The 57,671-nt window shown below is 39.1% G+C and carries 52 protein-coding genes and 2 pseudogenes (2 of these 54 only partly in view); 32 read left to right on the top strand and 22 right to left on the bottom strand.

What is annotated here, in order from left to right; translation table 11 throughout:
* The 4 genes from B9T27_RS12100 to B9T27_RS12085 all read left to right on the top strand — a co-directional run.
* A protein-coding gene (locus tag B9T27_RS12100) for a hypothetical protein (protein WP_086207064.1) crosses the window boundary here: on the top strand, window positions 1-75 show its 3' portion. 213 nt of this gene lie to the left of the window's left edge; 75 of the gene's 288 nt are visible here — the last part of the coding sequence; its start codon lies beyond the left edge, outside the window; it ends in the stop codon at window positions 73-75.
* 208 nt (window positions 76-283) lie between these two features.
* A complete protein-coding gene (locus B9T27_RS12095; RefSeq protein ID WP_086207063.1) occupies window positions 284-1,540 on the top strand; it encodes an MFS transporter in 1,257 nt (418 codons plus the stop codon).
* Window positions 1,541-1,657: 117 nt separating this feature from the next.
* The gene (locus B9T27_RS12090) at window positions 1,658-4,069 is read left to right on the top strand and encodes a YgiQ family radical SAM protein (protein ID WP_086207062.1); all 2,412 of its coding nucleotides are present in this window, start codon (window positions 1,658-1,660) and stop codon (window positions 4,067-4,069) included.
* A 558-nt stretch (window positions 4,070-4,627) separates the two neighbouring features.
* Entirely contained in the window at window positions 4,628-5,167 is a 540-nt protein-coding gene (locus B9T27_RS12085) for a DUF2726 domain-containing protein (RefSeq protein WP_086207061.1), read from the top strand.
* A 92-nt stretch (window positions 5,168-5,259) separates the two neighbouring features.
* Here the strand turns inward: B9T27_RS12085 and B9T27_RS12080 are convergent, their stop codons facing one another.
* From B9T27_RS12080 to mdtD, 4 genes are all read right to left on the bottom strand, one after another.
* The gene (locus tag B9T27_RS12080) at window positions 5,260-5,616 is read right to left on the bottom strand and encodes a RidA family protein (RefSeq protein ID WP_086207060.1); all 357 of its coding nucleotides are present in this window, start codon (window positions 5,614-5,616) and stop codon (window positions 5,260-5,262) included.
* A gap of 420 nt (window positions 5,617-6,036) precedes the next feature.
* Window positions 6,037-7,092, bottom strand: coding sequence for a DNA polymerase IV (gene dinB, locus B9T27_RS12075; RefSeq protein ID WP_086207059.1), 1,056 nt, complete (start codon window positions 7,090-7,092; stop codon window positions 6,037-6,039).
* A 99-nt stretch (window positions 7,093-7,191) separates the two neighbouring features.
* Window positions 7,192-7,956 carry a GH25 family lysozyme gene (locus tag B9T27_RS12070; RefSeq protein WP_086207058.1) on the bottom strand — a complete coding sequence of 255 codons (765 nt, stop codon included), beginning with the start codon at window positions 7,954-7,956 and terminating at the stop codon, window positions 7,192-7,194.
* A gap of 68 nt (window positions 7,957-8,024) precedes the next feature.
* On the bottom strand, window positions 8,025-9,416 hold the full coding sequence (mdtD, locus tag B9T27_RS12065; protein ID WP_086207080.1) for a multidrug transporter subunit MdtD: 1,392 nt from the start codon (window positions 9,414-9,416) through the stop codon (window positions 8,025-8,027).
* 269 nt (window positions 9,417-9,685) lie between these two features.
* Here mdtD and B9T27_RS12060 point away from each other — a divergent pair, with 269 nt between their 5' ends.
* Complete coding sequence (locus B9T27_RS12060; RefSeq protein WP_086207057.1) at window positions 9,686-10,651, top strand: hypothetical protein; 966 nt, start codon at window positions 9,686-9,688, stop codon at window positions 10,649-10,651.
* A 45-nt stretch (window positions 10,652-10,696) separates the two neighbouring features.
* Here B9T27_RS12060 and B9T27_RS12055 read toward each other — a convergent pair whose 3' ends face one another.
* Window positions 10,697-11,320: a TIGR00730 family Rossman fold protein gene (locus B9T27_RS12055; RefSeq protein WP_086207056.1), complete on the bottom strand. Its 624-nt coding sequence runs from the start codon at window positions 11,318-11,320 to the stop codon at window positions 10,697-10,699.
* Window positions 11,321-11,666: 346 nt separating this feature from the next.
* Between B9T27_RS12055 and B9T27_RS12050 the strand changes: the two genes are divergently transcribed.
* The 6 genes from B9T27_RS12050 to B9T27_RS12025 all read left to right on the top strand — a co-directional run bounded on the left by B9T27_RS12050 (window position 11,667) and on the right by B9T27_RS12025 (window position 20,216).
* Window positions 11,667-13,253, top strand: coding sequence for a TerC family protein (locus B9T27_RS12050; RefSeq protein ID WP_086207055.1), 1,587 nt, complete (start codon window positions 11,667-11,669; stop codon window positions 13,251-13,253).
* A gap of 113 nt (window positions 13,254-13,366) precedes the next feature.
* Complete coding sequence (locus B9T27_RS12045; RefSeq protein ID WP_086207079.1) at window positions 13,367-13,834, top strand: YchJ family protein; 468 nt, start codon at window positions 13,367-13,369, stop codon at window positions 13,832-13,834.
* A 61-nt stretch (window positions 13,835-13,895) separates the two neighbouring features.
* Window positions 13,896-14,540 (top strand): trimeric intracellular cation channel family protein, encoded by a 645-nt coding sequence (locus tag B9T27_RS12040; protein WP_086207054.1) that lies wholly within the window; start codon window positions 13,896-13,898, stop codon window positions 14,538-14,540.
* A 142-nt stretch (window positions 14,541-14,682) separates the two neighbouring features.
* The gene (locus B9T27_RS12035) at window positions 14,683-16,002 is read left to right on the top strand and encodes an MFS transporter (protein ID WP_086207053.1); all 1,320 of its coding nucleotides are present in this window, start codon (window positions 14,683-14,685) and stop codon (window positions 16,000-16,002) included.
* A 174-nt stretch (window positions 16,003-16,176) separates the two neighbouring features.
* Entirely contained in the window at window positions 16,177-18,396 is a 2,220-nt protein-coding gene (parC, locus tag B9T27_RS12030; RefSeq protein ID WP_086207052.1) for a DNA topoisomerase IV subunit A, read from the top strand.
* A gap of 146 nt (window positions 18,397-18,542) precedes the next feature.
* Window positions 18,543-20,216: an AMP-binding protein gene (locus B9T27_RS12025; RefSeq protein ID WP_086207051.1), complete on the top strand. Its 1,674-nt coding sequence runs from the start codon at window positions 18,543-18,545 to the stop codon at window positions 20,214-20,216.
* A gap of 88 nt (window positions 20,217-20,304) precedes the next feature.
* Here B9T27_RS12025 and B9T27_RS12020 read toward each other — a convergent pair whose 3' ends face one another.
* Window positions 20,305-20,694, bottom strand: coding sequence for a hypothetical protein (locus B9T27_RS12020; protein WP_086207050.1), 390 nt, complete (start codon window positions 20,692-20,694; stop codon window positions 20,305-20,307).
* A gap of 110 nt (window positions 20,695-20,804) precedes the next feature.
* Between B9T27_RS12020 and B9T27_RS12015 the strand changes: the two genes are divergently transcribed.
* A complete protein-coding gene (locus B9T27_RS12015) occupies window positions 20,805-21,203 on the top strand; it encodes an MAPEG family protein (protein ID WP_086207049.1) in 399 nt (132 codons plus the stop codon).
* Window positions 21,204-21,329: 126 nt separating this feature from the next.
* Window positions 21,330-21,857, top strand: a complete 528-nt coding sequence (gene ppa / locus B9T27_RS12010; protein WP_086207048.1) for an inorganic diphosphatase — start codon at window positions 21,330-21,332, stop codon at window positions 21,855-21,857.
* Between the two features lie 103 nt (window positions 21,858-21,960).
* On the opposite strand, the gene B9T27_RS12005 is transcribed toward ppa, so the two are convergent.
* Entirely contained in the window at window positions 21,961-23,289 is a 1,329-nt protein-coding gene (locus B9T27_RS12005) for an OprD family outer membrane porin (RefSeq protein WP_086207047.1), read from the bottom strand.
* A gap of 317 nt (window positions 23,290-23,606) precedes the next feature.
* Between B9T27_RS12005 and B9T27_RS12000 the strand changes: the two genes are divergently transcribed.
* Window positions 23,607-24,368, top strand: coding sequence for a TorF family putative porin (locus B9T27_RS12000; protein WP_086207046.1), 762 nt, complete (start codon window positions 23,607-23,609; stop codon window positions 24,366-24,368).
* Between the two features lie 493 nt (window positions 24,369-24,861).
* Window positions 24,862-25,635 (top strand): TorF family putative porin, encoded by a 774-nt coding sequence (locus tag B9T27_RS11995; RefSeq protein WP_086207045.1) that lies wholly within the window; start codon window positions 24,862-24,864, stop codon window positions 25,633-25,635.
* A 71-nt stretch (window positions 25,636-25,706) separates the two neighbouring features.
* Here B9T27_RS11995 and B9T27_RS11990 read toward each other — a convergent pair whose 3' ends face one another.
* The 3 genes from B9T27_RS11990 to B9T27_RS11980 all read right to left on the bottom strand — a co-directional run bounded on the left by B9T27_RS11990 (window position 25,707) and on the right by B9T27_RS11980 (window position 28,019).
* Window positions 25,707-26,216 carry a GNAT family N-acetyltransferase gene (locus tag B9T27_RS11990; protein WP_086207044.1) on the bottom strand — a complete coding sequence of 170 codons (510 nt, stop codon included), beginning with the start codon at window positions 26,214-26,216 and terminating at the stop codon, window positions 25,707-25,709.
* 18 nt (window positions 26,217-26,234) lie between these two features.
* Entirely contained in the window at window positions 26,235-27,722 is a 1,488-nt protein-coding gene (locus B9T27_RS11985; RefSeq protein ID WP_086207043.1) for a YifB family Mg chelatase-like AAA ATPase, read from the bottom strand.
* A 69-nt stretch (window positions 27,723-27,791) separates the two neighbouring features.
* The gene (locus B9T27_RS11980; protein ID WP_086207042.1) at window positions 27,792-28,019 is read right to left on the bottom strand and encodes an accessory factor UbiK family protein; all 228 of its coding nucleotides are present in this window, start codon (window positions 28,017-28,019) and stop codon (window positions 27,792-27,794) included.
* Between the two features lie 281 nt (window positions 28,020-28,300).
* On the opposite strand from B9T27_RS11980, the gene glnK reads away from it, so the two are divergent.
* The 7 genes from glnK (at window position 28,301) to B9T27_RS11945 (ending at window position 34,467) form a co-directional block, all read left to right on the top strand.
* The gene (glnK, locus tag B9T27_RS11975; protein WP_004868205.1) at window positions 28,301-28,639 is read left to right on the top strand and encodes a P-II family nitrogen regulator; all 339 of its coding nucleotides are present in this window, start codon (window positions 28,301-28,303) and stop codon (window positions 28,637-28,639) included.
* A gap of 66 nt (window positions 28,640-28,705) precedes the next feature.
* Complete coding sequence (locus B9T27_RS11970; protein ID WP_086207041.1) at window positions 28,706-30,109, top strand: ammonium transporter; 1,404 nt, start codon at window positions 28,706-28,708, stop codon at window positions 30,107-30,109.
* Between the two features lie 138 nt (window positions 30,110-30,247).
* Complete coding sequence (gene nrdR / locus B9T27_RS11965; RefSeq protein ID WP_086207040.1) at window positions 30,248-30,712, top strand: transcriptional regulator NrdR; 465 nt, start codon at window positions 30,248-30,250, stop codon at window positions 30,710-30,712.
* A 39-nt stretch (window positions 30,713-30,751) separates the two neighbouring features.
* Window positions 30,752-31,849: a bifunctional diaminohydroxyphosphoribosylaminopyrimidine deaminase/5-amino-6-(5-phosphoribosylamino)uracil reductase RibD gene (gene ribD / locus B9T27_RS11960; RefSeq protein WP_086207039.1), complete on the top strand. Its 1,098-nt coding sequence runs from the start codon at window positions 30,752-30,754 to the stop codon at window positions 31,847-31,849.
* The gene (locus B9T27_RS11955) at window positions 31,846-33,144 is read left to right on the top strand and encodes a DNA adenine methylase (RefSeq protein WP_086207038.1); all 1,299 of its coding nucleotides are present in this window, start codon (window positions 31,846-31,848) and stop codon (window positions 33,142-33,144) included. Before ribD ends, B9T27_RS11955 begins: the two co-directional genes overlap by 4 nt.
* A gap of 20 nt (window positions 33,145-33,164) precedes the next feature.
* Window positions 33,165-33,824, top strand: coding sequence for a riboflavin synthase (locus tag B9T27_RS11950; protein WP_086207037.1), 660 nt, complete (start codon window positions 33,165-33,167; stop codon window positions 33,822-33,824).
* A gap of 97 nt (window positions 33,825-33,921) precedes the next feature.
* Window positions 33,922-34,467: a VTT domain-containing protein gene (locus tag B9T27_RS11945; protein WP_086207036.1), complete on the top strand. Its 546-nt coding sequence runs from the start codon at window positions 33,922-33,924 to the stop codon at window positions 34,465-34,467.
* A 291-nt stretch (window positions 34,468-34,758) separates the two neighbouring features.
* Here B9T27_RS11945 and B9T27_RS11940 read toward each other — a convergent pair whose 3' ends face one another.
* Genes B9T27_RS11940 through B9T27_RS11930 form a run of 3 tightly spaced genes read right to left on the bottom strand, consistent with a single transcriptional unit; the run spans window position 34,759 to window position 37,284 of the window.
* The gene (locus B9T27_RS11940) at window positions 34,759-35,382 is read right to left on the bottom strand and encodes a hypothetical protein (protein ID WP_086207035.1); all 624 of its coding nucleotides are present in this window, start codon (window positions 35,380-35,382) and stop codon (window positions 34,759-34,761) included.
* Between the two features lie 53 nt (window positions 35,383-35,435).
* The gene (locus B9T27_RS11935; protein ID WP_086207034.1) at window positions 35,436-35,843 is read right to left on the bottom strand and encodes a DNA polymerase III subunit chi; all 408 of its coding nucleotides are present in this window, start codon (window positions 35,841-35,843) and stop codon (window positions 35,436-35,438) included.
* Window positions 35,836-37,284, bottom strand: a complete 1,449-nt coding sequence (locus B9T27_RS11930) for a leucyl aminopeptidase (RefSeq protein WP_086207033.1) — start codon at window positions 37,282-37,284, stop codon at window positions 35,836-35,838. Before B9T27_RS11930 ends, B9T27_RS11935 begins: the two co-directional genes overlap by 8 nt.
* Before the next feature lie 142 nt (window positions 37,285-37,426).
* Here B9T27_RS11930 and lptF point away from each other — a divergent pair, with 142 nt between their 5' ends.
* From lptF to B9T27_RS11910, 4 genes are all read left to right on the top strand, one after another.
* A complete protein-coding gene (gene lptF, locus B9T27_RS11925; protein WP_086207032.1) occupies window positions 37,427-38,527 on the top strand; it encodes an LPS export ABC transporter permease LptF in 1,101 nt (366 codons plus the stop codon).
* On the top strand, window positions 38,527-39,597 hold the full coding sequence (lptG, locus tag B9T27_RS11920) for an LPS export ABC transporter permease LptG (RefSeq protein WP_086207031.1): 1,071 nt from the start codon (window positions 38,527-38,529) through the stop codon (window positions 39,595-39,597). Before lptF ends, lptG begins: the two co-directional genes overlap by 1 nt.
* A 118-nt stretch (window positions 39,598-39,715) precedes the next feature.
* Window positions 39,716-41,263, top strand: a complete 1,548-nt coding sequence (gene gpmI, locus B9T27_RS11915) for a 2,3-bisphosphoglycerate-independent phosphoglycerate mutase (protein WP_086207030.1) — start codon at window positions 39,716-39,718, stop codon at window positions 41,261-41,263.
* A gap of 26 nt (window positions 41,264-41,289) precedes the next feature.
* On the top strand, window positions 41,290-42,471 hold the full coding sequence (locus B9T27_RS11910) for a S41 family peptidase (RefSeq protein ID WP_086207029.1): 1,182 nt from the start codon (window positions 41,290-41,292) through the stop codon (window positions 42,469-42,471).
* A gap of 51 nt (window positions 42,472-42,522) precedes the next feature.
* Here the strand turns inward: B9T27_RS11910 and B9T27_RS15225 are convergent.
* From B9T27_RS15225 to B9T27_RS11895, 4 genes and pseudogenes are all read right to left on the bottom strand, one after another.
* Window positions 42,523-42,696, bottom strand: a pseudogene (locus B9T27_RS15225) (helix-turn-helix domain-containing protein); the annotation flags it as partial.
* Between the two features lie 78 nt (window positions 42,697-42,774).
* Window positions 42,775-43,935 (bottom strand): annotated as a pseudogene (locus tag B9T27_RS11905) (sigma-54-dependent transcriptional regulator); the annotation flags it as partial.
* Window positions 43,936-43,956: 21 nt separating this feature from the next.
* Entirely contained in the window at window positions 43,957-45,525 is a 1,569-nt protein-coding gene (locus B9T27_RS11900; protein ID WP_086207027.1) for a sensor histidine kinase, read from the bottom strand.
* A 30-nt stretch (window positions 45,526-45,555) separates the two neighbouring features.
* Window positions 45,556-46,191 carry a response regulator gene (locus B9T27_RS11895; RefSeq protein ID WP_086207026.1) on the bottom strand — a complete coding sequence of 212 codons (636 nt, stop codon included), beginning with the start codon at window positions 46,189-46,191 and terminating at the stop codon, window positions 45,556-45,558.
* 232 nt (window positions 46,192-46,423) lie between these two features.
* Between B9T27_RS11895 and B9T27_RS11890 the strand changes: the two genes are divergently transcribed.
* Window positions 46,424-47,479, top strand: a complete 1,056-nt coding sequence (locus B9T27_RS11890) for a D-alanyl-D-alanine endopeptidase (RefSeq protein ID WP_086207025.1) — start codon at window positions 46,424-46,426, stop codon at window positions 47,477-47,479.
* Window positions 47,480-47,535: 56 nt separating this feature from the next.
* On the opposite strand, the gene thrC is transcribed toward B9T27_RS11890, so the two are convergent.
* From thrC to xerD, 4 genes are all read right to left on the bottom strand, one after another.
* Window positions 47,536-48,675 carry a threonine synthase gene (thrC, locus tag B9T27_RS11885; protein ID WP_086207024.1) on the bottom strand — a complete coding sequence of 380 codons (1,140 nt, stop codon included), beginning with the start codon at window positions 48,673-48,675 and terminating at the stop codon, window positions 47,536-47,538.
* A gap of 50 nt (window positions 48,676-48,725) precedes the next feature.
* Window positions 48,726-50,030 carry a homoserine dehydrogenase gene (locus B9T27_RS11880; RefSeq protein WP_086207023.1) on the bottom strand — a complete coding sequence of 435 codons (1,305 nt, stop codon included), beginning with the start codon at window positions 50,028-50,030 and terminating at the stop codon, window positions 48,726-48,728.
* A 125-nt stretch (window positions 50,031-50,155) separates the two neighbouring features.
* Window positions 50,156-50,971, bottom strand: coding sequence for a DsbC family protein (locus tag B9T27_RS11875; RefSeq protein ID WP_086207022.1), 816 nt, complete (start codon window positions 50,969-50,971; stop codon window positions 50,156-50,158).
* A gap of 130 nt (window positions 50,972-51,101) precedes the next feature.
* Complete coding sequence (gene xerD, locus B9T27_RS11870; RefSeq protein WP_086207021.1) at window positions 51,102-52,019, bottom strand: site-specific tyrosine recombinase XerD; 918 nt, start codon at window positions 52,017-52,019, stop codon at window positions 51,102-51,104.
* A 176-nt stretch (window positions 52,020-52,195) separates the two neighbouring features.
* On the opposite strand from xerD, the gene B9T27_RS11865 reads away from it, so the two are divergent.
* The 5 genes from B9T27_RS11865 to ftsW all read left to right on the top strand — a co-directional run bounded on the left by B9T27_RS11865 (window position 52,196) and on the right by ftsW (window position 57,328).
* Complete coding sequence (locus tag B9T27_RS11865) at window positions 52,196-52,477, top strand: FeoA family protein (RefSeq protein WP_086207078.1); 282 nt, start codon at window positions 52,196-52,198, stop codon at window positions 52,475-52,477.
* Complete coding sequence (gene feoB, locus B9T27_RS11860) at window positions 52,474-54,336, top strand: ferrous iron transporter B (protein ID WP_086207020.1); 1,863 nt, start codon at window positions 52,474-52,476, stop codon at window positions 54,334-54,336. Before B9T27_RS11865 ends, feoB begins: the two co-directional genes overlap by 4 nt.
* A 15-nt stretch (window positions 54,337-54,351) precedes the next feature.
* Window positions 54,352-54,603, top strand: coding sequence for a DUF6587 family protein (locus tag B9T27_RS11855; RefSeq protein WP_086207019.1), 252 nt, complete (start codon window positions 54,352-54,354; stop codon window positions 54,601-54,603).
* Window positions 54,604-54,762: 159 nt separating this feature from the next.
* A complete protein-coding gene (gene murD, locus B9T27_RS11850; RefSeq protein WP_086207018.1) occupies window positions 54,763-56,109 on the top strand; it encodes a UDP-N-acetylmuramoyl-L-alanine--D-glutamate ligase in 1,347 nt (448 codons plus the stop codon).
* A 22-nt stretch (window positions 56,110-56,131) separates the two neighbouring features.
* Window positions 56,132-57,328: a putative lipid II flippase FtsW gene (ftsW, locus tag B9T27_RS11845; protein WP_086207017.1), complete on the top strand. Its 1,197-nt coding sequence runs from the start codon at window positions 56,132-56,134 to the stop codon at window positions 57,326-57,328.
* Between the two features lie 194 nt (window positions 57,329-57,522).
* Here the strand turns inward: ftsW and gluQRS are convergent, their stop codons facing one another.
* Window positions 57,523-57,671: the end of a tRNA glutamyl-Q(34) synthetase GluQRS gene (gene gluQRS, locus B9T27_RS11840; protein WP_086207016.1), read on the bottom strand. The gene runs 730 nt beyond the window's last position; the window shows 149 of its 879 coding nt (coding positions 731-879); the start codon falls outside the window, past its right edge; its stop codon occupies window positions 57,523-57,525.

Genomic DNA, 57,671 nt, shown 5'->3' with positions numbered 1-57,671 from the left:
CTTCCAGCTTCGATTGAAGGCATTTTATGTGTGGTGTTGGAAGGTTTTGCTGAAACATGGGCAAATTTTATATAAGGATGATATTTTAAATTCTTGAGTATGCGGTATTGGTGCTAGCTAGATAGACATGAGCTATATCTTTAGGCTTTTTGATTATTCACTTCAGCTCAATAATTGCATAGCGCTGAGGAGCGTAAATGCCTACCTTTGAGGTTTGGATAAAGGATTTTATTCTTTAGAATCAATGAAAAAATTGTATACTGAATGGATATAAGGAGAGCTTATGTCTGAATTACCTGAGTCCATGCACTATATAGAGTATGGTACCAAATCATTTAGCGCAATTTTACTCTCATTATTTTTGGCTGGTTTTGCAATATTTTCATCCTTATATTGTGTCCAACCCATGATGCCTTTTTTAGCCAAATTTTTTCAGATAACTGCAACACAGAGTAGTTTTTCTTTATCTTTTTCAACGATTGCTTTAGCACTTGGGCTACTTTTTACAGGATTGATTTCTGATCGTTATGGTCGTAAAAAAATCATGGCAATTTCTTTATTTTCGACCTCAATCTTATTATTAATCAGCTCATTTTTATCTCATTGGGAGTTTTTTTTAGCCACTCGAATGATGATTGGATTGGCTGTGAGCGGTGTAGCTTCCGTTGCAATGACCTATATTGGTGAAGAAATCGCGCAAAAGGATGTTGGTTTTGCCATGGGTCTGTATATTTCAGGCACAGCAATTGGAGGAATGGGTGGACGCCTCATTGCTGGGGTATTATTGGATTACATTCCTTGGCAAGCGGCAATAGGTATTATTGGCTTACTAAACTTGATTATTGCGATCATTTTTTATCTTGCTCTACCTGCATCTCAACATTTCAAAGCTTATCCCATTCAATGGTCACGTTTTAAAGACTCATTTAAAAAGAATTTATCTGATCCAAAGCTACGCTTATTGTTTGCTGAAGGTTTTATTCTCATGGGCTGTTTTGTCACCGTATTCAATTACATGAGTTATCATCTGTTAGAAAAGCCCTTTGAGCTTTCGCAAACATGGATAGGGCTAATTTCAATCGCTTATTTATCCGGTATTTATAGTTCACCGCGTGCTGCGAGTTGGAGTCTCAAGTATGGACGTGGCACAGTATTAATTTGTATGTTTAGCAGCATGATTTTAGGTTTGTGGTTGATGTTGATTCCTTCTATATTGATGATTTTATTAGGTTTACTGATTTTTACCTTTTCATTTTTTGCAGCACACTCAACTTCAAGTAGTTGGGTTTCTGTTCAGTCGTTACAGTATCGAGCAGTCGGTTCATCTTTGTACTTATTCTGCTATTACTTAGGATCAAGCTTGTTAGGTAGTACTGGTGGTTTAGTATGGGAAAATTATGGCTGGTTAGGTCTAACTATAGTCATCACAGGTGTTTTACTCATTGGATTATTTTTGGCTTGGGTATTAAAAGAGATGCTTGAAAATAAACAGGATGGTACTGAATTGCATGAGGTGATTAGTGAGAAAAATAATAAATGATAAACTGCTGTTTATGTATATTTTTTAATCAAGCAACATGAATGTAATTCATGCTAAAATGATCGACTTTCATCTTTTGATGTTTCTTCTTTAATCTCCAGCCGAGAATTTCTAACCATGTCTACAGCTTATACCGCTCAGACAGCGCCTACTGCGTTGTTTGATTATGACAAATATTGGGCATCGTGCTTTGAACCTGCACCATTTTTGCCTATGTCACGCGAGGAGATGGATCAACTCGGTTGGGATTCCTGCGATTTTATTTTGGTTTGTGGCGACGCTTATATTGACCATCCGTCTTTTTGTTCTGGCATTATTGGTCGTACATTAGAAGCACAGGGTTTCCGCGTCGGAATTATTGCACAGCCAGATTGGACCAATGTAGAAGCATTCCGTGCCTTGGGTAAACCCAATATCGCATGGGGAGTAACCGCTGGGAATATGGATTCGATGATCAACCGTTATACGGCTGACCGTAAAATTCGTTCCGATGATGCTTACTCACCAGATAATCAACCAAATAAACGTCCAGACCGTGCTGCAACAGTGTATTGCCAACGTGTACGTGAAGCTTATCCTGATGTGCCTGTTCTGTTGGGCGGAATTGAAGCTTCATTACGTCGTATTGCGCACTATGATTACTGGTCAGATAAAGTCCGTCGTTCAGTATTAATGGATTCTAAAGCTGATTTATTAATGTACGGTAATGGTGAGCGCTCAATTACTGAAGTAATGCATCGTTTAGCTCGTGGCGAAAAAATTCACCAAATTACTGATGTTCGCGGTACAGCATTTATCGTAAACAAATTGAACCGAGCTTCTAAGGCTAAGTTTGTCGAAATTGCTTCAAATGATGTGGATACAGTGGGTCGTGTTGACCCGATCATTAATCCTTATGTGATGACTGAAGATTTAGATGGTTGCGAAATTGAACAAGATAAAGGCAATTCGTTAACCAAGTATCAAAACTTCCAAAAAGAAGCGGTAGCTAATCCCATTGTACGTCAAGGTGATCATTTAGATCCTGATACTCAAATTGTCCAGCTACAACCGACCTCTAAAGCCATTAAACACAAATTACCTCCGCGTGAATTGGCGGTCATTCGCTTGCCTGCCTTTGAAGAAGTTTCTGACGATCCAGTACTGTATGCACATACGAATCGTATTTTGCATTTAGAAACCAATCCGGGAAATGCGCGCGCTTTGGTGCAAAAACATGGTGAACGTGATGTTTGGTTAAATGCACCGCCAATTCCGTTAACGACGGAAGAAATGGACTATGTCTTTGATTTACCTTATGCACGGTTACCGCATCCGGCTTATGCTGAAGCACGGTTCCCCGCTTTTGACATGATTAAATTCTCTGTGAATATCATGCGTGGCTGTTTTGGTGGTTGTACGTTCTGTTCGATTACTGAACATGAAGGTCGTATTATTCAGAATCGTTCGGAAGATTCTATTTTACGTGAAGTCGAAAAGATTCGTGATACAGCACCTGGTTTTACTGGCATTATTTCCGACTTAGGTGGCCCAACTGCAAACATGTACCGTTTACAGTGTAAAGATCCTGAGATTGAGAAAAACTGTCGTAAACCATCGTGTGTTTATCCAGGTGTATGTCAAAACTTACATACCGATCATGCACCATTAACTCAGTTGTATCGTAAAGCACGTGAATTAAAAGGCATTAAAAAAATTCTGATTGGTTCAGGTTTGCGTTATGACTTGGCAGTTTTAAATCCTGAATACGTGAAAGAGTTGGTACAGCATCATGTTGGGGGTTATTTAAAAATTGCGCCTGAGCATACCGAAAAAGGCCCATTGTCGAAGATGATGAAACCCGGTATTGGTACTTATGATCGTTTTAAACAAATGTTTGATCGTTTCAGTAAGGAAGCGGGTAAGGAGCAATATTTAATTCCTTATTTCATCGCTGCGCATCCGGGAACTACCGATTACGACATGATGAATTTGGCGATTTGGTTGAAGAAGAATGGTTTCCGTGCCGATCAGGTACAAACCTTCTATCCATCCCCAATGGCAACTGCAACTACTATGTATTACACGGGTAAAAATCCGTTGGCAAAAGTCGCGCGTTATACTGAAACGGTTGATATTGTAAAAGGTGATAAGCGTCGTCGTATTCATAAAGCCTTCTTACGTTACCATGACTCAAACAATTGGCCATTATTGCGCGAAGCGTTGAAAGAAATGGGTCGTACAGACTTAATTGGTAACTCAAAGCAGCATTTGATTCCGACTTATCAACCGGTAGGTACTGAAGGTGAGTATCAGTCTGCACGTAAGAAAAACTCGACAGTTGGCGGCGATTCACAAAAACGTAGTACTGACAATGCCGAGCGTAATGCAAAATCTACTAGCCAAGGTCGTCCTTCAAATACGAAGAAACGTCCTGAACGTGGACAGATTTTGACCCAGCATACCGGTTTGCCACCACGTGAAACGGGTGATGCTAAACGTCCGTTTGGTGGACCAAAGGGTAAAGCGAAATCTAAATCACGGGCTTAGTTTTAAACGTTAAAAAAGGATGCTTAGGCATCCTTTTTTTATTGCTTACTTTATATATGGCTAATAGATAACTATTAAGAATAGTATGATCCTTGATTATAAAGTTATTATCAAGATTGGTTTGGCTTTGAAAGCTACGTGTTTTCACTATTGTTTAGAATTTAGTTTAAACGGTGGACAAATTAATTGAAATTATTGAGGAAACGATGCTTAAAAATGGATTATTGGGCGTTATATTGTTAGACAATCAAACTGTATTTCCATCGGATTAATTTGTATTTTTATCAAAATATAGTTATAACCATAAATATTAGTTATTCATTTGTGTTGAATCGTAGATGAGGATAATTTAAATAATTCAATTTATAATTAAGAACAATGTAGTAAATTATATGAATGAAAATAATGACTTGAACTTATTTTTAAAGTTTTATAAGAGTTTTGTTGTGATTCAATAGCGTTTATGAACAGGGAGTTTTAATTTTATTGGTTAATTATATAATTGAATAAACAAAAAACGGTGATTTAGCCGAATTATAAAAAAAGAAGGAATAGAAAATGGACATGATAGTTTTTGCAAGTTTAGTCATACTTGCTATCGCGATTGTCTTTGCTTATAACGGATTAAAAAATAAGCAAAAAAATGATAGCGTTTTAAGACAAAGAGCTGTTTTTAATTCGAGTGAGCAGATTACTTTTACTCGACTTAAAGAGGTGTTGCCTGAAGCAAATATATTGGCACATGTATCATTTGATGCCTTGCTAACCACAAAATATTCACATACCCGTCGTAAATATCAAAAGATGTTTGCTAACTTCGTGATTTTGGATAAGGATTGCCGTGTTATTGCGGTGGTTGCTTTAGATGATCCAAATTTAGTGAAACGTTCTAGCGCGACAATATATCAATATGCACTATTGGAAATGGCTACGTATCGTGTCATTCGCTATACCAAGGTGCCAGAATATCAACAATTACGAGCAGATTTTTTAATGGAACCAGCTCAGATGCAAAGCATTGATGCTGAATATCCAGCTATTTTTGGAAAATTAAATCTATATCGTGATCAAGCATCTAAAACACGTATTTTTGGTTAAATAGAAATGCATGTTGGTCATACATTTCTAATGCAATGAAATTTTTTACTCGCTGCTGTGTGTTTGGTGCTGTAGTTAAATCGATTTCAGCTTTATTCAGGTTTAACTGCAACCACCGTCATTTCCACTAACACATCGGGTCTATACATTTTGGCTTCTACGCAAGTTCGAGGTAAGGCTTGAATATCTGAACACCATGCATCCCAAATCTCATTCATACCTGCATAATCTTGTTCAATATCTTTGAGGAAAATCGTCACAGACATAATATGATTTTTATCTGTGCCTGCATCTGCAAGAAAACGTTCAATAATATCTAAGGTTTGTCGAGTTTGTCCTTGGATATCAAGGCTTAAGTCAGATGCCAATTGACCAGCCAAATGAACTAAATTTCCAGAAATTGCAATTTCAGAAAAACGTTTTTCTACATGTAAACGCTGAACAGCCATGGTATTTCCAAAATTTGATGATGATTTAAATTGTACGCGATCAACTATATTCTGCAAAGTTACACTTTATTTTTGATTTAAAAAGCTGAAATAAAAATGACAGTTTTATTGACATGGATAGCATGATGTTTGGAATTAAAATATTTTGAAGTTAAAAATTTGCAGAAGGTTTTTATTATGGGCTTTAGATGATCGAAATGGATGAGAACCCAAGTGAATGGCAGAGAGCCCTGTAATTTTCGGATTTGATCGTCACACTAATCACAGGACAATAGGCTAAAAGTAAAGGTGATTTTTGGCCTCTCGGCATATACATGGGTAATGTATAGCGAAGGTTAGATTACTCTAAAAATAAGTAAAATGGGGGAATAATTGTTTTATTTTTACTCGTTCGATTAAAAAGTATTCTATTTTGATCGGTTACCAAAGTGATAACTGTGATTGTTCCTGTTTCTCTGATAGCTGATAAACACCGACCCCGACTAAACGAAATTGATAGTGTTCAGGAATCAACATTTCTTGTATCAGTTGTTGTATCACTAGAGTCATTTCTTGTTGAGAATTTAAAGCCTGTTTAAAGCTTTTACTGTGTTGTAAAACCTGAAAATTTTTGAGTTTGAGTTTGACGGTGACACCGCGAGCTTGAAACTGTTTTTTTTCTAGATTACGCCATACCCGTTCAATCAAATTGTCCCAATAGGGTTGGCATTGCATCAGGGTGAAATCTGAATCAAAGGTAATTTCTTTAGAAATCTGTTGTCTTTGACGTTCTGGTTGCACAGGACGATCATCAATGCCTTGTGCATATAAGAACAATTGCTTGCCATATTTACCAAAATGCTGGATAAGAATCGCTTCTTCAATTTTTTGTAAATCGCCCAAGGTTGCTAAGTGCAATAGTTTTAACTTTTCCTGAGTGACTTTACCGACCCCAGGAATTTTTTTCAGTGGCAGATTTTGAATAAAATGTTGTACCTGGTATGGCTTAATAATGCAGATTCCATTGGGCTTATGCCAGTCTGATGCAATTTTTGCAAGAAACTTATTGGGCGCAACTCCTGCTGATGCAGTTAATCCTGTGCAGGTAAAAATATCGGCTCGGATTTGTTCAGCTACTTCGGTAGCACTTGGAATATTTTTTAAGTTTTCAGTGACATCTAAATAGGCTTCATCCAAAGATAACGGCTCAATGATGGAAGTATATTTTTGAAAAATAGTATGAATTTTCTCAGATACGGCACGATATTTTTCAAAGTTGGGTTCAATCACAATCACTTGGGGGCACAGCTTGATTGCCTGTGACATCGACATCGCAGAGCGTAGGCCGAAAGTTCGTGCAGGATAAGATGCTGCCGCAATCACAGCACGAGGATGATGTGAGGCAATCACTACGGGTAAATGTTGTAATTGTGGTTGGTCTTTTAATTCGACAGATGCATAAAAGGCATCCATGTCGATATGTATGATTTTTCTCATGTGTCACATGATAAGAGGGGATACTTTATTCTAACCGATGCGGTTTAAATTGTTATCCATCCTAAAATTTAAAGCGTCAACTACTGTCAGGTGAAGTATTTAATTTTTCTTTGGAAAAGAAAGGAGCTGATTCTTTTCTAAAAATATATTCCAGTCTTGTTCTGAACCATGGAATACATTTAAGTCAACTATCGTGTGAATACCTTTAATTTGACCCTGATTGCTTTTTTGCCAAAAGGTCCAAGGTCTTTTGTCTTTTAGCTCAGGGGAGCCTTGATATTCACGAATCCAAATAGGGGTTTGTTTGAATTGATTCAGTAAAATAATATTATAAAAGTTTTTTGAGGTATAAAAAATCGGTTGTTTACCATAATGCTGCTGTAAACGGTCATGCATAATTTGAATTTGTTTTAATAACTGTTCTTTACTGAAATGATTGATACAGTTGCTGTCATATTCCAAATCAATGACTGGAGGCAAAGCATAAGATTTATTTGGGACAGTTTGAATGAAATTCTGTGCCTGAATATCACCATCACGACACAGGCGATAAAAATGATAGGCGCCGATACGTAGACCTTGTTCATGCGCGCTGAGCCAATAGTCTTGAAATTTATCATCCTGATAATCACCACCTTCAGTGGCTTTGAGATAGACGAATTGATAGTGTTTGGGTGAGATTTTTTTCCAATCAATGTCACCTTGATGATGTGAAACATCAAAACCTTGCACGGGATAATCTTGTGCAGCAGTATTTTGATGAAAAAATACAAGGGATACGAGTATCGCACAGCACAAGAATGCCATCCCAATATAGGAAGGGTATCGCCACAGAGAGTCTAGTTTAGAAGCTCTTTTTTTCATGATCTAAGTGATCTATTTTTAGCATTCAGGATTATAAGGTGCAATAGCATGTCCTTTATCTTTAAAAGTTAAATTGGCATATTTTTTGGAATTTGAGAAAAAATATAAGCTGTAATGATGTTGATTGCACCCAAACAAATTAGCGTCATATGAAAGGCATCGCTGATTTGATTAGTGCCATAGTAAGCTGTAAAAATATTAAGTAAAGTTCCAGCAAGTGCGACGCCAATACTCATGGATAACATCATAATCATCGATAAAAAGCTATTACCGCTACTGGCATCTTGTTGAGGTAAATCTTTTAAAGTCAGGGTATTCATACTGACAAATTGCAATGAATTTAAGGCTCCAAAAATAAAAAAATGGAATGCGCGGAGCCACATCGGTGTCTCTGCTGTAGTCAGTGAAAAACTAGCAATACATACGCCGACAAGGATGGTATTGACCAGTAAAAAACGTCGATATCCAACCCGTTGAATAATGGGGCGAATAATGGGCTTAGAGAATAATGAGCCCAGTACTACTGGAGTCATCATGATACCGGCCATAAATGGCTCTACTTTAAATGCGACCTGTAACATTAGTGGTAAAATAAATGGAATTGCATTCCCACCAAAGCGAGCAAAAAAATTACCTAAAATGCCAATGGCATAGACTTTGTTTTTAAAAAGTTTACTGCGAAATAGGGCATTTTGATGCGTATGTGCATGATAGGCATACAGCCCAGCAGCAGCAAAACCTGCTATTAATAATCCATAACTTAAACTGCGAGATACTTCTCGATTTGCAATACTTTCAATGCCTAAAGCCATACCCACCATGGCAATCACCAATAAAATAAAACCACTTAAATCGAATCTTTTTACAGTAGCTTCGGTCACATTTGGCATGGCTTTAAAAGTGACGAACACACCCAACAGACCAATTGGAAGATTAATCAGAAAAATCCAATGCCAAGTTACGTACTCAACCAGATAGCCACCTAAAGTTGGCCCCATTAGCGGCCCAAGTAAACCTGCTAGGCTCATCATACTCATGGCCGATAAAAACTGTGCTCGTGGAATCAGTTTTAGCATGGCTAAGCGACCGACAGGCAAAAGTAATGCACCGCCCAAGCCTTGGATTACACGAAAGAAAATGAGTTGATAAAAGCTTTGAGATAAACCACAACCCAATGATGCGAGGGTAAAAATTACAATCGCTGCAAAAAATGTATTTCGAACCCCAAAACGATCTGCGAGCCAGCCACTTAAGGGAATACAAGCTGCGACAGACAGTACATAACTAATAATGACACCATGCATCCGTAATGGATTTTCATTCAAACTTTGCGCCATTGCAGGCAAAGCTGTATTGATAATAGTCGTGTCTAAGCCTTGCATAAAAAAGCCAATAGACACGAGAAAAACCAATAAACGAAACTCAGGCTGGAGACGTTGGTGCGTTGGTATGTCAGTCATAACCATATAAAGCTGTTGTTTAATTTAGTCTAAAGCAAAGACATTCTAAATAGTGTATGAAACTGTACCAATCTATTGCAATACAACAAAGTTTTGATGATCGCCTTATTAAAAGGGATGAGATACTGAATCTGAGCAATTTTATAAATTTTTGAGTGTGTCAAAAATAGACAGAACCAAAGGTATGCAAATGTATCAAAGTGGCATAATCTGCGTTTAGTAAAATTTGCACTGAGGTGTCTGGTGTTCGCAATAAAGGTTAGAGATTGATGGGAATTGAGCTTTTAATGGTGGTAGGCTTTTGTTTAGCAGCCTATTCAATCGTGGGGAATGATGTACCGCAAACCTTGGGCACATTCATCTCTTCCAACGCACATCGACCATGGTGGATGCTTTGGTTATACACCAGTAGCATCTTAGCCGTTGTACTCATGTATGGTTGGTGGACTTCGGGGGTAGGTGATGCCTCTTATGGTCGTTTGGAAACTATTCCATTCCCTCAAGGGGGGATTACTTGGCTATATATTGTTCCGCCACTACTGCTTATTTTGCTCACCAAATATGGCATACCAGTCAGTACGACCTTTTTGGTGCTGACGATTTTCTCACCAAGTAGTTTGGGAGCGATGCTCACCAAATCCATGCTGGGCTATGCCGTGGCATTTGTCGTGGCCATTATTGTTTATCGTGTAGTGATTAAAAGTGTCACGATCTATTTCACTAAAACCCGACATCTGCCGACGCCTAAAACTTGGGTCGCGATTCAATGGATTTCAACCGCATTTTTGTGGAGTCAGTGGCTAATTCAAGATCTTGCCAATATCTTTGTATATGTGCCGCGCGCTGTGCCATTCGAATTTATGTTATTCGCGATTTCTGTTTTTATTATTCTACTCGGTGTAGTTTTTTATCAACGGGGTGGGGCAATTCAGCAAATTATTGATACTAAAACGGGGGTAGCAGACATCCGTTCTGCGACCATTATTGATTTTATGTATGCAATTATTTTATTGGTGTTTAAAGAGTTAAGTAATATTCCAATGAGCACCACTTGGGTATTCCTTGGGTTGTTGGCAGGGCGTGAGTTTGCCATGTCGTTGCACTTACAAGAAGTGAATAAGTATCGAACCTCTCGCAATGTGAGTAAAGATGCCATGAAACTTATGGTTGGTTTATTAATGAGTATTTTATTAGCCACGACTTTGCCATGGTTTTACCATTGGATTGAAGGTTAATACATAGTCAATAAAACAGCGAGTATTGAACTCGCTGTTTTAAATTTAAATTACAAAATGTTCTGGGCTGCTTAAATTTTTAATGGCATTGAAAATTTGATCTGCATGATTGCAGACAATCAATTTAGCTCGGTGTTGTGGCGGTAAAAAGCCTTCTTGTACTGCATGATCAAGTTGAGCAATTAGGTGGTCATAGAAACCATTCACGTTATAGAGCATCATGGGTTTTTGGTGCTGATTGAGTTGGCTCCAAGTCGCAACTTCTAGAATCTCTTCAAATGTTCCCAAGCCACCAGGAAGTGCCACAAATGCAGCAGCACGATCGGCCATCATGGCTTTACGTTCATGCATGGTTTGTACGATATGTAATTCAGTTAAATGATGATGTGCAATTTCATAATCAAGCATAAATTCAGGAATTACTCCAACTACATCACCACCATGTTCAGTAACAGTATCTGCCACTTGTCCCATTAAGCCAATGCTCGCACCACCATAGACAATACCAAAACCACGTTCCGCAATGCCCGAAGCCAAAGCAATTGCTTTCTCTCTATAAATAGGGTGGTTCCCCGATCGTGAACCACAATAAAGTGCAATCAGATGTTGAGAGCTTTTAATTCTAGGGTCAAGAGATTCATTTTTCATATAGTGTAATACGCTATTCATCAATTATTTTTTCACCTTAACTTAGCATGTTCTCTTTTAGCTCTCTAGTTTAAGTCATAAAAATCATTGATCGCTAACTCGATTTATACAGTTCTAGCAAGCTATTTGGGGGTTGTAAAGAACAGTCATCCGCAAGTTTGAATCACAAAAAAGATGAAATTTTTAGCGATTTTGCCTATACTAAAGTTAAGTTTCTCAACAAATGAATCATCATGGGTAGTGGTTGTCGTCGCTCCAAAATTACACAGTTTTCTAAATCAATAAAAGATCAATATAAATTGAAGAAACTCTTCAAGTTTCCCATTTTAGAACATCAAAATGCTGAAATACTCTTGGAGCAAGCTCAATGATATTAGAATGGATGTCTGATCCTTCTGCATGGGTCGGCTTAGCGACTTTAGTTGTATTAGAAATAGTTTTAGGTATTGATAACCTTGTCTTTATCGCCATTTTGGCGGAAAAACTTCCTCCAGAACAGCGTAATACGGCTCGAATTGTTGGGTTGTTATTGGCACTGTGTATGCGGATGGTGCTGCTGGCATCTATTGCATGGGTCATTACGCTCACCGCACCTTTATTCCATATTTTAGAGCATCCATTTTCCGGTCGTGACCTGATTTTATTATTTGGTGGTGTATTCCTGTTATTTAAAGGAACCATGGAGTTGCATGAACGCCTTGAAGGTGCTCAGCAACTCAAAGAAGAAAATCCAGTTCATGCGGCTTTTTGGATCGTGATTGCACAGATTGTGGTACTGGATGCTGTGTTCTCGCTTGATAGTGTGATTACTGCTGTGGGAATGGTAAAAGAACTGTCTGTGATGATGATCGCTGTAGTGATTGCGGTTGGTATTATGTTGTGGGCTTCTAAACCGCTCATGAATTTTGTCAATAAACATCCGACTGTCGTTATTCTTTGTCTTGGCTTCCTGATGATGATTGGCTTCTCGCTGATTGTTGAGGGCTTTGGCTACCATATTCCTAAAGGCTATTTATACGCTGCGATTGGCTTCTCGGTTCTGATTGAATTTATGAACCAAACTATGCGTAAGAACCAAGAAAAATTAGTGACGACCAATGATTTACGTTTCCGTACTGCATCAGCAGTGATGCGTATGTTGGGGGGTAAAAGTGCCAATGGTTCAGACAATGCCAATAGCCATGTAGAAGATGTCTTAGCCACACAAGCAATTGCTAATGAAATGTTTGACCCTGAAAATGGGGCATATCATAGTGTTATGGTTCAAGGAGTCTTAGGCTTATCTGAACGACCTGTGAAATCAGTAATGACACCACGTCCTGAATTGGAATGGATTGATTTAAATGATGATCATGCCACAGTTAAAGAACGTTTAATGTCGATGACGCATTCTCGTTTAATTGTGGCACATGGCGAGTTAGACAATATTGCAGGGATCGTGCTGACGCACAAAGTACTGAATGATTATATTGAAACGGGTATTTTAAGTTTTGAAAAGCATTTACGCGATCCAGTGATTGTGCATGAAAATGCACAAGTCTTGATGGTGATGGAACAATTGCGCCAAGCTCCCTTACAAATGGCGATTGTACTAAATGAGTATGGTTCTATCGAAGGAATTGTAACTCCGATTGATGTACTAGAAGCGATTGCGGGTGAATTCCCTGATGAAGATGAATTGGATACCACTGCAGAAAGTCTGGAAGATGGTTCACTCATTTTGGAAGGTTCAACTGATATTCGTCATGTATCATTGCTATTGGGCCGTGATTTAGTGGATGAGTCGGAACAATATTCAACACTTTCAGGTTATATCTTATTTCATTTAGGTCGTTTGCCTGAAAATGGTCAACGCTTAACAGCGGATGGTTATCTATTTGAAGTGGTAACTATGGATGGCCATAAAATTGAGAAAGTGCATATTGTCGAGCTTAAAAAATCTGAAGATGAATAATCTTGGATAGAAATTTGAAGAGGCCAGTCGAAAGACTGGCTTTTTTATGAAAAGGTTAAATTGATAGAGCTGCTTTGAATTATGATGCAGCATCTTTAATTCTTGGTGATGTCATGTCAGATCAATTATGCCCTTGTAGTTTAGGGCTTTATAGCGAATGTTGTCAGCCTTTACATTTGGGTAATGCGCGCGCTCAAACCGCAGAGCAGTTAATGCGCTCTCGCTATAGTGCTTTTGCCAAGCATGAAATTGATTACATTATTCACACCACTACACTAGGTCAGCAAGCTGTATTAGATCGGGCAGCTATCGCAGATTGGAGCAAAGCCAATCAATGGTTAGAACTTGAAATTGTCAGTAGCAATGAAAAGCTGAACAAAACCCATGCTCAAGTTGAATTTAAAGCGCATTACCATGATGGGCAACAGGTCCAAATTCATCATGAAATTTCACATTTTGTGAAGTATGAGAATGCATGGTATTTCCTAGATCCAACCACAGATATGCAAATCACCATGAAACAACCCTGTATTTGTGGCTCAAAGAAAAAATTTAAACAATGTTGCGCAGAATATGTATAGTTTTTTTCAAAAGATGTTTTAAAATAGCGCGCATCTCTTACCCATCAGCGGATGACGGGCAATGTTACTCACCATTATTTACGTTATTGCGATTACGGCAGAAGCCATGACTGGGGCATTGTCGGCTGGCCGACGAAGCATGGATTGGTTTGGTGTAATCTTAATCGCCTGCGTAACTGCACTCGGTGGCGGTTCTGTACGTGATGTTTTACTGGGGCATTATCCCTTGACTTGGGTGAAACATCCTGAATATTTGGTTCTGACCTGCTGTGCAGCTTTTGTCACCATTTTAATCGCCAAATGGATGCGTCATTTACATTCAATTTTCTTATTATTAGATGCATTAGGTTTAATTGGTTTTACCATTATTGGTTGCCAAATTGCGTTACAGATGGGACATGGTTTTGTCGTGTGTGCCGTTGCAGGCGTACTCACTGGTGTATCGGGCGGTATTCTGCGTGATATCCTGTGTAATGATGTACCACTGGTATTCCGCCGTGAATTATATGCCTCAATTTCTTTTGTTGCGGTGGTTTTTTATTGGTTCTGTACCGATATTGGATTGTCTTTAGAAATTACGGTGATTTCGACCTTAATTTTTGGTTTTTCTTTACGCTGTATCGCGATTTATTTTGGTTTAGAAATGCCAAAATTTATCTATAAAGATGATGATGAGCAATCTGCATCTTCTAAAGATGAAACTTGACTGATTATCCCTAGAATTTAACTAAAAATTTACCTCACAAAATAACCTTGTGTAGTTACAAGGTTATATCAATAATTAGATAAAAGCTAAATCCTGTTGTGAAAGCAGTACTTCCTCTTTTAGCAAATTCAGAGATTGTGTTATGGACTTAGTTTCACGCGTACAACGTTTACCCATAGGTAAATTTCATTACACTTTGCTGTGGGTGATTGGATTGGGATGGATGTTTGATGCGATGGATACCGGTTTAATTTCCTTTATCTTGGCGAAGATGGCCGAAGACTGGCAGATGTCACCGACGGAAAAGGGTTGGGTAGTTTCCATCGGCTTTGTCGGTATGGCGATTGGTGCGGTTTTTTCAGGGGGCTTGGCAGACCGAATAGGACGCCGTACCGTATTTGCAATGACCTTAGTGATCTATAGCATTGCGACAGCATTGTGTGCATTCGCACCCAACTTAACTTGGCTCTTGGTCTTTCGCTTCATTGTCGGCTTAGGTTTAGGTGGGCAACTTCCTGTTGCTGTGACTTTAGTCAGTGAATATATTCCTGCGCATGTGCGTGGTCGCTTCATTGTGCTTTTAGAGAGTTTCTGGGGGCTAGGCTGGTTGGCTGCTGCTTTAATTTCTTATTTTGTGATTCCTCAATTGGGTTGGCAGATCGCTTTTCTAATCGGTGGCTTACCTGCAATTTATGTTTTTATCATTTTAAAGAAAGTTCCAGAATCTATCCCTTATTTAGTCAATCGTGGACGGATTGAAGAAGCGCATGCTTTGGTGCAAAAGCTCGAACGTCAATGCGGAGTTGAAGTAATTCAACAAATTGAAGTGAAGCCAGTCGCTTCGCAGCAAAAAGTATCCTTTAAGCAATTGTGGTCAGGCGGTTTTGCACGGCGTAGCTTGATGCTGTGGCTGATTTGGTTCGGGATTGTGTACTCCTATTATGGTATTTTTACATGGCTGCCAAGTTTATTGATTAAACAAGGCTATAGCATTGTGCAATCTTTTGAATATGTTCTCGTGATGATTTTAGCGCAACTTCCGGGTTATGTTGCTGCGGCATGGTTGGTGGAAAAGGCAGGACGTAAAGCAACATTGGCTGGTTTTATTGGTATGTGTGCAGTCTCAGCCTATTTCTTTGGACAAGCCACTACTGTCAACATGATTATGCTGTGGGGCTGTTTAATGTCATTCTTTAATTTAGGTGCTTGGGGTGTTTTGTATACCTATACGCCTGAGCAGTATCCTGCCAATATTCGTGCATTTGGCTCAGGTTGGGCATCGGCGGTTGGGCGAATGGGTGGTATTGTTGCACCCTTGGTGGTAACCCATATGATGGTTATGCAAAACGGTTTTAATCAAGTATTTACGATGTTTACCATTGTACTTTTAGCTGTTGCATTGGTGGTTTTAGTTTTAGGTGAAGAAACCAAAGGCAAGACTCTAGAATCGATTGGTTTATAAGATTTGGATGAAAATGGATGATTTTTGATGGATCATCCTTGATAAAATGCATAGTTTTACATCATAAGACGCAATTTGTCGCAGAGTTACCTGACAGCCCCTTGTGTAGTCTAATCTTGCGACATAGCATAAGAACTTAGAAACAATAATTATTGATTAGGATTAAAGGTTGTTATGACAATCCTTACACATCAGGCGACTGAAAACCGTTCTGTAGCAGAATTTACCGAACAAGCTTATCTTAACTATGCCATGTACGTGATTATGGATCGTGCATTGCCGCATATTAGTGATGGTTTAAAACCCGTACAGCGTCGTATTGTTTATGCGATGAGTGAATTAGGGCTAAAAAATAGTGGTAAGCCTAAAAAATCTGCACGTACAGTAGGTGATGTGTTGGGTAAATATCATCCGCATGGCGACTCTGCTTGTTATGAAGCGATGGTATTAATGGCGCAGCCTTTTAGTTATCGCTATCCCTTTATTGAAGGACAAGGGAACTGGGGTTCACCTGATGATCCAAAATCATTTGCAGCTATGCGTTATACCGAGGCAAAACTGTCACTGTATAGTGAAGTGTTACTGTCTGAATTAGGCCAAGGTACCTGTGATTGGCAGGATAACTTTGATGGTTCTATGAAAGAACCAGTGAATTTACCTGCACGTGTTCCAAATATCCTGATGAATGGTACAACCGGGATTGCCGTCGGTATGGCTACCGATATTCCGCCACATAATTTACGTGAAGTGATTAAAGGCACGATTGCACTTATTCGTAATCCAAACTTAACGGATGAAAAAGTTGCAGAATATATTCCTGCGCCAGATTTACCGACCAAAGCTGAAATTATTACTCCACCTGAAGAATTACTTAAAATTCAAATGACAGGCCGTGGTAGCTATCGCATGCGTGCGATTTATACGGTAGAAAAAAATGAAATTGTGATTACTGAATTACCTTATCAGGTTTCAGGTTCGAAAGTGATTACCCAAATTGCAGATCAAATGCAGGCCAAGAAACTACCTTTGGTGAGTGATCTTCGAGATGAATCAGATCATCGAAATCCAACGCGTTTAGTGGTGGTGCTACGTTCAAATCGTATTGATGCTGAAGCGGTGATGAGCCACTTATTTGCAACGACAGATTTAGAGTCTAGCTATCGTGTCAATATGAACATGATTGGTGCGGATGGTCGCCCACAAGTTAAATCAATTCGTCGTATTTTATTAGAATGGATCGAAATTCGTAAGAATACGGTCACACGTCGTCTGCAATATCATTTAAATAAAATTGAAAAGCGACTACATATTTTAGAAGGCTTGATTATTGCTTTTCTCAATATTGATGAAGTTATTAGAATCATTCGTGAGGAAGATCAGCCTAAACCAGTTTTGATGTCGCGTTTCAATATTGATGAGATTCAAGCGGAAGCTATTCTAGAACTCAAGTTACGCCACTTGGCAAAACTTGAAGAAATGGAGATGCGCCGTGAACAAGATGAATTGGAAGCGAGAGCTGCAATTATTCGTGAACAATTGGCCAATCCTGAATCATTAAAATCACTGATTATTAATGAACTTAAAGAAGATGCCAAAAAATTTGGTGATGATCGTCGTTCGCCGTTGGTACAACGTGGTGAAGCAACGGCAATGAGTGAACAAGACTTTATGCCTGCCGAACCCGTTACGGTGGTGCTGTCTGAAGCGGGTTGGATTCGTTCAGCTAAAGGGCATGATATCGATGTGGAAAAACTAAATTTTCGCGTCGGTGATCAGTATCTCAGCCATGCGCAAGGTAAAACCAATCAAAAAGTTTATGTATTAGATGAAACTGGGAGAAGTTATGCTTTAGCGATTAGTAGCCTACCTTCTGCACGTGGTTTTGGTGAACCTTTAAGTTCAAAACTGTCTCCTGCTAATGGAGTCGGATTTATACAAGTTATTATTGCCGATGATGAGCAGGAAATACTGGCGACAAGTTCTAAAGCTTATGGTTTTAAAACGCAAGCCAAGCAGCTCGATACTAATGCTAAAGCAGGTAAAGCATTCCTAAGCTTAGCTGAAGATGCAAAAGCTTTACCATTGCAAGTGGTGGCTGAGCGTACGCATTTGGGAATGCTCAGTGACGCAGGGCGCTTCTTAATAATTGATTTGGCAGAATTACCAATTTTGAATAAAGGTAAAGGCAATAAATTGATGCAGCTTGAAGCCAAAGAACAGATTGTTTCAATGATTATGCTTAATTTAAATGAAATGATTCAGGTGGTTGCAGGGCAGCAACAATTAAAGTTAAAAGGCGATGATCTATTAAAATATCTAGGTAAGAGAGCAACGAAAGGTCAACTCTTACCACGTGGATATCAAAAAGCAAATAAACTGTTCATTCAAAGATAAAACTAGCATCCATTGATCAAAATACGTTATATATGGGGGGTATTTGTGAAAATGGATGCAATATTAAGCACAAACAAGCCAAAAAATTATGCTTGATATTGAAAAAAGTTTAAAAGCAAGGATTACTAATTGGAGAAGATGGCATTATGGAAAAGATTTGGTTCGCTGAATACCAAAAGACTGGGATTCCAGAAACAGTAGAATTACCACCTGAAAACACCTCGCTTGTTGATATCTTTGAGCGTAATTTCCAGAAATTTGGTTCACGTGATGCCTTTATCTTTATGGATAAAGCCATGTCGTTCAGTGAACTTGAACTTGCAAGCCGTAAATTTGCTACATATCTCCAAAGTTTAGGACTTGCACAAGGTTCTCGTGTTGCCGTGATGATGCCCAACGTCCTGCAATATCCTGTGGTTGCATTAGGTGTATTTCGTGCAGGCTTAGTATTAGTCAACGTGAATCCACTATATACAGCACGTGAATTAGAACATCAGCTTAATGATTCAGGTACTGAAGCCTTAGTCATTATTGAAAACTTTGCTTCTGTATATCAATCTATTCTGGGTAAAACGCCAGTGAAGCACGTGATTGTGGCTTCTGTAGGGGATATGCTTGGGACGTTAAAAGGCACTTTGGTTAACTTTGTATTACGTAAAGTACGTAAGCAAATTCCAGACTGGAATATTCCTGGGCATGTTAAGTTTAATACTGCGATTGCGAAAGTTAGCCCAAATAATTATAAACGCCCGAATATGACCCTAAGTGATACTGCTGTATTGCAATATACTGGTGGTACAACAGGTGTTTCTAAAGGTGCTGAATTAACACATCGCAATTTGGTTGCAAACTTAATGCAAGCAGATGGGATCTTCCAAAGTAAATTTGGGACTGGTGATGCATCTAAAGATGATCGTATTTTCTGTGCTTTACCGCTGTATCATATTTTTGCGTTTATGGTGTGTGCGTTGTACGGTATGTACAAAGGCCAAGCCAATATTTTAATTCCAAATCCACGTGATCTACCTGCAGTGATTAAAGAATTAGCCAAGTATCAACCTGCATTTTTCCCTGCAGTAAATACTTTGTTTAATGCTTTAGTCAATAATGAAGAATTTAAACAGCTTGATCATAGTAAGTTAAAAATGGCGATGGGCGGCGGTATGGCCGTTTTGCCATCGACTGCAGCCGCATGGAAGAAAGTTACTGGTACTAATATTATTGAAGGCTATGGTTTATCAGAAACCTCGCCGATTGCCACAGCGAATCCACCTGCATCTAACGAGTTTAGTGGCACCATTGGTATTCCTTTACCATTGACCGATGTGGCTATTTTGGATGATGACGGTAATCACTTGCCACAAGGTGAGCAAGGTGAAATCTCGATTCGTGGCCCGCAAGTGATGAAAGGCTATTGGCATCGTCCAGATGAAACAGCCAAAGTTATGACTGCAGATGGTTTTTTCCGTACTGGTGATATAGGGATCATGGATGAGCGTGGTTATTTTAAAATCGTAGATCGTAAAAAAGATATGATTTTAGTGTCAGGATTTAACGTGTATCCATCTGAAATTGAAGAAGTGATTGCAACCCATCCTAAAGTATTGGAAGTTGCAGCCATTGGTGTGCCAGATGAAAAATCAGGTGAAGTGCCTAAATTATTTGTAGTGAAAAAAGATCCGACTTTAACGACAGAAGAAGTCCTTGCATTCGCGAAAGAAAATTTAACTGGCTATAAACGCCCACGTTATGTTGAATTTATGGATGAATTGCCAAAATCAAATGTCGGTAAAATTTTACGTAAAGATTTACGTAAATAATTGATTTATTATTATAAAAAAGCGCCGAATACGGCGCTTTTTTATGGGAAAAATCTATTTAAAATGCCAAGAGTACATCTTTTAGAGGTTATTTGTCGGCCTGAGTTTTAAAAAACCATTGGTCAATATAAGGGCGACCAAAGCCAAGAATCCCCGTAAAGGTCAACATAGTTCCCATCTGACGACCTAATGCAGAAAGATGAATCGTGCCGTAACTTAAATAAATATCGACCAAACAATAAGCGGCAATAATTCCTAACCACAAGTATACATTCATCTGTTTGATCCCCACCGCATAGAAGGCAATGACTAACACGAAGAATGTTCCCAATGTTGATTGCCAGTTAAAGTTGGCACAAATGACACAGAGTAAAAAGGCGGTAATGGGTAATACGACTTTAAGGATACGATCAACTTGCCGCTGTTGTTGGCGTTGTTTCTCTAAGATATCAAGCATTACTTTTTGATCTGGTTGCATCTGGTGATCTCCACTACACAATTTTGCAAAACTCTTTACTTAACGAAAATTATAGCAACATTGACATGTTATGATATTGCCCTGAGAGACTTCATGATGAGAATAAATTCATGTCTGGGATAGATGGCATCATATATTTAATTTTAATTGCCTGTTTACTACCTTATCTATTTACCATGATTGCTAAAAAAGTTGGTGGCTTTCAGGCTCAGGATAATCAAAATCCACGTGAGTTTTTAGCTAAAACTACAGGATTAGCGGCACGGGCAAATGCGGTACAACAAAATAGTTTTGAAAGTCTACCTTTATTCATTGCTGCGGTATTAATGGCTGAATATATGGTGATTTCGCAACATATCATCATGACATTGGGCATCGCGTATATTATTTTACGCATTCTTTATGGTATTTGTTATTTGTGTAATTTGTCGACATTACGGTCGGTCATTTGGATGTTATCCATGGCTTGCCCGATTGTTTTACTCATTACTATTATTAAAATAATTTGATTAAAATTTCATAGATAGCATGATATCCAATTTTGTTATGCAAGCTGTATAATCGCAGCAGTTCGCTGAATTAAGCGTTATAATCGACACGATTTTATATAAGACCTCACTGTTAAAGAGTATCCTATGAGCTATAGCAATATTCCTGCTGGAAAAGATGCACCAAATGACATCTATGTCATCATTGAAATTCCTGCAAATGCAGCACCAATTAAGTATGAAGTAGATAAAGATTCTGACGCATTATTTGTAGACCGTTTCATGGGTACAGCAATGTTCTATCCAGCAAACTATGGTTATGTGCCAAATACTTTGTCTGAAGATGGTGATCCATTAGACGTGCTTGTAGTTACTCCATTTCCATTAATTCATGGTGCTGTGATTCGCTGCCGCCCAGTGGGTAAATTGAACATGGAAGATGATGGTGGTATTGATGCGAAACTGATTGCAGTTCCACATGAAAAATTAACGCCTTTGTATAAAGATATTCAGGAATATACTGATCTTCCACCACTCTTAATTAATCAAATTGAACATTTTTTCCAACACTATAAAGATCTTGAACCAGGAAAATGGGTTAAATTGACAGGTTGGGAAGGTTCTGAAGTAGCGAAAGCTGAAGTACTTAAATCAATTGAAGCTGCGAAAAAATAAGCCGAAATTGTTAGCTCAAATATAGCAATTAAAATTTGAGTGAAAATAAAAAACCTACACCATTGGTGTAGGTTTTTTATTGAGTGACTATTCTAATATTGGATTAGAAAAATTTCACAGGAATATCGAGGAAGATACGCCATTCGTTCGTATCACCAATATAGGCATTGGTTTGATAAGTATCGCTTGCACGGTAATAAGAATTACGTACACGTAGGCTTGCATCTTTGGCAAAACCACTTTGAATAGTGTATTTTACTTGGTTAAAGAATTCACGTTCTTGTGCATTATCAGTGATATCTCTTACTTTTATATCCCAACCATAAACAAATGCAGTTGTCCAATTTAACCCTGGAACACCATAACCACCAAAGTCTACATTGTATTGAATTTGTGCAGATTTTTCATGATTACCAATGAAGTCAGACATGTAAGAGTTCGGCAAATAGATACTTTGGAATCCATCTGCATTTTGACCATAGTCATAACCAACATCACCTGTATTTTGTTGATATGCCAACATAAGACTGTGTGAGCCTTGGTTATAAGTTGAAGACAATGCCCAAATATTATTGGTTTTTTCTACGCCTGCTTGACCTGTTTGAGCATAATTCGCATCTACTGGGCCAGTTGCAGAATAAGTATTCGCATTTTTATCAAATGTCGTGTGATAACCACTGAAATCAAAAGTTAATGAGCCTTGATTTGCAAGTGGGTATTTATAGTTCGCATTCACATAATGACGATCAAGTTTGTCTTGAATATCTAAGCCATAATAAGAGGTAGTAAGTTGATCATCAAATTTGTATTTAGCACCCCAAACCACAGCACGATTTAGATGATTGCCATCCGTATTAATCTGATCAGACATTTGGTTTTTAGTAAATTTACCAGCGATAACTTCTAAATTTTTAATTTCATGGCTGGTTAATAAGGTTCCTGTGAAATATTCAGGTACTAAACGTGTGGTATTGCTGGCAAGTACCGGAATATCTAAAACTTGGGTACCATAGCGTACAGTAGTATTTGAAATACGTGCTTTAACACTCGCGCCACCACGTGTCCATTGATCATAGGGATCAACATTGCCATTTGCATCTCTTGCGCCATTATTTTTAAGCGCGATCATGTTATTACCTGCGTGGCTATTGTCTCCAATTTTAAAAGAGAAATCACCAACAACGCCTACACCAAAGCCCACAACACCTTGAGTAAAACCTGAGTCCGCAGTTAAGATAGCAGTTTGAGCCCATGAGCTGGTGTCATTAACCCCATTTTTTTTATCACGGCTGATATAGCCATTACGCAGTAACACAGATGCATCTGCATCTTCAACAAATCCTTTTGCTTCACTTTGCTCACTGGCATAAGTTGAAGAAATTAAAGCAGCTTGAATTAATACTACTAATGTTAATTTTGGTGCCTTGAACATTCCATGCCTCATAAAATAATGAATTACAATTTTGTTTTAAACTAACTTTCAAAATTCGACTAAATTGTATAATTAATTTACAAAAAATATACTCTTTTATTAACTTTTATTTAACAAAGCTTATGCAGTTTTTGAATAATTAGTGAATTGTTCAGATCTTTTGCTGAAATCCACAAGACCTAATTCTTGCTTAGGGCGTTAGTCTTACTGAAATATCAAAATATTTGAATGATCACTTAAATTTTTAAATTAATTTAACCCAAAGTTTTAAAAATAAGTAGAATCTACAGCCTTATTTTCTCCTACTGTTTCATCTTATGTTTGCTTTATCATCTAAAAAAATATTGGTGTTATCCTTAATTTTGACTTCTAGTTCAGTTTTTGCTGAAAATTTGGTTGAGCATGGCGTGCTTACAGGCGATATTGGATTAGTGTCACAATATATCTATCGTGGTAGCGTAGAAAACGATGGTATTGCCATGCAAGCAGGCTTGAAATACGCACATCAGAATGGCTTCTCTGTCGGTTATTGGGGATCTACGCTTGATTATGATGCAACAGATGCTATGCGTGATCATGGTTTTGAACATGATCTTTATATTGCTTATGCACAAAAAATGCACCAAAATTGGGCATATAAAATTCAAGCAACATCGTATATATATCAGTACGGCGGAACAGTAACTGGCGAAAATGCAGATCAACGTAAAACCACTGCTTTTGATGTATTAGGTGAATTGGCTTACAAAGACTTTACATTCGGCATGGTGGTTTTGCTTGCAGATGCCTCATTTGGGAATGCGGGTGATGTTTATTTAAGTGCTGCTTATAGTTATGCCTTACCACAAGACTTTCTTTTGAATACTTCAGTCGGTGCAAGTGTTTATAACAGTCATCGTGATGATAGCATCATACAGACTCGAAAAGATTTTACTTTCAATGAAGCCAAGATTGGGGTGAGTAAAAATCTTCAAAATACAGGTGTTACAGCATCATTGGATTATATTGTTGGTGGTGAAAATCGTTTAGGTGAAGACTATGATAATCATGTGGTTTTAGGACTCAAATATAATTTTTAAATTTGAAATCTAGGTGAAAGGAAGTGTATCTCAAATGTGATAGATGCACTTTTTTTATGCATTTTAAATCTACATATTCTTAAAAGCACAAAAAATGATGTTTTCTATAAAAATACTAAGTGACTTAGATTTACCTGATATCAGGCTGAAGGAAGCATCAAATTGATATCAATTTTATGCTTTTCATCGGATTATCAATAGAAAATTTACGACTATAGTTCGCATACTGCACGCCTTGCTATATCTTTTAAGAAGATCGATATGAGTGCTTTATTCTGCCTTGCCGCTGAGCATGTATTCTCTATTATTTCTCGAGCTGGTCACGTTTTAAAATTAGATTGGTTAAATAATATATTTAATATTAGTAGGTTGACTTTATTTCAACCAGAATAAAAGTTTCGTAAAAATAAGTTGGCACAGCAATTGCTACATTTGAATTGAGTTTATCCAATTAACCAAAAGAAATAAAAGTTCGCTTAGGGGAGTATATCTAATGAAATTTACAGGTACAGCATTCGTATTCGCAGTTCTATCTTCTTCAGCAACGCTGGCAATGGCTGAAGATAACACGACATTATCAAAAATGGGTTTGAGTTTTTCGGGAAGTGCTGCATTAACAACAGATTACCGTTTCCGAGGAATGACACAAACACAATCTGATCCTGCCGTTCAAGGCAGTTTTACTTTGGCGCATAAATCAGGTGTGTATTTTAGTGCTTTTGCTTCTAATGTAAATTTTGGTACTCCAGATCCACATTTAGAATTAGATCCATCGATTGGTTTTACAACACCGCTAAACTTATCAGCAAACGTTAAACCAATTCTCGATATTGGTGTCATCGAATATAATTATCCAAGTGCAGCAGATGACTTTAATTGGACTGAAGCATATGCCAAATTAACCTTTGCTGATGTGGGGATTAAAGGTAGTAGCTTGCTGACCAATGTAAATTACACCAATGATTGGGCCGCAGTGGGTGGAAATAGCTGGAATTTCACATTCGCGTATTCAGCACCAATTGCCGATACTGGCTTTGGTGGTGTAGCGAGTGTGGGATATACGACGATGGATAAAGAAGCTTTACCAGATGCTAAAGATCATTATGTAGATTGGAAAGTTGGGGTGAATTATGGAGTGAAATCTATTCCAGGTTTAACAGCTGAACTTGCCGCGATTGGTACAAATGTAGATACAGATGGATTAAGTGATGCCACTCAACGTGGTTTAGAAACGGGTGCAGTGTTCACATTGAGCAAAACATTTTAAGCTTTTAGTTTAAATAAAAAGGTGACTTAGAGTCACCTTTTTTACAATTATTGTGCTTAAAATCAAAAGTGCTATTGGGTTGCTTCAAAAGCTGGATGATATTTAACTTCTCCTTGAGGGGGGCATTCTTTAAATGCAAGGGCTTGAAAATATTCAAGAGGAACACCTGATAAAATAAGGCCTGAGATCACTTTAAAACCAAATTTTGAATAATATTGTGGATCACCTAAAACGACACAACCCGCTGCATCCATGTATTTGAGTTGATCTAATACTTGGGTCATTAAAGCAGAGCCAATGCCTTGATTCTGATATTCAGGCGCAACTGAAATAGGTCCCAGACCATACCAATTTTGTGCTCCTGAAGAAATCGTTATGGGAGAAATAGCAACATGGCCCACAATTTCATGTCTATATTCTGCTACCAACGAAATTGTTAAAGCATTTGCTGCTCTTAAGGCATTGACAATAAATTGTTCGGTATGATTGCTATGTTCTACATTCTCAAAAGCCCTTTTTGTGAGGTTGAAAATGGCAGCAATATCATCCTGTTGTTCGCTACGAATTATGAGATCTAACATCTTCATTCTACCTTTTAATTAAGTTTCGTTACTTCGATAAGATAAAGCTTCACTTAGATGCATACTTTGAATTTCATGGCTCTGTGCTAAGTCTGCAATGGTACGAGCAACACGTAAGACTCGATGATAGGCTCGTGCAGAAAGATTGAGCCTTTGTTGTGCCAATGTAATCATCTTTGTAGAGGTTTGATCGAGCAATGCATGGACTTCAAGTTGTTGTGGCGTTAAACCCTGATTCAAATAGCCTTGGCGCTGCATTTGTAGTTGGTACGCTTGAATGACACGCTCACGGACAGTCTCAGAAGTTTCTACAGGTTTGGTATCTTGTAATTCTTGGGCTTTGAGTGGTGGTACATCAATATGTAAATCAATACGATCTAGCAAAGGGCCAGAAATACGGTTTTGATAACGCTTAATGGCTTCAGCGGTACATTGACAACGATTATCTTGATTAAAAGCATAACCACATGGGCATGGATTCATGGCAGCCACGAGTTGAAAGTTTGCTGGGAAAGCTATTTGTCGTGAAGCTCGTGAAATAACAATTTCTTTAGATTCTAACGGCTGCCTTAAAACCTCTAAAACTTTTCGATCAAATTCAGGCAGTTCATCAAGGAACAAAATTCCGAAGTGAGCTAAGGTAATTTCTCCTGGTTTAGGATGCGAACCTCCTCCGACTAAAGCGATGGCCGAGGCGGTATGATGCGGTGCACGGAAAGGACGTTGTCCAAAACTGTGCTGTGTATTGGCAATAGAATAGATGCTGGCGACTTCTAAGTTTTCTTGTGCAGTTAATGGGGGCAAAATACTTGGGAGTCTTGAGGCTAAAAGAGTTTTACCTGTGCCAGGAGGGCCTTTAAATAGAATGGAATGTCCACCTGCCGCGGCAATCTCTAAAGCACGTCGAGGTCGTAATTGTCCTTTGACATCGACTAAATCAAATTTATAGTTTTTTTGAGCGTTAACTTTAGGTTCTAATGTTGCTTTAATTTTGTGCGTATTTGCAAGGTGATCACAGACTTGTTTTAAATGTGATGCTGCAAAAACTTTGAATTCTGGCAGTTGAGCTGCTTCTTCTGCATTATCTTGAGGCAAGAGTAGTTGATGTTTAGCAAGTTGACATGCCATTGCAATGGTTAGGGTTCCTGTTACAGGACGTAAGTGACCATCTAGGGCTAATTCACCAATAAATTCAAAATTATCGGTTATATTATCAGGGAGTTGTCCCGAAGCAATTAATATACCTAAGGCAATAGGAAGGTCTAAACGGGAACCATCTTTGGGTAGGTCTGCTGGTGCTAAATTAATGGTTAAGCGTTTGGTCGGAAACTGAAAACCACTATTAATAATGGCTGAGCGAACACGATCTTTACTTTCTCGAACAGCTGCTTCGGCAAGCCCCACAATGGTCAAAGAGGGTAATCCCTGACTCACATGGACTTCAACCTCTATTAACGGTGCATGTAACCCAAGTAATCCTCGAGTATAAATTTTGGCAAAAGACATGTTGCTTCCTGTTTTGCTTTATTTTTAATCGTTTTTATTGTATTTTGCACTAAAGTTGTGCGAACTTTATTAATTATACTTTTGAATTAGTATTTCTAAAGCTTTCACTTGATCTTGAAGTTGAGTTAAGCGCAAATTGGCATTTTGTAGTGCTGTTTGTTGGCGTTCGATTTCATCTTTAGAGACCAAGTCCATTTTTGCAACAGTTTCATTGAGTAATGTACGCAAATTATGCTCTAAATCTTTTTTAGGCTGATCAACATGTTCCAGAATTGCGTGTAATAGGGTTTCAAGCATGAGTATTCCAAAGAGTCTTACTTTATTTTTTTGCAGTGTAGCATTGCTTCAAGATAGACCCTAGTATTAACTGATTATCATGGATTTATTCGATAAAAAAGTATAAAAAATCTAGAATAAAAACGATGTTTTTTAAAGCTAAAACTACATTTTAAAGTATAGAATAGGTTATAAATGAACTTCATACTGAAACTGATTAATCCTCCCCAATCGTTAAGAAAGTTTTGGCATGAATCTTGAACATAAAACCTTACTGGTAGAAAACGCCGAAGGAAAACAACATGAAACTCGTAACTGCAATTGTAAAACCATTTAAGTTAGATGATGTGCGTGAAGCACTCTCTGAGATTGGCGTCCAAGGGATTACCGTAACCGAAGTTAAAGGTTTTGGTCGTCAGAAAGGTCATACAGAACTCTATCGTGGTGCTGAATATGTGGTTGATTTTTTACCTAAAGTAAAAATTGAAATCGCAATCAGTGATGACATGGTGGATTCGGTGATTGAATCCATTACTCGTGTTGCAAGCACTGGAAAAATTGGTGATGGAAAAATCTTTGTCACTAACTTAGAACAAGTGATCCGTATCCGTACAGGTGAAACAGGTCCAGATGCTGTTTAACTTGGCATAAAGTTTGCTAGTTATGCATATCAGTGCATAACTTAAAAAATAGGTTGGGGGATACGAATGAAAAGAATGCTATTTGCGCTCGGTTTGTCTGGCGCACTCTTAGGCGGATCTGTAGTAGGTGGCTCAGTTGCGTGGGCTGAAGTAAACACAGCTGTACCATCGACTACATCTACAGTTACTAATTCAGATAACACATCTATAACGACAATAACAACTCAACCTGTTACAGCAGTTCCGATTGAACCTGTAAAAGCACAACCAAGTTTGAATACCGGTGATACAGCATGGGTTTTAGTCTCTACTGCACTTGTTTTACTCATGACCATTCCCGGTTTAGCACTTTTCTACGGTGGTATGGTTCGTAAAAAAAATGTCTTGAGCACGATGGCACATAGCTTGGTTGCGGCGGGGATTGTTAGTATTGTTTGGGTCGTGATTGGTTATTCACTTGCATTTGGTACGGGTAATGCCTTTATTGGTGGTCTAGATAAAGTCATGCTTTCAGGCATCACCACAGAGGCATTGACAGGTACCATTCCTGAAATCTTATTTGTTATTTTTCAAATGACTTTTGCCATTATTACCGTTGCAATTATTAGTGGTTCAGTCGCTGAGCGGATGAAATTTAGCGCCTTTGTTGCCTTTGTTGCAGTTTGGGTGGTAGCCGTGTATGCCCCGATTGCGCACTGGGTATGGGGTGGTGGCTGGTTAATGAATGATGGCGCACTTGATTTTGCTGGTGGTACGGTCGTTCATATTAACTCAGGTGTCGCAGGTCTTGTTGCAGCATATATGTTGGGTAAACGTATGGGCTTAGGCAAAGAATCTATGGCTCCACACAACTTAACTTTAACTGTATTGGGTGCGAGCTTGGTATGGATCGGCTGGTTCGGATTCAATGGTGGCTCTGCATTAGGCGCAAATGGTTCAGCAGCATATGCTTTGGTTACTACGCAAGTTGCTGCCGCAGTTGCATCTATCACTTGGTTAATTGTCGAAAAAATTGTCCGCGGTAAAGCATCGGTTTTGGGGGCTGCATCGGGTGCTATTGCTGGTTTGGTGGTGATTACGCCAGCAGCAGGTTATGTCACTGTTGCTGGGGCATTAGTGATGGGTATCGTGGGTGGTGTGGTGTGTTTCTGGGGAACAACTGCATTAAAACGGCTTTTGAAAGTGGATGATTCACTAGATGCCTTTGGTTTGCATGCTGTTGGCGGTATTGTAGGTGCAATTTTAACAGCAGTATTTGCAAGTTCCTTTATCATGGGTGATAAAGCGCCAGCAGATATGTTGCATCAATTATGGGTACAAGTCGAAGGTGTGTTGGCGACAATTGCTTACTCGGCTGTTATGACTTTTATCTTGTTAAAAATTATTGATGTCGTGATTGGTCTTCGTGTTGAATCAGATGACGAACGTATGGGGCTAGATTTAAGTCAGCATGGTGAGCGGATTGAATAGGTATTAAAGCAATAACTATATATTGTGTAAAACAGCCCATTTGGGCTGTTTTTTTTCCATATCTTGCGTAAAGCTCAACAAAATTAAGATTTTTTGCTACACTAGATCTATCCATCAAATGTGTACAATTAAACCACTATGCATTGTCCATTTTGCAACGCCGCAGATAGTAAAGTGATTGATTCGCGATTAGCAGCTGAAGGCTGTCAAATTCGTCGACGTCGTGAGTGTATCAGTTGTGGTGAACGATTTACGACTTTTGAAAGTTATGAAGTCGTGATGCCACGCGTGACTAAGTCAGATGGTAAAAATGAGCCTTTTGATGAAGAAAAATTACGTCGTTCTCTTCGGCATGCTTTACAAAAACGACCTGTGACACAGGAACAGATTGAAACGGTACTAAGTGACATTCAATTACAAATTCGTCGTTTGGGTGAGCGTGATGTTCGTTCACGCACCATTGGTGAAATTGTGATGCAGGCTTTATTTGCACTTGATCATGTTGCTTATGTACGTTTTGCCTCTGTTTATCAAGATTTCCAAGATGTTGAAGCGTTCCGTCGTCAAATTGAGCAAATGCAACATCGTGATCATGAGCACTAGAGTATTACAACATCTCAAATATTATCTTCTAGGAAGACTATGTCTAGATTAAATCAAGACAGCATCCTATCAGACCAGATCTGGATGCAAAAAGCGATTGCACTTGCAAAATTGGGACAGTATTCCACCCGACCTAATCCAAATGTTGGTTGTGTGATTGTTAAAGATGGTCAATTGGTAGGTAAAGGTTTTCATCCTAAAGCAGGACAAGCTCATGCTGAGGTTTTTGCTTTACAGGCTGCGGGTGAAAATGCCCAAGGTGCAACGGCTTATGTGACTTTAGAGCCCTGCGCTCATTATGGACGGACACCACCGTGTGTGAAAGGTCTGGTTGAGGCTGGGATTGCAAGAGTCGTGGTGGCTTGTGTTGATCCAAATCCATTGGTCGCAGGCAAAGGTATTCAGATTCTAAAAGATGCTGGTATTGTCGTTGAAGTGGGTATTTGTGAAGCAGATGCTAAAAAACTGAATCAAGGCTTTTTAAAAGCTATGGCAACAGGGATGCCTTATGTGCGTTTAAAAGTTGCATCTAGCTTAGATGGCCGTACGGCGATGGCTTCAGGTGAATCAAAATGGATTACGGGTGTTGAAGCTCGGCAGGATGTGCAACATTGGCGTGCGATTTCGGGTGCTGTAATTACTGGCATTAATACCGTATTAGCAGATGATTGTCAGTTGAATGTGCGTCAATTACCAGATACTGATCTTGAGATGGTTGTACAGCCACAACGAGTGGTTTTAGATCGTCAAGGCCAGCTACCTTTAGATGCAAAAATCTTAGCTGTGCCTGAAAGCGTGATGGTAATGGGGCCATTTCGTCCGGAACTTGCACACTTAGGCGTGGTACAATTAGAAGTACAGTCTTTAAGCGATTTATTATGTACCTTAAAAGACTTTCATATTTATGATGTGTTGATCGAAGCGGGTGCTACGCTTGCAACTGCATTTTTGCAGGAACACTTGGTCGATGAAATGATTAGTTATATTGCACCGACATTTTTAGGTCAATCAGCACGAGCCATGTTCAATGCTGAATTTACAAGCATGGCAGAACAACTCCGTTTTAAGCTAGAAGATGTTACCCAAATGGGGAATGATCTTCGCTTAAGCTTAATCCCTTCGCAAGAGAAAGTATGAATCCAGAGTCTTTGGTTTATCACAAACGTCGTCATGCTGCGCGTACGACGGATGAGTATCTGTTTAACCAGCTTGTGCCCTATTTAGGGAATAAACGCCGATTACTGCACCTGATTTTAGAAGCACTTGAGATTACAGGCACTTTAAATACAGGTAGTAAACGTGCCCCGATTTTTGCCGATTTTTTTGCAGGCAGTGGTGTGGTCTCTCGTTTAGCGCGACAGAATGGTTATCGTGTGATTGCTAATGACTGGGAACCGTATAGTCATGCTTTGAATCATGCAATTTTAGCCTGTACTGAAGCACCTGCATTTAAAGAGTTGGGTGGCTATCAAAAAGCCATTGATTATTTGAATCGTCTACCTGAAGTGAAAGGTTGGGTGACACATAATTTGTGTCCACGTAATGATGAAATCTATGATCCTAGTCGTGATCGATTGTTCTTTAAACGACGAAATGGGATGCGAATTGATGCAATTCGTCAGCAAATTGCCACTTGGCAGGCGCAGGGTGCAATCGATGATGTTGAAATGAGTGCCTTGCTGGCTCCGTTACTCTATTCAGCGAGCTTCGTGAGTAATACCAGTGGTGTCTTTAAAAGTTTTCATCATGGTTGGGGCGGTAGAACGCAAACTGCTTTAGAGCGGATTGAATCTTTACTGTGGTTATCTCCCAGCCGTTTTTCTGCAGTGGGTGATACTAAACCCAAAACGCCGATGGCAGAAATGTGGTGTGTGGATGCCCAACATCTGGCTAATCAAATGAGTACCTTTGAGGTCGATGTTGCCTATCTAGATCCCCCATATAATCAGCATGCTTATAGCAGTAATTATCATGTGTTGAACTCATTGACCCTCTGGGATCAAGTTGATTTACCAACACCAGATACCAAAGGCTTTAAAAGCGGAATCGATCGAGCTTGGCGTAAAGAACGTCCTAGTTCATATAATTCGTCTAAGTACGCGCAAGAAGCCTATGAAAAATTATTGTCGACGATTAATGCACGTTATATTCTGACCAGTTATTCTACAGATGGTAATATTGCAGCTCAAGATTTACTAAAAGCGAATTTAGAGCGTGGCAAAGTAACATTGTTAACCCAAGACGTGCCACGTTATCGTGTTAGTAAGCAACGTCAGTCTGAGCGTGCACGTGTATTAGAGTTCATTGTGATTACGGATACACATGCGAAATCAGGACCACCTTTAAGACAATTATTAGGACAGCTTTATCATTTTGCAGAATTGGGTGGTGTCGATACGTCGGGTGCCAGTACACAATTGGCATTGTGGTAAAATAATACGAGATTTAGCTTATGTTCACAGGCATTATTGAAAGTTTAGGTAAAGTTGAAAGCTTACAAAGTGTAGGCGGAGATGTACGTTTACGTATTCATACCAATTTAGATTTGTCTGATGTCCATTTGGGTGACTCAATTGCCACCAATGGTATTTGTTTAACGGTGATTGACTGGGGCGAAAATTGGTACGCAGCTGATGTTTCACGAGAAAGCTTGAGTCGCTCAACCTTAGCGAACTGGAAAGTTGGGCAAGCAGTGAATGTCGAAAAAGCAATGTTGCCAACCACACGTTTTGGTGGGCACATTGTCAGTGGCCATGTCGATGCAGTGGGTGAAATCACTGTAGCACGTTCCGATGCACGTTCTTTGTATTTTGAAGTGACTGCACCAGTTGAAATTGCGAAATATTTAGCAGAGAAAGGTTCAGTCACTGTTGATGGCATTAGTTTAACCATCAATTATTTACGTGGAAATATTTTAAGTTTAAACCTCATTCCGCATACTGCTGAACGAACCAATATTGGTACATGGAAGGTGGGCGCTCAAGTTAATTTGGAAGTGGATATACTCGCGCGTTACATTGAGCGTTTACTATTGGGTGATAAAGCCGCTGAACCTAAAGCGGAATCAAAACTCAGTATGGCATTTTTAGCAGCCAATGGTTTTTTGAAATAAAATAAAAAAATAACCTTATTTTAAAAGCTTTTTTCATAGTAATGTATTTGTTATAGCAGATTATTTCGATGAAAAAAATGAACGAGAGAGCAAGGTATTGATTGATTTTTTATTACATCTTGAACAATTGCTACCAGTCTTACTTGAGAATTATGGTTTATGGATTTATGCCATTTTGTTTCTGATTATTTTTGCAGAGACGGGCTTTGTTTTTATGTTTTTTCTTCCTGGTGATAGCTTACTGATTGCGATAGGAGCTTTGTGTTCAACCACTGAACTGATACATTTACACTATATGGGGGTATCGCTTTTTATTGCCTCAGTATTAGGTTATATGGTTAACTTTTACTCGGGCCGTATTCTGGGTTTGAAGTATTTTAATGAACATTCACGCTGGTTTAAGCCTGAATATGTTGCCAAGACCAATGCTTATTTCGACCGACATGGTGGAAAAACGATTTTAATTGCACGTTTTATTCCCTTTGTACGTTCTTTTGCGCCGTTTGCTGCAGGTTCAGGTTATATGAATTTGATGAGCTTTATGTTTTATAACGTACTGGGTGGATGGATTTGGATTAGTTTACTGTTAGCTATTGGTTATGGTGCGGGGAATTTATTCTCAGCACTATTGAATCAATTTTAGTAGTTTAAGTATTTAATCTGTGAATAGAATAAAAAGCCCAATAATGGGCTTTTTTAATGCTTGAATCATTTTATGATAATGTTTATTGAGTGAAGTGCATTTAATTACTCAAAATATTTTCGGAACTTGGTAGATGCAGTAAGGATATTTCCAGTTCTGATTGGTCAGAGAGATATAAATTAAAAAAATATTCAGCGAATATTGGGGCTTATCCTGAGATCATTCATTTTATCCCAATAGAGTATTATCATTTAAGTCAACTGATGTATGCAGTCTGAAAATGAGATTCTTTTATTTTTTTGCTGAAAATGTTGAATGCTTTAAGATATAAGTGATTTCTTCTTGTGCAGCAGTTTGTAATTTCTCACGAAAAATTTGTAGCGTTTGTTCAATTAAAGTTTCTGCTTCTAACTCTAAGCGCAGACGGACACTTTCAAGCTCAGACATCATCTCTGTATCTTTAACTCTGAGTTGACCAGTTGCATAATCAATCGCAGGAAATTCTGGATTTTTATGAAAGCGACTACAATATTCTGCAGTTTCAGAGTCAATTTTTTGTCCTAAAGCGATAAGAGATAGGTTGTATGTTTCGAACTGTTTAATTTCATCTTGTTGCAATTGTAGATTATATGCTGCTTGTCGCGCACGCTTTTCTGCAAGTGAGTTTTCAAGTGCTAATTGTTTACGAATTCGAGCATTTTCAATCAATTGTGCTTTTAAATCGGCGTAGGCTTGTTCAACTTTTAATTGTGAAACTTGCATGGCACGCAGATCATTATCGAGCCAATGCTGAAGATTAGATTCAGCGTTAAAAAGGTCACAGATGCGATTCAGGTCATCAAAAAAAGATTGGCGCACAGCTTCAGGCGCATCTAACCAACGCTTTTTAAAATCTTGACCAACATTTAATGCCACCACGCATCTCCTTTTAAATACATAGTTTTAACAATATATACATGTTCTAAAAATTATAGTTTGAATGTTTGGGGAACTATCCCCAAGCGACGATAAGTTTTGAACTTTTCACGACCAATTTGTTTTGCATTTTCATCATTTTCAATAATTTCAATAATGTGACTAAATTGGGTCAATTGTTCAAGTGCCTGATTGTTAAAATTAAACACAATCCATTCATTTGATGATGGTAAATCTGCTGAAATACAGATTGGAGCGTTGACTTGGTCAATGCCGTGTGCCAAAAAACTGCTTGGATCAAAGCACCATAAGTGCTCATCAAGTTGCCGTTGAAATGCTGGATCTGAACAATATAACCAAATTTTGGCAGATTTACGTAAAATTTTACGGCATAAACGACAAGTGCTATCCACTTGTCGTTCAGGACTTTTTTCAAAAAGATAAAAGCTAACTTTAGCCATTATTCTTCGCACGATTGGCAATGAATTGCATCAATAATGGCACAGGACGACCAGTCGCTCCTTTGGCTGCACCAGAATTCCAAGCGGTACCTGCAATATCTAAATGTGCCCAACGATAGTCACGTGTAAAACGCTGTAAGAAACACGCTGCGGTTACAGCACCGGCTTTAGGGCCACCAATATTGGCAATGTCTGCAATTGGAGAATCGAGTTGCTCTTGATAATCATCCAGCACGGGCATACGCCAGACACGGTCAAAAGCAGTTTGCCCAGCTTCTGTTAATTCAGCAGCTAGTTCATCATCTGGAGTAAATAAACCAGATACTACCGAGCCTAGAGCAACCACGCACGCGCCCGTTAAGGTTGCGATATCAATGACAAGCGCTGGATTAAAGCGTTTGATATAAGTTAAGGTATCACAAAGAACCAAGCGACCTTCAGCATCTGTATTTAAAATTTCTACGGTTTGACCGCTCATGGTTGTGACGATATCACCTGGACGTGTTGCATGTCCTGATGGCATGTTTTCCGCAGCAGCAATTGCAGCCACTACATGAATCGGTAATTGAGCTTCACAGAGGGCACGGATCGTTCCGAGTACTGATGCCGCACCACACATATCAAATTTCATTTCATCCATGCCTAAGCCTGGTTTAAGTGAAATACCACCAGTATCAAAGGTGACCCCTTTACCGACTAAAACAATGGGTGCTTGATCTGTATTGGCTTTATATTCGAGGGTAATGACACGGCCCGGACGGTCTGAACCTTTACTTACAGCCAGAAAGGAATTCATTCCTAGGTCAGCCATTTGTTGTTCATTAATCACAGTCACTTTTAACAGATCAGGATATTGAGTTGCGAGAGCTACGGCTTGTTCTGCAAGATACTCAGGGAAGCAAATATTTCCTGGACGATTACCTAAGTCACGTGCAAAATTTTGACCGTGTGCTACAGCTTCAATCAAACGTAATTGTTCTGCATTTAAGGGAGATTGTGTGGCGATAAACTCAATCTGTTCTAAAGCAAATATATTCTTTTTGGATTTATATTCATCAAAGGCATAGGCTGCTTGAGTTAAGCTTAAAGCAAATAAGTAATGCAATTCAGCTGGAAGTGCCGAGATATCAATATGGATCTGTTTGAATTTTTTTTGTGAAGCTTTGATAATGGTTTGTGCGATTTTTGCTAATTTAGCTGGCTTAAATTCAGCGGCTTGATCTAAACCAATTAAACTACTATTGGCATGTTGCGCAATTTTTCCGATGAGTGGCAGAACTTCATTCAGGTTGGCTTTAAATTGAGTTGCATTGATGATGTCATCTAAATCATTGATTTGATAGATTGATTGCGTTTGTTTTAAGTTGTTCGAATCGACCAAAATGAATAAAGCTTGGCTAGCAGCATCGGCTAATAGTGAAGTATTCAGTGTAAGTTTCATAGATTGTATATATGCCTTTTAAGACGATTTGAGTCATTAAACCATTGAACCACTCGCAATGATAGAATTTCAATATGGTTTTATATTTTTAATATTCGAGTAAACTACTCTTGTTTACTTCACCCAATTTTGGAAGCTTACTTTGATTATAAGACGTTACCTTGTTAAACAAGTGGTGTCGACCTCTCTGGTTGTGATTACGATCCTTACACTGATCATGATGGGTGGGCGTTTGATCAAATATTTTGGGGTTGCTGCACAAGGCCGTTTAGATGTCAGTATTTTGTTTAGCATTATTGGCTATCGATTACCTGAATTTTTAACTTTGATTCTTCCACTGGGCTTTTTTATTGGGTTAATGTTGGTTTTTGGTCGCCTCTACGTCGATCATGAAATGGCAATTTTTAACAGTAGCGGTATTAGTAAGCATCGAATTGCACGTTTATTGATCCCTGTAGCGATTGTCTATTTAATTCTACAAATGGCATTGATGATGTGGATTTCACCATGGGGATTACGTCAGTATTATCAACTGACTTCGACTCAAGCGATTCGTACAGGCTTTGATTTAGTCCGACCAAAAGAGTTTATCTCATCAGGTGCTTATACGATTTATGCAGGATCTTTATCAGATGATCGTAAGAATTTAAAAGATATCTTTTTTTATCAGCGTGCTGCAACAGCAGACAAGCCCGATGCAATGATTTTGGCCAAAGAAGCCACACGGGTTGAAGTTGCCAATGATACTGCTAGTGTAGTCGATCTCATACAGGGTCGACGCTATGAAATTTTTCCAGGCACAGCAAAGTACACACAAATTGAATTTCAATCGTATCGGCTCCGTTTAGAAAGTGACAAAGAAGCTAAATTTGAAAGCACCGAAGTAGAGGCTTTACCATTTTTAAATGTATGGCAAACCCGTGAGGACCCAGTCGTCGCCAGTGAGTTGGGTTGGCGAATTTTTGTACCATTTACTATTTTTGTGGCATTAGCATTGGCTGTCGCACTTTCAGAAGTGACGCCACGACAGGGCCGTTATTTAAAACTATTCCCAGCATTGATGATTTTTGCCAGTTTAATTGTGGCTTTAATGGCGATTAAAACTCGGGTTAGTAAAGAGGAAATGGGGATTTGGGCTTATCCTGCCGTGTTAATTTTTTATCTGATTGCCGCGGCACTTTTTTCTAGAAAACAAAAACTAGCACCAAAAATTAAGAACCAGATTAAGCGGGTGAGATCATAATGTTAGCACGTAAAATTTTAGCCAAACATGTGACTCAAACCACTGCGCTTGCGATGTGCGGTGCCATGTTAGTTTTGGCAGTGTTACAGGTTTTATTTACTTATTTAGGTGAGTTAGGCTCATTAAAGCAAGGCTATGGAGCATGGCAAGCATTTAAATTTGTCATGCTTGGAGCGCCATATTATTTAAATCTTATCTTGCCAATTGCGGCACTGATTGGTGCTGTACTGGGTTTAGGTGCTTTAGCTTCAAATAGTGAATTGATTGTGATGCGTTCAGCTGGCGTCAGTTTATGGCGGATTGTCAGTTGGGTGATGCGACCAGCTTTACTTCTGGTCGTTTTTTCCTTTGCTTTAACTGAGTGGGTGATTCCCTATACCACTGAACAGGCAAAAAGTGTCAAAAGCAATCATAGTATTGCGGCGTTAGGCGAAGTCAAAGGGTACTGGACACGCGAAGGTCAGCGTTTTATTTATATTAATTATGCCAATTCACAAGGCAATTTAAAGCAAGTTCAAGTCATCGATTTTGATTCTGATTATCGTCTTAAATCATTATTAAATGCCGAACAAGGCCAATTTATTCAAGATGGGCAGTGGAAATTGACAGATACCACTCAAATGAATGTTTTGGCTCAAGGGAATGCTGAATTAGTGCAAAGCCCGCAACAAAATTTAGCTTTGGCCTTAAAACCTAAATATGTCCATATGGTGACGATTGATCCTGAAGATTTAGCACCAAGTCAACTGGTCGGTTTTATGCGCTATATGAATGAATATAGCCAAGTGCCCAAAACCTATCAATTAGCTTTTTGGCAAAAAGCAGGTTCGCCATTTGCATTATTGGTTTTAGTTTTGGTGGCTTGTTCATTTGTTTTTGGGCCATTACGACAACAATCCATGGGTTTCCGCTTAGTAATCGCTTTATTTGTGGGCTTAGGTTTTTACTATTTGCAAGACTTTTTAGGTTATGCAAGTTTGGTTTATTCACCTTCGCCAGCGTGGTTTGTTTTTGTACCGATTGGACTAATGTTGATTGCTGGTAGTTATTTGCTACATCGAGCGAAATAAACCAAATATAGCGTTGAAATTGACTGGATCACTTGATGTCATCCAGTTGGAATAGAGTCTTACGCAGAAAAGCGGTAAGATATTGCGATGAATTTGTAAACAGAAAAGAGTGTAAATTATGACGGATGCAACTGCTGGCAAAATCCCTCACGTATTGGTGATTATGGATGGTGTGGGTCATCGTGAAGCGGTCAAGGACAATGCCTTTCTTGCAGCAAAAACACCGAATTTAACGGCAATACAACTTAAGCATCCGCATAGTTTAATTTCAGGTTCAGGCGAAGATGTCGGCTTACCTGATGGCCAAATGGGCAATTCAGAAGTAGGGCACATGAATCTTGGTGCAGGTCGTGTGTTGTATCAAGACTTCACTCGAATTACCAAAGATATCCGGACTGGTGCTTTTTTTGAACATGAAGTATTGATTGATGCGGTAGAAAAAGCCAAAGCAGCGAATGGCGCTGTACATATTATGGGTTTGTTGTCTGCAGGTGGTGTACATTCTCATCAAGATCAGATTATTGCGATGTGTGAGCTGGCATTGAAACGTGGAGCAACCGTATATTTACATGCATTCCTCGATGGTCGTGATACGCCACCTCGTAGCGCACAACCTTCTTTAGAAAAATTAGATGCAATCTTTGCGCAATATCCAAATCAAGGTCGCATTGCCACGATGATTGGTCGTTATTTTGCGATGGATCGTGACAATCGTTGGGATCGTGTTGAGCAAGCCTATCGTTTACTCACTGAAGGTGAAGCAGTACGTGTCGTATCTTCTGCTGTTGAAGGCTTGGAACAAGCCTATGCAGCAGCGGAAAATGATGAATTTGTCAAAGCGACACGGATTGGTGAAATCGCTAAAATTCAAGATGGCGACAGTGTTGTATTTATGAATTTTCGCGCAGATCGTGCCCGTGAAATTACTAAAGCCTTTGTTGAAAAAGATTTTGCAGGTTTTGAACGTAAAGTAGTACCAAATTTATCTAAATTTGTGATGTTGACGCGCTATCAAGCCACGATTGATGCTGCCGTGGCGTATATGCCAGATGGATTGAAAAACTCAATTGGTGAATATTTATCAAATTTAGGTAAAACACAATTGCGTATTGCTGAAACTGAAAAATATGCGCATGTGACCTTCTTCTTTAGCGGTGGTCGTGAGGATGAATATTCGGGTGAGAAACGTATTTTAATTCCATCGCCGAATGTTGCAACCTATGATTTAAAGCCAGAAATGAGTGCATATGAAGTCACGGATGAGTTGGTTAAAGCCGTGAATTCAGGTGAATTCGACTTGTTGGTGGTGAACTATGCTAATGGGGATATGGTCGGGCATACAGGGGTGTTTGATGCCGCGGTAAAAGCGGTGGAAGCTGTCGATACCTGCTTAGGACGTTTATATGAAGCAGTGATGGCAAACCACGGGCATATGTTAATCACGGCTGATCATGGTAATGTGGAACAAATGCAAGATTATGTCAGTGGACAAGTACATACACAGCATACTACAGAGCTAGTTCCGTTTATCTATGTGGGGCCGACTTCGGCAACAATTGCTGAAGGTGGCGTGTTGGCTGATGTCGCTCCGACTTTACTTAGTCTAATGCAGTTGCCTATTCCAGAAGATATGCAAGGGCATAATCTGATTACACTTAAAGCATAAAATACGTCTCTCAAATAGGTGAATGAATGGCTCAAACTTGGAAATATATTGCTGTGTTAACAGGGTTGCTTACAAGTGGAGGTCATTCAGTCTGGGCTGCAGAAAAAGCTTCTGCGGCACTCGATTTTGATGAAGTGATCGAAGAACAGCGTATTGCAGAAGTGCCGATTGAAGCGATCCAACAATTTGTGCAGATTTATGGCACAGTTAAAGATAACTATGTTGAAGAAAAGTCGGATGATGTCCTATTTTTACAAGCGATTAAAGGCTTAGTTGGGGGGTTAGATCGTTATTCTCGTTATTTAACGCAAGAAGAATATAAGCAATTATTACAATATACCGAAGGCGATTTAGCCACCGCTGATTTTGATGTGAGCTATGATACTCATGCACATCAATGGCAAATTAAAAATTTGAACGAAAACTCCGATTCTTATCAACTGGGTTTAAAAAATGGTTTTACAATTTTTAAAATTGATAATCAAGAACTGAAGAATTTAAATAAAGAACAAGTCGATGATTTATTACATGGTTCGATTGGTTCAAACTTTCAATTACAGCTCAATTCTAAAAGTCCTGTAATTACTATTGTACGTAATAAAAAATTAGATGTGGCAGATATTGAAGCTGAGTTATTACACAACCAAGTGCTTGTTTTAAAAATAAAAGTATTTCAACAAGACACCGCGAATGAAGTCAAAAGATTATTGGAAGAATATAATTCAAATAAAGTAAAAGCCGTTTTGATTGATTTAAGAAATAATCCTGGAGGATTATTGTCTGCTGCGGTAGAAACTGCTGATTTATTTTTAAGTCAAGGCCGTATTGTTTCGACCCAAAGCCGCTCTGAAGGGGATCAGCAATTTCAGGCTTTACCAGGAGATGACTTTCCAAATTTAAAGCTGGGTATTCTCATTAATGGACGTTCAGCATCTGCAGCTGAGGTTTTTACTGCAGCGATGAAAGATCATAAGCGTGCTTGGATTATGGGGGAGAAAAGCTATGGTAAAGGGGTGGTACAAAAGCTCTTTCCTTTAGCCAATGGCGCGGCCTTACAAATGACTGTATCGCATTATTATACGCCGAATGGATTAATGATTGATGGGCAAGGTATTCGTCCCAATCAGGAATATCCTTGGCCATTAGACATGAAAGAAGAGACTTATCTGAATAATGTTTCAGAGCAATTATTAAGACATAAAGAATAGTCTCACTTTACTTTATGTCTTAAAGCTTCCAGATTAATAAGATCTATGTTCCTAGTCTTCAGTATCTAATCCAAATTTTTTCAAACGATAGCGTAAAGATCTAAAGGTCATACCCAATTTTTTAGCCGCAAGGGTTCTGTTCCAATGGGTTTGATTTAGCGCAGTCAGAAGTACTTCTTTCTCTACTTTTTCTAAGAACTGTTCTAAGCCCTCTTCAGGAATTTTTACAGCTTCTATAGGTTGGATTTGGGGAGGGGGCAGGATGATATCCTTCTCTTCATTCAGTTCTTGATATAAGGTCGGGCGGAGAGAGCTTGGTTGTAAATGTGATGGTGCAATAAATTCTTCATCGCAAAGTGTGATGGCTCGTTCAATCATATTTCGCAGTTCTCTCACATTTCCTGCAAAATATTTTTGCAAGAGAAATGCACTTGCAGCACTGCTCAATTGCTTGGTTGCAATGCCCCATTCGTGACAAATTTGTGCAATAAAATGATGTGCAAGAATGAGAATATCATGGCCACGCTCACGTAATGGTGGCAGTGCGATATCCATCACATGAATACGGAAAAACAGATCCTGTCTAAATTTTCCGTGTTGAACGCGTTCCTCTATATTTTGATGACTGGCACTAATAATTCGGAAATCGACTTCAATTTCTTTTTCACTGCCCAGTGGTCGAATTTTTTTCTCTTGTACAGCGCGGAGTAACTTGGCTTGCATAGATAAAGAGAGTTCTGAAATTTCATCTAAAAATAAACTACCACCATCGGCAGCTAATATTAGCCCTTGTTTATCTTGAGTTGCCCCAGAAAAACAACCTTTAACATGACCAAATAATTCACTTTCCATCAATTCTTCAGAAATTGCACCACAATTAATGGCAATAAAGGCTTGATCACGTCGATTACTAAGTTGGTGAATTAAATTGGCAACAACTTCCTTTCCAGTTCCAGATTCACCGGTAATAAATACTGGTGCTTGAGAGCGTGCAATTTTTTTAATCGATTCTCTGAGCTTTTGAATGGGCTGGGAGTCACCAATCAACATTTTAAATTCAAGTTTGGAAGATGTGGATTCAGAATCTATTTGAGGAACGAGTAATGCTTTGTTTAACAGCTGTTGTAAATGCAGTTGATTAATAGGTTTACTGACAAAATCAAAGGCACCCGCTTTCAGTGATGCAATTGCAATTTCCATATTGCCATAGGCGGTCAGTACGGCTATGGGGGTTTTGGGGTGGTTTTGCGTGACATGCCTGACTAAATCTAAGCCACTGCCATCAGGAAGATTTAAATCGGTAATACACGCATTATATTTATATTCACTAAAAAAATATTTGGCTTGCTCTAGATGATGCGCCATATGTGTTTTTATGCCCATACGGGCTAAACTCATTTGCATAAGCATACATAAATCTTGTTCATCATCAACAAGTAATACTAATGGTTGTTGTGTAGCCATAACCCCAAAAAACCTAAATAATTAACCAATGAGTGGGCACTCAATCCTGAAACATGCCCCTTGTTGTTTTTGCTCTACATAGATCAATTTTGCTTGATTTGCCTCACAAATACTATGTGATAGGTATAATCCTAAACCAGTTCCACTTATTTCGGTACTAAAAAAAGGTTGAAAAAGTTGTGATAAGTCTTGTTTGTTGATGCCATTACCAAAATCGATCACATCAATGTTAATACTTTGTTCAGTTTTAAAGATATTTATTTGAATAAATGCTGCATCTATAGCGTTATGTCTGAGTGCATTACGAACTAAGTTTATCAAGACTTGTCTGAGCTGAAACTCATCAAAATAAATATTAGGGCTGTCAGAAAAACTAAATTTAATCTTTGATTTTACATCGGACAAATCATGTCGGATGAGATCATCAATGAATGTTTTTAAGGCAATTTTTGTCGATATGGTTTTTTTATTTTTTGCCATATCTAGGGTATCTTGAATAATTCGGTCAATGCGCAGAGCTTGCTTGCTAATCATATGATGGAGTAATTTTTTTTGATCAGCATCACTATCGATTGTCAGCTCATTGGCTTGAACAATGGCGGCAAGTGGATTTCGAATTTCATGTGCGATACTGGCTGAAAGCTGTCCTAAAGCAGCTAATTTGAGTTGTTGGACTTTTTGATTGAGTTTTTGAGCATCCTCTAAGACCAATAACGTGAGCGCCTGCTGTGGGACAATTAATTTTTGGACACGAATATCAACGCAATAGGTGGATTGTTGCGATTCAAACTGGAATCGTTCCCCCTCACGGAGTACAGCAGATTGAATACTGTCGAATAAATCGGGTTGAAATGTGGCGAGATGATATTGCTCATGTGTATATAGGGGAGATATTCCTAATAAAGCACAGGCTGCTGGATTACTCACAATAATTTTAAAATTTTCATCTAAGACCAAATAGCCGACTTCAATTTGTTCTAAAATGTAGCGGTTAATATTTTGTAATTTGAACAATTCTAGTGATTGTAAGGTGTTGAGCGATTCTAATACCTGAAAGCGACGAATCGCTACTTGTCCAATGCCATACACCACAAAAAATAAAAAGGCCAATAAAGCACTGTTACCGATATTATTTAAATTGGAATAATCAAAAAAACTGCCAAAAAATTGCTGGTAAACAATAGAGATGACCGAGGCAAGTGTAATCAATAAGGCCTTATTCTTTGTGAGGAGAAAGTTCGCTGCAAAAACGGTGATCACAAAGAGTAAGCTAATGGAAAGGTTGGGGCCGCCCAGTGCAAAGGTTAAAGTGCTTAAAAATGCGACATCAACTAAGAAAATAGCAATAAATTGTCGAGAGATGATATGTGGGTAAAATTTGAGTGCAAGCATTTGCCCAATGCTAAAAATGGCAAAAGTGATTAAGGCATAAAAATAAAGACTCGGGTATTCATAATGTGAAGCTTGATTTTCTAAGGTAATGAGGAAAATCAAGATTAAACATAAAGCAATGGTTAAGCGATAGCCTGCGTAGAGTGTGCCTAAACGGTAAATCGTTTGATAGATTGGAATAGATACCGCAGGCGACATATATGTACTCTTGAAAAATTGAGAAATAATCTACGGTTTGATGAGTCCATAACGAATGGCGAGATGAGTAAGTTTGACATCACTATCTAGATTGAGTTTTTCAAAAATACGATAACGATAAGTATTGACGGTTTTGACACTGACAAAGAGTTTATCTGAAATTTCTTGTGCACTGATACAATTTACGACCATCATCGCAACTTGCATTTCACGTTCAGACAGTGCATCAAAAGGAGAGAGTTGAGTATCTGATAAATACGAACTGGCGAGTTGTTCAGCAATGTCTGCACTGAAATATTTTCCGCCTTGCATCACTTTTTTAATGGCACGAACCATTTCAGAGATCGGTGCACCTTTGGTGATATAACCGCGTGCTCCTGCTTTTAACAGTAAAGATGGATAAGGTTCTTCTGCTAAACCACTGACCGCTAAGACTTTGGTTTCTGGGGCGGTTTGTAATAAACGTCGTGTGGTTTCCACACCGCCAATGCCTGGCATATTGACATCTAATAACACGATATTGGGATGATATTGTCTGACCAAGGTAATGGCTTCTTCGCCAGATTCGGCTTGTCCGATAACGTGTATGTCAATTTGGTCTTCTAACATTCGACAGATACCAGTACGTACTAATTCATGGTCATCTACCACTAGAACCGTGATCACATCAGCCTCCTTGGATATTTTAATAAACAACTTTTTTGTTACATAAAGCAAAAAATACTTGCATTGTTATAACGAAATTAGCAATGCTATCTTTAATGTTCACTAAATATTTGTGCACAATAGCGCGATTCAATATGTGTTGTAATATTAATCACGTTTAGGTGTAAATGTAAGTCATATTTGAGGTAATAAGCAAGATGGCTAAAAACCTCCCTGAGATGAGAAAATTGCCATGAAAAAATCCAAAAAAATGTTGATGCAGGGATTAGGTTTATCTGTACTTCTCGGTTTGAGTTCAACAAGTTTTGCAGATCTGGTGATGAATCCTTCAGGGAATTCCGCTCAAGCTGCGATGAGTTGGTCATCATCTGATGCGAGTCAATTGTTAAATAATGATTCACTCGACGATGATGCTGAGGAAATATCGCCTCAAGGTTCAACAACACTCACCACCACTATTCGTCAGGCTAATAACACGCCTATTACTACAACTGCGAAATCTGTACAAATTTTGGATAGCAGTAGATATGGTAGCCAACCTTCTGTGAATGCACGTGCTGCCTTGGTGATGGATGCGAAGACGGGTGAAGTGCTGTATAGCAAGAATACTAATTTGGCATTACCAATTGCTTCGATTACCAAGCTCATGACGGCGGTAATCACGGCAGATGCACGTTTGAATATGTCAGAAGACATTACCTTACAGCAAATTGATTTTGCTGGTGCTGGCGGTAAAAATTCCAGCTCAACATTAAAAGCGGGCGATACGATGAATCGGGCTGAAATGTTACTGGTGGCGTTAATGAAGTCTGAAAATCCAGCAGCTGCAGCTTTGGCACGTACTTATCCAGGGGGACGTCCAGCATTTATCGCAGCGATGAATGCGAAAGCTCGTCAATTAGGAATGACATCTACGCACTATGTTGAATCAACTGGTTTAGACCCGAATAATATTGCATCTGCACGTGATTTGGGGATTTTGGTGAGTACAGCATCGCAGTATGGTTTAATTCGTCAATTTTCAACCACAGCACATTATGATTTTAATTTAGGCTATCGAGTGTTAAAATCAAATAATACCAATGCCTTAGTACGTAATGGTGGGTGGAATATTAATATTTCTAAAACGGGTTATATTAATGAAGCAGGGCGCTGTGTAGTAATGCATACGACTGTGAATAATCGTCCAGCAGTTTTAGTCTTGCTTGGAGCAAGTACTTCTCAAGCACGTACCAATGATGCAATCAATTTGTTGAATTGGGTCAGTAACTTACCGAAACGTATTTAATTACATTCATTTGAAAAAAACCTGCATGATGCAGGTTTTTTTATTTTCATCAGATTTTACATATTAGAAAGAATGGATTCTTTTACTTGATTCATTGTGGCATCAATCGATAGCATAACTGCATCAGCACATTGCTTAATTGCTGTGTCAGGGTCTTTTAAGCCATTACCTGTTACGGTACATACAATTACTGAGCCTTCAGCAATTTTACCTGCTTTAATGTCACGAATTGCACCACCAATAGACGCGGCAGAAGCAGGTTCAACAAAGACACCTTCGTACATAGACAGTAAGCGTTGAGCTTCTAAGATTTCAGCATCAGTTAATTCATCGAACCAACCATTTGAATCTCGGACTACAGCTTTGGCATGATTAAAGCTTTGTGGATTACCAATACGAATTGCTGTTGCAATAGTTTCAGGATGTTCAACTGGACCACCACGTAAGAATGGAGCTGCACCAGAGGCTTGATAACCGACCATAATTGGACGACCTTCAGGATTTGGGCCTGAAAATTTATCCGTTGCGGCGTCATAAATCACAGCTTCAAATTCTTCAACCGGTTGGTTAGCAACTGCTTCAGTATAACCCATCCAATGCGCTGTAATATTACCAGCATTACCAACAGGTAAGCAGTGGTAATCAGGTGCGCGACCGAGTGCTTCTACAATTTCGTAAGCAATGGTTTTTTGACCTTGTAAACGGTATGGATTGATTGAGTTTACAATGGTAACCGGTGCTTGATCGGCCACTTCTTTCACTAAACGCATACCGTCATCGAAGTTACCACGAATTTGCATAGTGATTGCACCATACATCATCGCTTGTGCCATTTTACCCATAGCAATTTTGCCTTCTGGGATTAACACAAATGCTTTGATGCCTGCACGTGCAGCATATGCCGCCGCAGCTGCAGATGTATTCCCTGTCGAGGCACAGATAATCGCTTTAGAGCCATCTTCAACGGCTTTGGTTACAGCCATGGTCATACCACGGTCTTTAAATGAACCAGTTGGGTTTAAGCCCTCATACTTCACATAAATTTCAACATTTTTACCAATAATACCTGGAATATTATCTAGCTTAATGAGCGGTGTATTACCTTCATTTAAAGAGATAGCACGTGTAGTTTTAGATACTGGTAAGCGGTCACGATAGCGATCAACAAGTCCTGTATAGCGATTTGCAGTAGACATGGTGTGTTCCAATTTAAGTAGAGCTGGTGAGGGCTGAGCCCTCAAACCGATTAGTTATCAAGCAATTCTAAACGAATTCGTACGATTTCGCCATGAATAGCCGGTAAGGCTTGAATTAGAGCAATGGCTTCATTCATTTTTGATTCCACAATTGGATCGGTCAAAATCACAATCGGAATTAAATCTTTTAAGCGTGGTTGCTGCAGAATGGCATCAATACTGATACCAACACGACTTAAGATGGTGGTGACATCGGCAAGTACGCCAGTTTGGTCTTCTGCATTTAAACGTAGATAGTAGCCTGTTGTCATTTCATCACTGCTTAAAATATTTAAGTCAGATAATGCTTCAAACGCAAGTTGTGGAATGGTGCCTGAACCATCTTCGGTATAAATGATATCACGGACAATATCGACCACATCTGCAACTACAGCAGAGGCGGTAGGGCCTGCACCTGCACCTGCGCCATAATACAAAGTTGGCCCCACTGCATTGGCTTGCACCAATACTGCATTTTTTACACCGTTTACATTGGCAATTAACTCTTCTTCAGGAATAAGGGTCGGATGGACACGTAGTTCAATTCCTTGAGTTGTACGGCGAGCAATACCGAGATGCTTAATCCGATAGCCTAACTCTTCTGCATATTTCACATCTTGTGCCGTGATTTTGGTTATGCCTTCGGTATAAACTTTGTCAAATTGTAAAGGAATACCAAATGCACATGAGGCAAGAATCGTGAGTTTGTGTGCAGCATCAATTCCTTCAACATCAAAGGTAGGATCAGCTTCGGCATAGCCTAGTTCCTGAGCTTCTTGCAGTACATCAGCAAAGGCACGACCTTTTTCACTCATCTCAGTCAAAATAAAGTTGCCAGTACCATTAATGATACCTGCTAGCCAATCAATTTTATTAGCAGCCAAACCTTCACGAATTACTTTGATAATAGGAATACCACCTGCTACCGCAGCTTCATATGCAATTTGAACGTGGTGATCATCTGCTGCTTTAAACAATTCATTACCATGTTCAGCAAGCAAGGCTTTATTTGCAGTGACTACTTGTTTGCCGTGCTTAATGGCTTCCATGATGACTTCATAGGCAGGATGAATTCCACCCATTACTTCAACTACAACATCAACATCTGGTTGACGTACAATCTCAAGTAAATCTGCACTTTGTTTCACGCTTGCAGGTAAATTTAAATCAGGACGTGGGCGACGTGTGCCCACATGGGTAATTTCAATTTCACGACCGGTGCGACGTCTAATTTCAGCAGCGTTTTCTTGTAATAGTTTAAGGGCTCCACCGCCTACGGTCCCAAGACCGAGTATTGCCAGACGAACTGGTTTCACGTCACACTCCAATTATGCATATAAATGATATTAAGCTTAGATCATAGCTAAAAAATACGCCAGACTCTAGAGTCTGGCGTATCTTTATATTGTTGTATAAAAAATAGTAAATTAACCAATAAAAATTAGTTATTTAAACGTTGCTCTAGCTCTTCCGCAGTCATGTATGCACCAATATGTTCGCCTGCTTCATTGTAGATCGCTGGTGTGCCATTGACGCCCATATTAAGTCCGAGTTGATATTGGTCACGAACTGGATTTTTGCACGTTGCTGGAGGTAGTTGGACACCTGCAATTGCTTGGTCAAATGCTGTTTGACGATTTGCACTACACCAGACACTTTCCATCGCTGGCATAAATTGTTCGCCACGTGGCCAAGCAATGTAGCGAACTTCAATCCCTTTCGCAGTGATTGCAGGAATTTGCTCATGTAATTTGTGGCAATACGGGCAGCTGGCATCGGTAAAGACATAAATCACATGCTTGGTTTTACCTTGCGCAGGATAAACCAGTAGATCTTCCTTTTTCAGTGAAGAGAGGTGTTTTTTATTTTCAGTGCTTTGTAACTTATCACTAATACTGGTCAGTTTGTTACCACCCAAACGAATTACATCGCCTTGAATTAAAAATTTACCATCACTGGTGGCATAAACTGAATTAGTACCTTCCATACTGACCCAATATAAGTTAGGAACTTCAGTGGGTTTTACATCGGTAATTTTTGCAGTAATTCCCGCAGTTTTAAAATGTTTTTGTAAAGTTTGAATCAATCGTTGTTGAGAGTTACGCTCGGTTAAGTTTGATGCTTCGCCCGTTGCAGGTGCGGTTGCTGTTAATGTGCCATCATCTTTTTTAGCATCTTGAGATTTTGAGCACGCAGACAATACTAACCCACTGCTTAATATACAAGCCATCATCAATTTCGAACGATTCAATAGCATAAACAACTCTTTCTGTTTTTCAGCATTATTTTGAGTGATTAAGAATAGCAAAAAAATAAGCTCAGTTCGTTAAAACTTGATTAAGGGATGTAAATTGGCGACGTAAATACAAAGATTCCTCAATTCTTGTTTAAGCTCGGGGGTGATGTTGCGCATGTAGTTCTTGCATACGGATTTGTGCCACATGCGTATAAATTTGGGTGGTAGATAAATCACTATGACCTAGTAGCATTTGTACTACGCGTAAATCCGCGCCGTGATTCAGCAAATGTGTTGCAAAAGCATGTCTTAATGTATGGGGAGAAAGTTCAGTCTGAACATTGGCTTGTAGAGCATAACGTTTAATCGCATACCAAAAATTCTGTCGACTCATAATCCCACCATGTTGGGTTAAAAATAAATAATCCGTGGATGATTTATATAATTGTGCACGTGCTTCTATTAAATATTTTTCAACCCATTCACAGGCCATTGCACCCAAAGGGACAAGCCGTTCTTTATTGCCTTTACCGACAATACGCAAATAGCCTTGTTTGAGATTAATTAAATCTAGTCGTAAATTTAATAGCTCAGTCACGCGTAATCCGCAAGCATACAGAACCTCCAACATAGCACGATCTCTTAAACCCAAGGCGCTCGTAATATCGGGTGCTTGAATCAGTGCGTCTACATCTTGTTCTGATAAATCTTTAGGTAAAGCACGACCGAGCTTTGGGGTTTTATGTGCGACCACAGGATTATCTAAGCGGATTTTTTGTTCACGTAAAAATTTATAAAATGAGCGTAGCGCAGATAAACTACGCGCAATAGAACGTGGACTTTTGCCTTGTTTGGTGAGTGCAATTAAAACATCAGAAATTTCATCATGTGTCCAGTCTGGTAAGGCAGCAGAACTACATTCACTACATTGAATTAAGTCGGATAAATATGCATTTCGGGTATGCGGACTGACCGTGTGTGCAATTAAATAATCTCTGAAACTTTGTAAAAAGCTTAAATTGTCAGGAATAGTGACAGCTGTAGGAGTACGAGGTTTTTTATTCAGCATGGATGATTTTGACTTCGGCAGCACAATTCAAGAATGTAACATTGAAATGTAGATTAAAAAACTCTAAACCTAAATGCGGGTAGCTAAATGAGAATTGTAATAGACCTTACTTGGTAACTATTCTCATTTATATGTATAATAAATTTAGTTTTGAAATTATTTTAGGGTCAGATGCAATGCGTTTGTCAGAATTGAAAGTAAAGCAGACTGCAATTATTAGCAAAGTGAATCGTACTTCAGATGATAATTTGAGTTCTCCCGATCTTATTGCGAGCCGTTTGGAAACATTAGGTTTTGTACCAGGCACAGCAGTGCAGGTGATTACCAAAGGTATTTTTGGCGGTGACCCTATTTTAATTCAAGTGGGTTTTACCCGATTCGCACTGCGTAAAGTTGAAGCTGAAAAAATTGAAATTAATCTTGAAAATATCCGTACTTCTGTAGGAGTTTCCGCATGAGTAATGCATTACGTATTGCCTTGATAGGAAATCCAAACTGCGGTAAAACCTCTTTATTCAATCATTTAACTGGAACACGCCAAAAAGTTGCGAACTATGCAGGCGTGACTGTTGAACGTAAGACGGGTATTTTTAATTTACCCTCAGGTCGTAGTGTACGGGTCTTAGACTTGCCAGGCACTTATAGTTTAAATGCAACTAGTCCAGATGAAGAAATTACTCGTGATGTGGTGTTGGGTAAGATTAAAGAGGAACAACATCAAGATGCCTTTCTGTGTGTCGTGGATGTAACCAATTTAAAATTACATCTTGGTTTAGTGCTCGAAGTCATTGCACAAGGTAAACCAATTTTATTGGTACTTAATATGATGGATGAAGCACGCCGTCGTGGCATGCAAATCAATACTCAAAAACTGTCTCAGCGTTTAGGCATTCCAGTCGTTGAGACTGTGGCGGTCAAAAATTCAGGAATTGAAAATTTAATTGCTGCCCTAGATCAAGGTAAGTTCAGAACGCCAGATACAGAGTTAAGTGATATCGGAACTCAGGGTTCGAACCATCAAAAAGTGGATCAAATTCTTAAAGATGTTGTGAACTTTGTGAATCATGAAGATAAACGCACAGATTTCCTCGATAAAATATTTTTACATCCAGTTTTTGGCTTAGTTAGTCTTGCGGTAATGATGTTTGTAGTGTTCCAAGCAGTATTTTCTTGGGCCGCACCTTTTATGGATGGAATTGAAGCTTTATTTGGTCATTTGGGTGAGTTGATTGGCGCACATATTACACATCCCTTACTAAATAGTTTGGTGGTGGATGGCATTATTGCTGGAGCGGGAAGTGTGCTTGTGTTCTTGCCGCAAATTTTGATTCTATTCTTTTTTATTTTGGTATTAGAAGAGTCAGGTTATTTACCACGGGCGGCATTTTTGCTGGATAAGTTGATGTTTAAAGCAGGACTCAGTGGTCGTGCTTTCATTCCTTTACTCTCAAGTTTTGCGTGTGCAGTTCCAGGGGTAATGGCGACTCGGAGTATTAGTGATCCACGAGATCGTTTAGTGACGATACTGGTTGCACCTTTGATGACTTGTTCGGCACGCTTACCAGTTTATGCACTTTTAATTGCAGCCTTTATTCCATCAACAACAGTCTGGGGAATTCTAAATCTGCAAGGTTTAGTCCTCTTTGGTCTGTATATGGCAGGTATCGTGAGTGCATTGTTAGTGGCATTTGTCTTAAAATTTTTCCAAAAAGATAAATCACAACATGCATTACTGATGGAATTGCCGAGTTATCGTATTCCAGATATTAAAAGTATTTGGATTGGGTTGTTGGATCGTGCCAAAATTTTCTTAAAGCGTGTTGGTGGCATCATCTTCGCCTTATCTATTTTGTTGTGGTTCCTATGTACTTTCCCGCAGGCTCCTGATCAGGCTACATTACCTGCGATTGATTATAGTTTTGCAGGGATGCTTGGGCATATCATGCAACCGATTTTTGCACCAATTGGCTTTAATTGGCAAATCTGTATTGCACTGATTCCTGCGATGGCTGCACGTGAAGTTGTCGTCGCTGCTTTAGGCACGGTATATGCTTTATCTGCAACCAATGATGATGCGATTGCACAAGGGTTATCACATTTAATTAGTGCGGATGGTACGGGGTGGTCATTGGCAACGGGGCTATCGTTATTGGTTTGGTTTATCTATGCACCGCATTGTTTAGCGACTTTAGCGACAGTCAAACGTGAAACAGGCTCGTTGAAAATTGTTACGGGTATGACCGCATATTTATTTGGTTTGGCTTATTTAATGTCATTCCTTACCTATCAGATTGCATCACGTTATTTCGGTGTATAACCGCAGGAGATTGAGATGATTGAATTACTGATTATTACCGCATTGGTGCTTTGGAGCGCCGTTGTAGTGTTTAAAAAGGTTTTTCCAAAAACTGCAAATTCAGTTTTTATGTCTTTGTCAAACAGTTGTAGCAAGCAAGGTTGGTCAGCTTTGGCCAAATGGCTAAAGCCTGCAGCAGTGATGGGCTGTGGTGGAAGCTGTGGTTGTAGTAGTGATGAATCGGACAGTCCTAAAAAGACAGAAGTCCAAGCGGTGAAATGGAAATAATACTTTTTGCTGAATTAAATTTTAAAAGCCATCAGAAATGATGGCTTTTTTACGCACTGACACAAAAAACTATACAGAAAGTTAAAACAGAAAAAGCAATAAAATCGGCAAAGTGCTAACATTTTGCAAGTTTAAAAAAATCAAATGCTGGTGGGCAAAATGTTAATACAACGTGGTGGTTTAAAAGTCGTGGCTGGACTTGGGATTTCAGGAGTTTCAGCAGTTAATTTTTTACATGACAAAGGCTACCGCGTTGCTGTAACTGATTCCAGAGAAGTCCCGCCTGGACATGATCAAATTCCTGCTGAAGTGCAAACCTATTTTGGTGAATTTAATCAAGAATTATTACTCCAAGCTGAAGAAATTATTATTAGTCCTGGGCTTGATCCTAAGCTTCCAGAAATTCAGATTGCGATTGCAAAAGGTATTCCTGTTGTCAGTGAAATTCAAATTTTACGTCGTGCAACCGATAAACCGATTATCGCGATTACGGGCTCGAATGCTAAAAGCACAGTCACGACGTTGATTGGTCTTATGGCGCAAGAGGCTGGGGTTAAAGTGGCGGTAGGCGGTAACTTAGGTCGCCCTGCATTGGATTTAACCAAGGATGATCCAGACCTTTATATTTTAGAATTATCAAGTTTTCAACTTGAAACCACATCGCATTTGAATGCAGAGGTCGCAGTTGTTCTCAATATTAGTGAGGATCATTTAGACCGCCATGGCGATATGTTTGCTTATCACACTGCAAAACATCGTATTTTCCAAGGTGTGAAAAAAGTGGTATTTAACCGTGATGACTCCTTGACTCGTCCGTTGGTACCAGATGTTACGCCAATGCAAAGTTTTGGTTTAAATGCACCTGATTTGAATCAGTACGGTATTCTCAAAGATGATGATGGCACCATGTGGTTAGCACGTGGTCGTGAACGCCTCTTAAACAGTGCAGATATGTATATGCAAGGGACACACAATATGGCTAATGCATTGGCCTGTTTGGCACTCGGTGAAGCGATTGGTTTACCACGAGACTCTATGCTTGAAACATTAAAAACTTTTAAGGGTTTAGAGCATCGTTGTGAGTTTGTCAAAGAAGTGCATGAGGTTCGTTATTACAATGATTCTAAAGGCACCAACATTGGTGCTACTTTAGCGGCAATTGATGGCTTAGGTGCTGCTATTGAGGCACAACACGGTAAAGTTTTGACTATTTTGGGTGGACAGAGTAAAGGTCAAGACTTTACTGCGCTACGTGACTCGCTCCATAAGTATGCCAAGCTTGCAGTGTTGATTGGTGAAGATCGTTCCATTATTGAGGCAGCGATTCAAGGCACAACGTCAATAATTCATGCAGAAAGCTTAAAGGAAGCTGTGAAAATTTGTCAGCAGCATGCGCATGCCAAAGATGTGGTGCTATTATCACCCGCTTGTGCGAGTTTTGATATGTTTACTGGCTATGTACAACGTGGTCATCAGTTTGTTGCTTGTGTGAATGAGCTCAACTAAGAATAATCATAAGGAATAGAATATGGCTGGGTTAGCTCAGACGACCATAAGTAAAATTAATCAAGTATATGAAAAGTGGTTACCAAAGATTCCAGCTGAGCTTACTGCTCGAAATGTCTTGATCTTTTGTGTAATTATGTTGCTATGCATTGGTTCTGTGATGGTGGCTTCAGCATCTATGCCTTATGCAGAACGTATGCATGAAGCACCATTTCACTATGTCATTCGTCATGCAATTTCTATTGTTGTTGCGGCGGCGGCGGCGCTGTTTGTATATAAAATTTCATTAAATGTTTGGTTTAAAAATACCTTCCCATTTTGGTTGCTTACCATTTTGTTACTGCTGGCTGTATTACTGGTGGGAACAGAGGTCAATGGGTCTACACGCTGGATTCGTATAGGTGGTTTTACCTTACAGGCGACGGAAGTCGCTAAGGTCATGATGGCTATTTTTACCGCTGATTATGTGGTGCGACGGGCTGAGGAAGTTCGAAATAATATCAAAGGGTTAATCCGCTTAGGTGCGGTGATGCTGATTACGGTGGGACTGATTATTGCTGAGCCTGACTTAGGGGCAACAGTGGTAATTGCGGCGATGATGCTAGGAGTTTTCTTCCTTGCAGGAGCACCCTTAATTCAATTTGGTATTGCGTTTGGCGCAATTGTATCTGCCTTTGTATTTTTGATTGTGTTTGAGCCATATCGTTATGAGCGTTTGATGTCATTTTCGAATCCATGGGCAGATCCATTGGGTACTGGTTATCAACTCTCGAATGCTTTGATGGCATTTGGCCGCGGTGAGTGGTTTGGTGTCGGTTTAGGGCATAGTATCCAAAAAATGTCCTATTTGCCTGAAGCACACACCGACTTTATGTTGGCGATTCTGGGGGAGGAGTTTGGCTTCTTTGGTATCGCAACCGTATTAACGCTGTCCTTCGTGATGCTGGCATGTTGTATTCGTATTGGTCATCGTGCCCTACAGCATCAATATTTACGTGCAGGCTATTTAGCTTACGGAATCAGTATTATTTTCTTATTACAAATTTTGGTAAATGCTGGCATGAATATGGGAATGTTACCGACCAAAGGTTTGACTTTACCATTTATTAGTTATGGGGGATCCTCTTTAATCATGTGTGCCGTTATGATTAGTTTGATTTTAAAAATTGATGTCACCACACAAAAAGCTAATCCATCGAGAGAAGAATCGAGTTTCTAAATTTACTTCAATTACGGCAAAAAATGGTGTGACTACATATTGTGATCACACCATTTTTTATTGAAGTCATGTGCAAAATAGATCAAAAATTTCGGAGATTCAATTTTCTCGTTTCAGAATAAAGACTAGGATGAAAACATTTAGTTTTATAGTAAATAGTTTGCTTTAATTTGAAAGCTCAGCGGTAAATGAGCTTATTGATAGATGTCATTCATCTGAGTGCCCTGTGGAATATGTTGTATGTTCCACTGAGCGACTGCCTGAGCCAACATTTTGTGTGGTTGATCTAAGTCCACTGGACGTTGCCCTAAGGCCATAATGGCATGCTGAAGTAACTTGGGTG

Origin of the sequence: Acinetobacter sp. ANC 4648, from assembly GCF_002135345.1 — a bacterium.
GTDB lineage: Bacteria > Pseudomonadota > Gammaproteobacteria > Pseudomonadales > Moraxellaceae > Acinetobacter.
This window is presented reverse-complemented; position numbering and strand designations above follow the sequence as displayed.

Bases quoted from the DNA above. Each gene is read 5' to 3' on its own strand.
- B9T27_RS12095 (WP_086207063.1), top strand. From the start codon at position 284: ATGTCTGAATTACCTGAGTCCATGCACTATATAGAGTATGGTACCAAA.
- B9T27_RS12090 (WP_086207062.1), top strand. From the start codon at position 1,658: ATGTCTACAGCTTATACCGCTCAGACAGCGCCTACTGCGTTGTTTGAT.
- B9T27_RS12085 (WP_086207061.1), top strand. From the start codon at position 4,628: ATGGACATGATAGTTTTTGCAAGTTTAGTCATACTTGCTATCGCGATT.
- B9T27_RS12080 (WP_086207060.1), bottom strand. From the start codon at position 5,616: ATGGCTGTTCAGCGTTTACATGTAGAAAAACGTTTTTCTGAAATTGCA.
- dinB (WP_086207059.1), bottom strand. From the start codon at position 7,092: ATGAGAAAAATCATACATATCGACATGGATGCCTTTTATGCATCTGTC.
- B9T27_RS12070 (WP_086207058.1), bottom strand. From the start codon at position 7,956: ATGAAAAAAAGAGCTTCTAAACTAGACTCTCTGTGGCGATACCCTTCC.
- mdtD (WP_086207080.1), bottom strand. From the start codon at position 9,416: ATGACTGACATACCAACGCACCAACGTCTCCAGCCTGAGTTTCGTTTA.
- B9T27_RS12060 (WP_086207057.1), top strand. From the start codon at position 9,686: ATGGGAATTGAGCTTTTAATGGTGGTAGGCTTTTGTTTAGCAGCCTAT.
- B9T27_RS12055 (WP_086207056.1), bottom strand. From the start codon at position 11,320: ATGAATAGCGTATTACACTATATGAAAAATGAATCTCTTGACCCTAGA.
- B9T27_RS12050 (WP_086207055.1), top strand. From the start codon at position 11,667: ATGATATTAGAATGGATGTCTGATCCTTCTGCATGGGTCGGCTTAGCG.
- B9T27_RS12045 (WP_086207079.1), top strand. From the start codon at position 13,367: ATGTCAGATCAATTATGCCCTTGTAGTTTAGGGCTTTATAGCGAATGT.
- B9T27_RS12040 (WP_086207054.1), top strand. From the start codon at position 13,896: ATGTTACTCACCATTATTTACGTTATTGCGATTACGGCAGAAGCCATG.
- B9T27_RS12035 (WP_086207053.1), top strand. From the start codon at position 14,683: ATGGACTTAGTTTCACGCGTACAACGTTTACCCATAGGTAAATTTCAT.
- parC (WP_086207052.1), top strand. From the start codon at position 16,177: ATGACAATCCTTACACATCAGGCGACTGAAAACCGTTCTGTAGCAGAA.
- B9T27_RS12025 (WP_086207051.1), top strand. From the start codon at position 18,543: ATGGAAAAGATTTGGTTCGCTGAATACCAAAAGACTGGGATTCCAGAA.
- B9T27_RS12020 (WP_086207050.1), bottom strand. From the start codon at position 20,694: ATGCAACCAGATCAAAAAGTAATGCTTGATATCTTAGAGAAACAACGC.
- B9T27_RS12015 (WP_086207049.1), top strand. From the start codon at position 20,805: ATGTCTGGGATAGATGGCATCATATATTTAATTTTAATTGCCTGTTTA.
- ppa (WP_086207048.1), top strand. From the start codon at position 21,330: ATGAGCTATAGCAATATTCCTGCTGGAAAAGATGCACCAAATGACATC.
- B9T27_RS12005 (WP_086207047.1), bottom strand. From the start codon at position 23,289: ATGTTCAAGGCACCAAAATTAACATTAGTAGTATTAATTCAAGCTGCT.
- B9T27_RS12000 (WP_086207046.1), top strand. From the start codon at position 23,607: ATGTTTGCTTTATCATCTAAAAAAATATTGGTGTTATCCTTAATTTTG.
- B9T27_RS11995 (WP_086207045.1), top strand. From the start codon at position 24,862: ATGAAATTTACAGGTACAGCATTCGTATTCGCAGTTCTATCTTCTTCA.
- B9T27_RS11990 (WP_086207044.1), bottom strand. From the start codon at position 26,216: ATGTTAGATCTCATAATTCGTAGCGAACAACAGGATGATATTGCTGCC.
- B9T27_RS11985 (WP_086207043.1), bottom strand. From the start codon at position 27,722: ATGTCTTTTGCCAAAATTTATACTCGAGGATTACTTGGGTTACATGCA.
- B9T27_RS11980 (WP_086207042.1), bottom strand. From the start codon at position 28,019: ATGCTTGAAACCCTATTACACGCAATTCTGGAACATGTTGATCAGCCT.
- glnK (WP_004868205.1), top strand. From the start codon at position 28,301: ATGAAACTCGTAACTGCAATTGTAAAACCATTTAAGTTAGATGATGTG.
- B9T27_RS11970 (WP_086207041.1), top strand. From the start codon at position 28,706: ATGAAAAGAATGCTATTTGCGCTCGGTTTGTCTGGCGCACTCTTAGGC.
- nrdR (WP_086207040.1), top strand. From the start codon at position 30,248: ATGCATTGTCCATTTTGCAACGCCGCAGATAGTAAAGTGATTGATTCG.
- ribD (WP_086207039.1), top strand. From the start codon at position 30,752: ATGTCTAGATTAAATCAAGACAGCATCCTATCAGACCAGATCTGGATG.
- B9T27_RS11955 (WP_086207038.1), top strand. From the start codon at position 31,846: ATGAATCCAGAGTCTTTGGTTTATCACAAACGTCGTCATGCTGCGCGT.
- B9T27_RS11950 (WP_086207037.1), top strand. From the start codon at position 33,165: ATGTTCACAGGCATTATTGAAAGTTTAGGTAAAGTTGAAAGCTTACAA.
- B9T27_RS11935 (WP_086207034.1), bottom strand. From the start codon at position 35,843: ATGGCTAAAGTTAGCTTTTATCTTTTTGAAAAAAGTCCTGAACGACAA.
- B9T27_RS11930 (WP_086207033.1), bottom strand. From the start codon at position 37,284: ATGAAACTTACACTGAATACTTCACTATTAGCCGATGCTGCTAGCCAA.
- lptG (WP_086207031.1), top strand. From the start codon at position 38,527: ATGTTAGCACGTAAAATTTTAGCCAAACATGTGACTCAAACCACTGCG.
- gpmI (WP_086207030.1), top strand. From the start codon at position 39,716: ATGACGGATGCAACTGCTGGCAAAATCCCTCACGTATTGGTGATTATG.
- B9T27_RS11910 (WP_086207029.1), top strand. From the start codon at position 41,290: ATGGCTCAAACTTGGAAATATATTGCTGTGTTAACAGGGTTGCTTACA.
- B9T27_RS11900 (WP_086207027.1), bottom strand. From the start codon at position 45,525: ATGTCGCCTGCGGTATCTATTCCAATCTATCAAACGATTTACCGTTTA.
- B9T27_RS11890 (WP_086207025.1), top strand. From the start codon at position 46,424: ATGAAAAAATCCAAAAAAATGTTGATGCAGGGATTAGGTTTATCTGTA.
- thrC (WP_086207024.1), bottom strand. From the start codon at position 48,675: ATGTCTACTGCAAATCGCTATACAGGACTTGTTGATCGCTATCGTGAC.
- B9T27_RS11875 (WP_086207022.1), bottom strand. From the start codon at position 50,971: ATGCTATTGAATCGTTCGAAATTGATGATGGCTTGTATATTAAGCAGT.
- xerD (WP_086207021.1), bottom strand. From the start codon at position 52,019: ATGCTGAATAAAAAACCTCGTACTCCTACAGCTGTCACTATTCCTGAC.
- B9T27_RS11865 (WP_086207078.1), top strand. From the start codon at position 52,196: ATGCGTTTGTCAGAATTGAAAGTAAAGCAGACTGCAATTATTAGCAAA.
- feoB (WP_086207020.1), top strand. From the start codon at position 52,474: ATGAGTAATGCATTACGTATTGCCTTGATAGGAAATCCAAACTGCGGT.
- B9T27_RS11855 (WP_086207019.1), top strand. From the start codon at position 54,352: ATGATTGAATTACTGATTATTACCGCATTGGTGCTTTGGAGCGCCGTT.
- murD (WP_086207018.1), top strand. From the start codon at position 54,763: ATGTTAATACAACGTGGTGGTTTAAAAGTCGTGGCTGGACTTGGGATT.
- ftsW (WP_086207017.1), top strand. From the start codon at position 56,132: ATGGCTGGGTTAGCTCAGACGACCATAAGTAAAATTAATCAAGTATAT.